At 35.6% G+C, this 57671-nt stretch carries 52 protein-coding genes; 24 read left to right on the top strand and 28 right to left on the bottom strand.

Going from position 1 to position 57671, the window contains the following annotated elements; translation table 11 throughout:
• The first annotated feature begins 6 nt into the window (after positions 1-6).
• From CQ046_RS19055 to CQ046_RS18995, 13 genes are all read left to right on the top strand, one after another.
• Positions 7-1497 (top strand): phytoene desaturase family protein, encoded by a 1491-nt coding sequence (locus tag CQ046_RS19055; protein WP_105703819.1) that lies wholly within the window; start codon positions 7-9, stop codon positions 1495-1497.
• 1 nt (position 1498) lies between these two features.
• Positions 1499-2335 carry a phytoene/squalene synthase family protein gene (locus tag CQ046_RS19050; protein ID WP_105703803.1) on the top strand — a complete coding sequence of 279 codons (837 nt, stop codon included), beginning with the start codon at positions 1499-1501 and terminating at the stop codon, positions 2333-2335.
• Positions 2336-2465: 130 nt separating this feature from the next.
• Positions 2466-2858, top strand: a complete 393-nt coding sequence (locus CQ046_RS19045; protein ID WP_317047030.1) for an SRPBCC family protein — start codon at positions 2466-2468, stop codon at positions 2856-2858.
• Positions 2855-3304, top strand: a complete 450-nt coding sequence (locus tag CQ046_RS19040; protein ID WP_105703802.1) for a sterol desaturase family protein — start codon at positions 2855-2857, stop codon at positions 3302-3304. The genes CQ046_RS19045 and CQ046_RS19040 overlap by 4 nt, the downstream gene beginning before the upstream one ends.
• Positions 3301-3990, top strand: a complete 690-nt coding sequence (locus CQ046_RS19035) for a lycopene cyclase domain-containing protein (protein WP_105703801.1) — start codon at positions 3301-3303, stop codon at positions 3988-3990. Before CQ046_RS19040 ends, CQ046_RS19035 begins: the two co-directional genes overlap by 4 nt.
• Entirely contained in the window at positions 3980-4528 is a 549-nt protein-coding gene (locus CQ046_RS19030) for a lipocalin family protein (protein WP_105703800.1), read from the top strand. The genes CQ046_RS19035 and CQ046_RS19030 overlap by 11 nt, the downstream gene beginning before the upstream one ends.
• 115 nt (positions 4529-4643) lie before the next feature.
• Entirely contained in the window at positions 4644-4943 is a 300-nt protein-coding gene (locus CQ046_RS19025) for a hypothetical protein (protein ID WP_105703799.1), read from the top strand.
• Between the two features lie 486 nt (positions 4944-5429).
• Positions 5430-6905, top strand: coding sequence for a response regulator (locus CQ046_RS19020; RefSeq protein WP_105703798.1), 1476 nt, complete (start codon positions 5430-5432; stop codon positions 6903-6905).
• A 5-nt stretch (positions 6906-6910) separates the two neighbouring features.
• Positions 6911-10519 carry a response regulator gene (locus CQ046_RS19015; RefSeq protein WP_105703797.1) on the top strand — a complete coding sequence of 1203 codons (3609 nt, stop codon included), beginning with the start codon at positions 6911-6913 and terminating at the stop codon, positions 10517-10519.
• Between the two features lie 15 nt (positions 10520-10534).
• Positions 10535-10900, top strand: a complete 366-nt coding sequence (locus CQ046_RS19010; RefSeq protein ID WP_185126207.1) for a response regulator — start codon at positions 10535-10537, stop codon at positions 10898-10900.
• On the top strand, positions 10901-11731 hold the full coding sequence (locus CQ046_RS19005) for a CheR family methyltransferase (protein WP_105703795.1): 831 nt from the start codon (positions 10901-10903) through the stop codon (positions 11729-11731).
• 11 nt (positions 11732-11742) lie between these two features.
• On the top strand, positions 11743-12312 hold the full coding sequence (locus CQ046_RS19000) for a chemotaxis protein CheB (RefSeq protein ID WP_105703794.1): 570 nt from the start codon (positions 11743-11745) through the stop codon (positions 12310-12312).
• Positions 12313-12331: 19 nt separating this feature from the next.
• On the top strand, positions 12332-12703 hold the full coding sequence (locus tag CQ046_RS18995; RefSeq protein ID WP_105703793.1) for a response regulator: 372 nt from the start codon (positions 12332-12334) through the stop codon (positions 12701-12703).
• A 52-nt stretch (positions 12704-12755) separates the two neighbouring features.
• Here CQ046_RS18995 and CQ046_RS18990 read toward each other — a convergent pair whose 3' ends face one another.
• Entirely contained in the window at positions 12756-13043 is a 288-nt protein-coding gene (locus CQ046_RS18990) for a hypothetical protein (protein WP_105703792.1), read from the bottom strand.
• Between the two features lie 105 nt (positions 13044-13148).
• Here CQ046_RS18990 and CQ046_RS18985 point away from each other — a divergent pair, with 105 nt between their 5' ends.
• A complete protein-coding gene (locus tag CQ046_RS18985; protein ID WP_105703791.1) occupies positions 13149-13823 on the top strand; it encodes a MarR family winged helix-turn-helix transcriptional regulator in 675 nt (224 codons plus the stop codon).
• A 324-nt stretch (positions 13824-14147) separates the two neighbouring features.
• Here CQ046_RS18985 and CQ046_RS18980 read toward each other — a convergent pair whose 3' ends face one another.
• Together CQ046_RS18980 and CQ046_RS18975 are read right to left on the bottom strand one after the other, a co-directional pair.
• Positions 14148-14918 (bottom strand): alpha/beta fold hydrolase, encoded by a 771-nt coding sequence (locus CQ046_RS18980; protein ID WP_105703790.1) that lies wholly within the window; start codon positions 14916-14918, stop codon positions 14148-14150.
• 8 nt (positions 14919-14926) lie between these two features.
• A complete protein-coding gene (locus tag CQ046_RS18975) occupies positions 14927-16036 on the bottom strand; it encodes an epoxide hydrolase family protein (protein WP_105703789.1) in 1110 nt (369 codons plus the stop codon).
• 345 nt (positions 16037-16381) lie between these two features.
• Between CQ046_RS18975 and CQ046_RS18970 the strand changes: the two genes are divergently transcribed.
• A complete protein-coding gene (locus tag CQ046_RS18970) occupies positions 16382-17023 on the top strand; it encodes an NAD(P)-dependent oxidoreductase (protein ID WP_105703788.1) in 642 nt (213 codons plus the stop codon).
• Positions 17024-17096: 73 nt separating this feature from the next.
• Here CQ046_RS18970 and CQ046_RS18965 read toward each other — a convergent pair whose 3' ends face one another.
• Positions 17097-17864, bottom strand: a complete 768-nt coding sequence (locus tag CQ046_RS18965) for a methyltransferase domain-containing protein (RefSeq protein ID WP_105703787.1) — start codon at positions 17862-17864, stop codon at positions 17097-17099.
• 80 nt (positions 17865-17944) lie between these two features.
• Positions 17945-20737: an excinuclease ABC subunit UvrA gene (gene uvrA, locus CQ046_RS18960; protein WP_105703818.1), complete on the bottom strand. Its 2793-nt coding sequence runs from the start codon at positions 20735-20737 to the stop codon at positions 17945-17947.
• A gap of 592 nt (positions 20738-21329) precedes the next feature.
• Here uvrA and CQ046_RS18955 point away from each other — a divergent pair.
• Together CQ046_RS18955 and CQ046_RS18950 are read left to right on the top strand one after the other, a co-directional pair.
• Positions 21330-23141 (top strand): TonB-dependent receptor plug domain-containing protein, encoded by a 1812-nt coding sequence (locus CQ046_RS18955; protein WP_105703817.1) that lies wholly within the window; start codon positions 21330-21332, stop codon positions 23139-23141.
• Positions 23142-23212: 71 nt separating this feature from the next.
• Complete coding sequence (locus tag CQ046_RS18950; RefSeq protein WP_105703786.1) at positions 23213-23929, top strand: DUF2490 domain-containing protein; 717 nt, start codon at positions 23213-23215, stop codon at positions 23927-23929.
• Here the strand turns inward: CQ046_RS18950 and CQ046_RS18945 are convergent.
• From CQ046_RS18945 to CQ046_RS18885, 12 genes are all read right to left on the bottom strand, one after another.
• Positions 23926-25857 carry a M48 family metallopeptidase gene (locus tag CQ046_RS18945; RefSeq protein ID WP_228406994.1) on the bottom strand — a complete coding sequence of 644 codons (1932 nt, stop codon included), beginning with the start codon at positions 25855-25857 and terminating at the stop codon, positions 23926-23928. The two genes, CQ046_RS18950 and CQ046_RS18945, sit on opposite strands and share 4 nt — an antisense overlap.
• A gap of 127 nt (positions 25858-25984) precedes the next feature.
• The gene (locus CQ046_RS18940) at positions 25985-26431 is read right to left on the bottom strand and encodes a phosphohydrolase (protein ID WP_105703785.1); all 447 of its coding nucleotides are present in this window, start codon (positions 26429-26431) and stop codon (positions 25985-25987) included.
• A gap of 79 nt (positions 26432-26510) precedes the next feature.
• Positions 26511-26846: a YegP family protein gene (locus CQ046_RS18935; protein WP_105703784.1), complete on the bottom strand. Its 336-nt coding sequence runs from the start codon at positions 26844-26846 to the stop codon at positions 26511-26513.
• 28 nt (positions 26847-26874) lie between these two features.
• On the bottom strand, positions 26875-27186 hold the full coding sequence (locus tag CQ046_RS18930; protein WP_123906650.1) for a hypothetical protein: 312 nt from the start codon (positions 27184-27186) through the stop codon (positions 26875-26877).
• A gap of 144 nt (positions 27187-27330) precedes the next feature.
• On the bottom strand, positions 27331-29106 hold the full coding sequence (locus CQ046_RS18925; RefSeq protein WP_105703782.1) for an acyl-CoA dehydrogenase family protein: 1776 nt from the start codon (positions 29104-29106) through the stop codon (positions 27331-27333).
• A 126-nt stretch (positions 29107-29232) separates the two neighbouring features.
• Positions 29233-30411 (bottom strand): acetyl-CoA C-acyltransferase, encoded by a 1179-nt coding sequence (locus CQ046_RS18920; protein ID WP_105703781.1) that lies wholly within the window; start codon positions 30409-30411, stop codon positions 29233-29235.
• A 104-nt stretch (positions 30412-30515) separates the two neighbouring features.
• Positions 30516-30980 (bottom strand): IS200/IS605 family transposase, encoded by a 465-nt coding sequence (gene tnpA, locus CQ046_RS18915; RefSeq protein WP_105703780.1) that lies wholly within the window; start codon positions 30978-30980, stop codon positions 30516-30518.
• A gap of 82 nt (positions 30981-31062) precedes the next feature.
• A complete protein-coding gene (locus tag CQ046_RS18910; protein ID WP_105703779.1) occupies positions 31063-33456 on the bottom strand; it encodes a 3-hydroxyacyl-CoA dehydrogenase/enoyl-CoA hydratase family protein in 2394 nt (797 codons plus the stop codon).
• 54 nt (positions 33457-33510) lie between these two features.
• Positions 33511-33963 carry a MarR family winged helix-turn-helix transcriptional regulator gene (locus tag CQ046_RS18905; protein WP_105703816.1) on the bottom strand — a complete coding sequence of 151 codons (453 nt, stop codon included), beginning with the start codon at positions 33961-33963 and terminating at the stop codon, positions 33511-33513.
• 165 nt (positions 33964-34128) lie between these two features.
• Entirely contained in the window at positions 34129-35052 is a 924-nt protein-coding gene (locus CQ046_RS18900; protein WP_105703778.1) for an ABC transporter ATP-binding protein, read from the bottom strand.
• A 501-nt stretch (positions 35053-35553) separates the two neighbouring features.
• On the bottom strand, positions 35554-36525 hold the full coding sequence (locus CQ046_RS18890; RefSeq protein WP_105703776.1) for an iron ABC transporter permease: 972 nt from the start codon (positions 36523-36525) through the stop codon (positions 35554-35556).
• A 25-nt stretch (positions 36526-36550) separates the two neighbouring features.
• Complete coding sequence (locus tag CQ046_RS18885; RefSeq protein ID WP_105703775.1) at positions 36551-37111, bottom strand: TlpA family protein disulfide reductase; 561 nt, start codon at positions 37109-37111, stop codon at positions 36551-36553.
• 33 nt (positions 37112-37144) lie between these two features.
• On the opposite strand from CQ046_RS18885, the gene CQ046_RS18880 reads away from it, so the two are divergent.
• Complete coding sequence (locus CQ046_RS18880; RefSeq protein WP_105703774.1) at positions 37145-38269, top strand: ferredoxin--NADP reductase; 1125 nt, start codon at positions 37145-37147, stop codon at positions 38267-38269.
• 56 nt (positions 38270-38325) lie between these two features.
• The gene (locus CQ046_RS18875) at positions 38326-38883 is read left to right on the top strand and encodes a vancomycin high temperature exclusion protein (protein ID WP_410493421.1); all 558 of its coding nucleotides are present in this window, start codon (positions 38326-38328) and stop codon (positions 38881-38883) included.
• Here CQ046_RS18875 and CQ046_RS18870 read toward each other — a convergent pair.
• On the bottom strand, positions 38880-41489 hold the full coding sequence (locus CQ046_RS18870) for a BamA/TamA family outer membrane protein (protein WP_105703772.1): 2610 nt from the start codon (positions 41487-41489) through the stop codon (positions 38880-38882). The two genes, CQ046_RS18875 and CQ046_RS18870, sit on opposite strands and share 4 nt — an antisense overlap.
• Here CQ046_RS18870 and CQ046_RS18865 point away from each other — a divergent pair.
• Entirely contained in the window at positions 41475-42200 is a 726-nt protein-coding gene (locus CQ046_RS18865) for a TrmH family RNA methyltransferase (protein ID WP_105703771.1), read from the top strand. The genes CQ046_RS18870 and CQ046_RS18865 overlap by 15 nt on opposite strands.
• Positions 42201-42278: 78 nt before the next feature.
• Here CQ046_RS18865 and CQ046_RS18860 read toward each other — a convergent pair whose 3' ends face one another.
• The 5 genes from CQ046_RS18860 to porQ all read right to left on the bottom strand — a co-directional run bounded on the left by CQ046_RS18860 (position 42279) and on the right by porQ (position 45369).
• Complete coding sequence (locus CQ046_RS18860) at positions 42279-42779, bottom strand: phosphoribosyl-ATP pyrophosphatase (RefSeq protein WP_105703770.1); 501 nt, start codon at positions 42777-42779, stop codon at positions 42279-42281.
• Positions 42780-42782: 3 nt separating this feature from the next.
• The gene (locus CQ046_RS18855; protein WP_047496002.1) at positions 42783-43091 is read right to left on the bottom strand and encodes a phage holin family protein; all 309 of its coding nucleotides are present in this window, start codon (positions 43089-43091) and stop codon (positions 42783-42785) included.
• An 80-nt stretch (positions 43092-43171) separates the two neighbouring features.
• Positions 43172-43522: a YtxH domain-containing protein gene (locus tag CQ046_RS18850; protein ID WP_034694334.1), complete on the bottom strand. Its 351-nt coding sequence runs from the start codon at positions 43520-43522 to the stop codon at positions 43172-43174.
• A 95-nt stretch (positions 43523-43617) separates the two neighbouring features.
• Positions 43618-44292, bottom strand: a complete 675-nt coding sequence (cmk, locus tag CQ046_RS18845; RefSeq protein WP_105703769.1) for a (d)CMP kinase — start codon at positions 44290-44292, stop codon at positions 43618-43620.
• Positions 44293-44376: 84 nt separating this feature from the next.
• A complete protein-coding gene (gene porQ / locus CQ046_RS18840; protein WP_105703768.1) occupies positions 44377-45369 on the bottom strand; it encodes a type IX secretion system protein PorQ in 993 nt (330 codons plus the stop codon).
• 167 nt (positions 45370-45536) lie between these two features.
• Here porQ and pyrH point away from each other — a divergent pair, with 167 nt between their 5' ends.
• The gene (gene pyrH / locus CQ046_RS18835; RefSeq protein WP_105703767.1) at positions 45537-46244 is read left to right on the top strand and encodes a UMP kinase; all 708 of its coding nucleotides are present in this window, start codon (positions 45537-45539) and stop codon (positions 46242-46244) included.
• 82 nt (positions 46245-46326) lie between these two features.
• Here the strand turns inward: pyrH and CQ046_RS18830 are convergent, their stop codons facing one another.
• On the bottom strand, positions 46327-47679 hold the full coding sequence (locus tag CQ046_RS18830) for a lipase family protein (protein WP_105703766.1): 1353 nt from the start codon (positions 47677-47679) through the stop codon (positions 46327-46329).
• 783 nt (positions 47680-48462) lie between these two features.
• Between CQ046_RS18830 and CQ046_RS18825 the strand changes: the two genes are divergently transcribed.
• From CQ046_RS18825 to CQ046_RS18815, 3 genes are all read left to right on the top strand, one after another.
• Complete coding sequence (locus CQ046_RS18825; RefSeq protein ID WP_105703765.1) at positions 48463-49011, top strand: hypothetical protein; 549 nt, start codon at positions 48463-48465, stop codon at positions 49009-49011.
• 374 nt (positions 49012-49385) lie between these two features.
• Complete coding sequence (gene frr, locus CQ046_RS18820) at positions 49386-49940, top strand: ribosome recycling factor (RefSeq protein WP_105703764.1); 555 nt, start codon at positions 49386-49388, stop codon at positions 49938-49940.
• Positions 49941-50505: 565 nt separating this feature from the next.
• Entirely contained in the window at positions 50506-51564 is a 1059-nt protein-coding gene (locus tag CQ046_RS18815; RefSeq protein ID WP_105703763.1) for a 3-oxoacyl-ACP synthase III family protein, read from the top strand.
• Positions 51565-51648: 84 nt separating this feature from the next.
• On the opposite strand, the gene CQ046_RS18810 is transcribed toward CQ046_RS18815, so the two are convergent.
• The 4 genes from CQ046_RS18810 to CQ046_RS18795 form a co-directional block, all read right to left on the bottom strand.
• On the bottom strand, positions 51649-52440 hold the full coding sequence (locus CQ046_RS18810; RefSeq protein WP_105703762.1) for a hypothetical protein: 792 nt from the start codon (positions 52438-52440) through the stop codon (positions 51649-51651).
• A 130-nt stretch (positions 52441-52570) separates the two neighbouring features.
• Complete coding sequence (locus CQ046_RS18805) at positions 52571-54028, bottom strand: LptF/LptG family permease (RefSeq protein ID WP_105703761.1); 1458 nt, start codon at positions 54026-54028, stop codon at positions 52571-52573.
• A gap of 110 nt (positions 54029-54138) precedes the next feature.
• Complete coding sequence (locus tag CQ046_RS18800) at positions 54139-54786, bottom strand: LolA family protein (RefSeq protein ID WP_105703760.1); 648 nt, start codon at positions 54784-54786, stop codon at positions 54139-54141.
• Between the two features lie 63 nt (positions 54787-54849).
• Positions 54850-57420: an FtsK/SpoIIIE family DNA translocase gene (locus CQ046_RS18795; protein WP_105703759.1), complete on the bottom strand. Its 2571-nt coding sequence runs from the start codon at positions 57418-57420 to the stop codon at positions 54850-54852.
• Between the last annotated feature and the right edge of the window lie 251 nt (positions 57421-57671).

Genomic DNA, 57671 nt, shown 5'->3' with positions numbered 1-57671 from the left:
ATAACAATGAATACTGGAAGCTCAAAAAAAAGAATAGCGGTTATAGGATCTGGATTTTCCGGTCTTTCAGCAGCAGCTTACGCTGCTAAAGCAGGTAATGAAGTACATGTATTTGAAAAACACAATCAACCCGGAGGCCGGGCAAGACAGTTTAAAACTAAAGAAGGGTATGTGTTTGACATGGGTCCCAGCTGGTATTGGATGCCAGATATCATCGAAGGGTTTTTTAATGATTTTGATTGTAAAGTATCTGACTTTTTTACCCTTGTTTCCTTAGACCCACAGTTTGAAATGGTTTTTTCAGGAGAAAAAGTTTCTGTTCCTGAGAAAAATGATGCAATAAGAGAACTTTTTGAAAAAATAGAAAATGGAGCGGGTAAGAATTATGACAAATTTATGGAATCTGCAAAATTTAAATATGAAGTAGGAATGAAGGAATTTGTTACCAAACCCTGTTACAGCTGGCTGGAGTTCGCTTCTTTAAAAATAGCAGGCAGTGCTCTCAGGCTTGATCTCCTAAGTAATTTCAGGAAATATGTATCAGGATATTTTTCTGATTCAAAATTAAAGTCTTTGATGGAGTTCCCTGTAATATTTCTGGGAGCTTCTCCACAGAATATTCCTGCTCTCTATAGTCTCATGAATTATGGAGGCTATGTTTTAGGAACCAAATACCCGATGGGAGGATTTTATCAGCTTGTTCTGGCTATGAAAGAAGTAGGGGAAAAACAGGGGGTAATTTTTCATTTTAATCATGAGGTCCAGAAAATCAATACTGATAATGGAGAAGTTTTTTCAATAACGGTAGATGGTAAAGAGTATGAGTTTGACGCAGTCATTGCTTCATCAGATTATCATCATGCCGAAACATTAATTCCTAAATCTCTCAGAAATTATAATAATACCTATTGGGAGTCGAAAACGTTTGCTCCTTCATGTCTGATTTATTATCTGGGAATTAAGGGGGAAATTTCTCATTTGAAACACCATACCCTTTTCTTTGAAAATGAACTGGATAATCATATAGATTGCATTTATAAAAATAAAAAATGGCCATCAAAACCACTTTTTTATGCGTGCTGTCCTTCAAAAACAGATCCGGATGTTGCCCCAGAAGATGGTGAAAATCTTTTTTTGCTGCTTCCTCTCGCACCGGGAATTAATGATGAAGAGCCTGTCCGCGAAAAATATCTGATGAAAATGCTTAAAAGAATTGAAAAGTATACAGGAGAAAACGACCTCTCTTCAAGAATCGAATATAAAAAAAGCTATTGTGTAAGTGATTTTATTTCAGATTATAATGCGTTTCAGGGAAATGCTTACGGTTTATCCAATACTTTGTCTCAAACAGCAGTATTAAAACCTAAAATCAAAAATAAAAAAATCAGAAACCTTTTTTATACAGGGCAATTAACTGTTCCAGGGCCAGGAGTACCGCCGTCAATTATTTCCGGAAAAATTGTAGCGTCTGAAGTCAATAAACTAAAACTAAATTAATATGAAAAAATTGTTTGATGAGTTGTCCTGTGAAGTAAGCAGGTATACTACACGGAAATACAGTACCAGTTTTTCATTAGGCATATTAGCATTGAAACCATCAATAAGATCAGCTATTTATGCCATTTATGGTTATGTACGGCTTGCAGATGAAATTGTAGACAGTTTTCATGGTTATGATAAAGAAAAACTCTTGAAAAGGTTAAAGACTGAAACCTATGATGCTCTGGAAGATGGTATTTCAATTAATCCCATTCTGAACTCATTTCAGCAGACAGTTCGTCAGTACAATATTGATGTTCAGCTTATCAGTCAGTTTTTACACAGTATGGAAATGGACCTTCAGAAAATAGATTACAATTCTGATTTGTACAATGAGTATATCTACGGTTCGGCAGAAGTTGTTGGTCTTATGTGCCTGCAGATATTTACAGGTGGAAATAAACAGCAGTTTGAAGAGCTTAAACCGTTTGCCATGAAACTTGGATCTGCTTTTCAAAAAGTAAATTTTTTGCGGGATCTGAAAGATGACTATCAGATTTTAGGTCGAACCTATTTTCCTTCTCTGAATATGTCGGTTTTTGATAATAGAGTAAAGGCCCAGATTGAAAAAGAAATTGAAAAAGAATTTAAAGAAGCATTACAGGGAATTAAAAAACTGCCGGGCTCTTCCATTTTTGGGGTATATCTGGCATACAGATATTATCTGTCTCTGTTTGAAAAAATAAAGAAAACAAGCTCACAGCATATTTTGCAGCAAAGAATCAGGATTGCAAATTCACAGAAACTTCTGGTTGCATTCAAAAGTTATATACGCTACAAATCTGCTTATTTCTAATAACATAATTTAATTTTTTTGAAAAGTTTAAGAATTAGTAAAAAAGAAAAGATGTACAGATTATACAGAGAACAACAGTTGAATTGCAATAGAGAAACGGCATGGAAGTTCTTTTCACCCCCCTCATAATTTGGCGAAAATTACGCCGAAAAGTATGAAGTTTGTGGTTCTTTCAGCTGGTAAGAGCGAGCCTGTTTTTGAAGGAATGGAAATAGATTACAAGGTTTCTCCCGTATTGGGAATTCCTATGGGCTGGAAAACAATTATCAGCCAGGTTGATGAGTATAAAAGTTTTACCGACTTTCAGAAAGAAGGCCCATATAAATACTGGAATCATTTTCATGAATTCATTCCTAATGAAAAGGGAATATTGATGAAAGATACAGTAGACTATGAGCTTCCGTTTGGTATTCTGGGAAGAGCTGTCCATCAGCTGTTTGTAAAAGAAAAACTCAAAAGTATTTTCGATTTCAGATACAATATTTTGGATGATCTTTTTAACAGCAAAACATCATTATTATGAATTTTCTGATTGTTTTGGGTGTTTTTATTGCTATGGAAGGTGCTACCTGGCTTATCCACAGATATATTATGCACGGTTTTCTATGGAGCCTGCATCGGGATCATCATGATCACAGCCATGATGGAAAACTTGAAAGAAATGATCTGTTCTTTTTCATTTTTGCAAGCCCCGCGATTGCCTTGCTATATCTGGGAGTAAAGCAGGAATTCAGTTATTGGTTTTTTATCGGTCTTGGAATAAGTCTCTACGGAATGGCCTATTTCTTTGTGCATGATATTTTTATTCATCAAAGAGCCAAAATTTTTACAAAAACGAAAAATCCCTACTTTCTTGCTATAAGACGTGCTCATAAGCAGCATCACAAACATTTGGGTAAAGAAAAAGGAGAATGTTTTGGATTTCTATGGGTTCCTGTTAAATATTTTAAAATGTACTTCAAAAGATGATGCCTTATACTTACATACTGATTAATTTTTTCACTGTCATTATTTGCTTTGTAGCTTCATTTGACAGAAGAATACAGTTTAATAAGCTTTTTGGAAAGTTTCTTCTGTCGTCTACCATTGTTGCAATTCCTTTCATTATTTGGGACATATGGTTTACTGCAAGAGGAGTATGGTGGTTTGATCTTAACTATACTTTGGGATTTAAAATAGCAGGACTTCCTGTTGAAGAATGGCTGTTTTTTTACTGTATTCCTTTTTCTTGTGTTTTTACCTATTACTGCCTGGAAAAATTTTTCAATATGAACGGGGCTAACGCTTTAAATAATCTTATCGTATTTACATCTGCTATTGTTCTCAGTGTAGTAGGACTTCTTTATTATGACAGAATATATACTTTGCTTACAGTCATTGTAACTTTATTTACACTCTGTTATCTCCATTTTATCGCTAAAAAAGAATGGATAGGAAAGGCCAGCTTTGTATACTTGGTTTTGATGCCCGGGTTTTTTGCAGTGAATGGAATTCTCACAGGATCTTTGATTCCATCTCCGGTTGTAAATTATAATCCTGAGGAATTTCTTGGTATAAGAATGACCACTATTCCTGTTGAAGATGCAGTATATGGGTACAGTCAGTTTCTGCTGAATATTTACTTCTTTAAAAAAATAACTAAAAATGAAAAATAAAACAATTTTTAAACGGATTGCTGCTTGTGTATTATTGTGTTTCCTGGCATCCTGTACCAGTATGCCTGAAAGAGCACAGCCTGTATCTCAGTTTGATGTGAATAGATATTTAGGTACCTGGTATGAGATTGCAAGATTCGATTATCGTTTTGAAAAGGATCTCGACAATGCAATGGCTGAATATAGCCTTAATAAAGATAGCAGTGTAAATGTTATCAATAGCGGATATAATATAAAAAAGAAGAAATGGGTCTCGGTAAATGGAACTGCAAAATTCAGAGGAGATAAGAGTGTTGCTGCTTTAAAAGTAAGTTTTTTCGGCCCTTTTTATGCAGGATATAATGTAATTGCCCTGGAAGATTATCAATATGCATTGGTAGCGGGAAAAAATTTAGATTATCTGTGGATCCTTTCCCGTGAAAAAAAGATCCCTGAAAATGTAAAACAGAATTTCATTTCTAAAGCCAGAGAAATAGGTTACGATACTTCTAAGCTGATCTGGGTGAAGCAGGATCGGAAAAACCCATTGAAAAAGTAAATTATTAAGCAAACTTAAATAACTATTGATTTATTTTAAGAATATTTTAACAAGTGAAATATTTTTAAGGCACGGATATTGTTTATTTATATACCAAATACTTAAATATTACATTATGAATAATTCAGATTACAACAAAGCGGAAAATGCAGTTAACGAAACAGAAAACACTCTAAAGAATGCTGCTAATGCTGCGAAATGGAAGATTAATGACTTAGCTGATAAAGCCAGAGATTATATCAATGAAAAAAGAAATAATGATGAAGAAGCAACTCAGGAAGACTGGTTGGAAAGGGTAAAATCTAATATTTCGGATGCGTGGGATGATATTAAAGATAAGGCTGATGAAGCATGGGAAAATACAAAAGATGCTGCAGAAGACGTAAAAGCGGAATGGAGAAAGAAGACAAATTAAAGTTAGTTTCATAAAAAAAGCCAGAACTGTTAAAGTTCTGGCTTTTTATTATTTACTATTTGTTATGGTTTATTTATGTTCTATATTTTAGGATGTTTGATTTTCCATTAAATCCCCCGCAAAGTTTTATAAACGTTTTCATAGCTCTGATAAAAGTCCCCATTTTTAAATTTTTTACCAAACGCACTCTTATTTCCAACATAGGTTCAGCTTGTTTCTAAAGCATTTTCATGAATTGTTTTAGTAATTCTTACAACTTCAGTCGTTTGTAAACTAAAACAATTTTTTCATAGGCTTTATTTCTCACAAGAATATAATTTTTTTTAAATATTATCAACCATTTCAGTCCTTATTCCATTAATATTTCAACAGTAAAATGTGGTATGAAATAGTTATTCATAACACTTTAAAAATTGCTATGTTTTGAAATATTGTGAGTATTTTTGAAGTTTAAATATCTGTAACTAATTATTGATTTTAACTTCTATGATTTTAATTGTTGATGACAATCAAAGTAATCTTTATTCACTGCAAAAATTACTCGAATCCAAGGATTTTCAGGTGGAAACAGCCAATTCTGGTGAAGAGGCTCTGGGTAAAGCCCTCAAAAACGACTATGCCCTCATTATTCTGGATGTTCAAATGCCTGATATGGACGGCTTTGAAGTGGCGGAAACACTGGCAGATTACAGTAAAACAAAAGAAGTTCCCATTATATTTTTATCGGCTGTCAACACAGACAAAAAATTTATAACACAAGGCTATGCCTCGGGTGCTAAAGATTATGTAACCAAACCTGTAGATCCAGAGATCCTTTTGCTTAAGGTGAAAACTTTTTATAACCTTCAAGAGCAGAATATAGCCATGAAAAAGACCCAGCAGAATCTTGAACTGGAGGTTAAGGGTAGACGTGAATCACAAGTGACGATGAAGTCTCAGATAGATCATTTTCACTTAATGCTGGAGTCACTTCCACAAATTGCATTCACACTGAATGAAGCAGGAACCGTTGATTTTGTGAATGGTAAATGGTATGAATATTCAGACTCCGAACAGAGTTTTCCTGAAATACATCCCGATGACCCAGATATCACGGAGGAGTTGGAGAGATGCAGAAAAAAAGGAAAAGCTCTTGAGCTGGAAATAAGAATAAAGAATGTTGTTTCGGGCAATTACCGCTATCATTTGCTTAGAGTAACTCCGGTATATGATGAAGATCACATTAAAAACTGGGTTGGAACTTTTACCGATATTGATGATCAGAAAAAAGTTGAAAAAGAAAAAGACGAATTTTTAAGCATCGCCAGCCATGAACTGAAAACTCCTTTAACAAGTATTAAAGCCTATGTTCAGTTATTAGAAAGAAAGTTGAAACTCGATAAAGAAAGCTCTGAAGCAGGATTTGTAATGAAAGTTCAGGGGCAGATTGAAAAGCTGAATACATTGATCACTGACCTGCTGGATGTTTCTAAAATAGAAAACGGCAAGTTGAAAATTAATAAAAAACCGGTTAATCTGGAAAATTTGATCAGTAATGCGATTGAAACAATATTACAAACTCATGATCAGCGTGAAGTGAAAATTGAGCGCCACGGAACAAAACCGGATATTTTAATTCCTTTAGACGAAATCCGCATAGAACAGGTACTCATCAATTTTCTGACAAATGCCATTAAATATTCACCCGATAATAATCAGGTTATTGTCACCACTTTTGTAGATAAGGAAGCAGAAGAAGTAAGAGTAAATGTAACCGACTTTGGAATTGGTATCCCGGATTTTAAACAGGATGCTGTATTTAAGAAATTTTATCGTGTAGAAGAATCTTCACTGCAGTTTCAGGGGATGGGAATCGGATTGTTTATCTGCTCTGAGATCATCAAACAGCACCATGGAAGCGTTGGGGTTTCCAGTATAGTAGATGAAGGCTCTACTTTTTATTTCACATTACCACTAAATTAATTTTAATGCCGAAAAAAATAATACGAAATCTTCAATTTGGAGTAGGTCTTTCACTTTTGATTTTAATAGCCAGTTCACTGGCTTCTTACTGGAGTATCCAAAATCAAATGAAACACCGTGAAAGCCTTTCCAAAAGCAGACGGTCTGTAACAGCTGTGAAAGATGTGCTGGTTGCTTTACTGGATGCAGAAACAGGAAACAGAGGTTATCAGCTTACTGGAAGAGAAGATTTTCTTGAACCTTATAAACGGGGATTAAGAGAATACCCTAAAGCTTTGATACGTGCTGAATCTTTGGGGCTAAATGATCAGAATCAATTACAAAGACTCGCAGGTTTAAAAGTAGCTGTTGATCAGGTAATGCAGAATCTGAAGCATTTGGTTGAGAACAGACGAAGAGGCATTATCATGACTCAGCAACAGATTACTGAAGGGAAAACCTATATGGATCAGTGCCGGAAAATTGTCAGTGACTTTGTACAATATGAAGAAAGTCAGGTTGAAGTTAAAAATAACGATCTCAATCGCTCATCCGGTACAACGGTTATTTTTATCCTTTTTTCCGCAATTGCTGCGATAGTGGTAACTACATTTTTCTATATAAAAATGCGTGCAGATCTTATCCGAAGAGATAAATTGGAAAGGATGCTTAAGCAGAAAGATGAAGAAATGACACGCCGTGTAAGTGCTATTCAAAAGATTGCCAACAGAGTCGCTAACGGTGATTACAGTGAAAAAGTAGTGGATAATGCTCAGGATGATCTTGGAGATCTTGTAGGATCTCTGAACAATATGACAGAATCTCTTAAAATCTCTTTTGAGAAAATTAATAAAAGTGACTGGCGTCAGAAAGGTCTTGCTTTGCTGAATGAATCCCTGGTAGGGAATAAGACTGTTCAGGAAGTTTCCCATAAAGCTTTAATACAATTGATTGAATATGGAAACTGCATTAATGGTTCACTGTATTTGTATGATGAAGGTATTTTAAAACTCAATAAAGCATTTGGATTAGAATCCAATATGAAAAAAGCTTTTGAGCCCGGAGAAGGAATGGTAGGTCAGGCTTTTGTTAACGCTAAAAGTCAGGTTTATAATAATCTTCATGAAGATGACTTTGTGGTAACTTTTGCCAGCAGTACCATAAAAATTTACGGAATTATTTTGCTTCCACTTTTTGCAGACGGCCACATTATTGGAGTATTGGAGCTTGGTGCAACTTCTAATTTTGAAGAAGACAGGATAAGTTATTTTGAAGAGTGCTGCGTCAATATAGGAATTGCCCTGAACGCTGCCAAAGGCAGAGAAAAAGAACAGCAATTACTGGAAGAAACCCAGGCACAGTCTGAAGAATTGCAGGTTCAGCACTCTGAACTTGAAAATCTGAATACAGAACTGGAAGCACAAACACAGAAGCTCCAGGCTTCGGAGGAAGAGCTCAAAGTACAGCAGGAAGAACTGATGCAGGCCAATGCAGAACTGGAAGAGCGTTCAAGGCTGCTGGAAGAGAAAAATCATTTGATTGCAGAACGTAATAATGAAATTCAGAAAAAAGTAGAGGAGCTGGCATTAAGCACCAAATACAAATCTGAGTTTTTAGCCAATATGTCTCATGAATTGCGAACTCCGCTGAATTCAATCCTTCTTTTATCTCGTTTGATGACGGAAAACCCGGATGAAAACCTCAATGAAGATCAAGTAGAATCTGCAAAAGTAATTCATAGTTCCGGTACAAGTTTATTAACCCTGATCGATGAAATTCTGGATCTTGCAAAAATAGAATCCGGTAAAATGACTCTTGAGTATCAGGAAGTAATGATCGAAGAAGTGGTAAAAGATCTAAAAAGTCTTTTCAATCCGGTATTTCAGGAGAAATCTCTTCCCTTTAATATCGAAATCGAAGCTAATGTACATAAAGTGATCGAAAGTGATCGTCTTAAAATTGATCAGGTATTGAGAAATCTGTTGTCTAATGCTTTAAAATTTACCACAAAAGGAAGCATCGGTTTACACATCAAAAAACATTCTGAAAAACCTGATTTCATTATATTCTCAGTTAAAGATACAGGTATTGGAATAGCAGAAGATAAGCAAAAGATCATCTTTGAAGCATTCCAGCAGGCAGACGGATCTACCAAACGAAAGTTTGGGGGAACAGGTTTAGGTCTGTCAATAAGCCGTGAAATCGCCAGACTTCTTGGAGGAGAGCTGGTTCTGAAAAGTGAGGTAGACAAAGGAAGTGAGTTCAGTTTTATCATTCCTGTACATGCTGTAACTGAAATTGCTCATTCTGAAACAGATCAGGATCTTGTAGAGGTGATCCGTGAAGATGTGGAGGAAATCCAAAATATTCTTGATGAAGGAGAAGCAAAAGTAATTCCTTTAAATACTCTTGAAATCCCGGAAGATGTACCGGACGACAGGGAAAATATTCAGGAAGGAGATAAAGTTATCCTGATCATTGAAGATGATATTAATTTTGCAAAAGCTTTATTGAAATATGCCCATTTACAGAGCTATAAAGGAGTGGTTGTAGTAAGAGGAGATCATGGTCTTTCAGCGGCTCAGAAGTATCATCCGCATGCCATTTTACTGGATGTTCAGCTTCCTGTAAAAGATGGCTGGGAAGTAATGGATGAACTGAAAGCTGATCCTTATATCAAACATATTCCGGTTCATATGATGTCTGTCCTTCATTTTAAAAAGGAAAGTCTTATGAAAGGTGCTGTAGATTTTATTAATAAGCCGGTAGCGCTGGATAAAATGACCGATGTGTTCAGAAAGATTGAAGAAGCTTTGAAAAAAGGATCTCAAAAAGTTCTGATTGTTGAAGAAAATGCCAAACATGCCAGTGCATTGTCTTATTTCCTGAGCAATTTTAATATCTCTTTATCTGTAGAACATACGGTGGAAGATAGTGTGAAAACCCTCACTTCTGATCTTGTAGACTGCGTTATTCTGGATATTGGAAGCTCAAAAGGAAATGATTATCATGTAATTGAGTCAATAAAAAGTCATGAAGGACTGGAAAATCTGCCCATTATCATTTTTACAGAACACCATTTATCTAAAGAAGAAGAGCTTAAAATAAAACAGTACGCAGATTCAATTGTAGTAAAAACAGCACATTCATACCAAAGAATTTTAGATGAAGTAGGACTGTTTCTGCATTTAGTGGAAGAAAAAAATAATTCTTCAGAAAATACAACAGGAAGAATGCTTGGATCTCTCACTGAAGTGCTGAGTGGCAAAAAAGTACTGATTACTGATGATGACGTCCGCAATATTTTTTCTTTAACCAAAGCACTGGAAAAATATAAAGTTGAAGTTATTGTAGCCATGGATGGAAAGCATGCCCTTGAGCAAATTCACCACAATCCTGATATAGATGTAATCTTAATGGATATGATGATGCCCGAAATGGACGGCTACGAAACCATCAAGCAGATCAGAAAAATGCCGGCATTTAAGAGACTGCCTATTATAGCGGTAACCGCAAAATCGATGATTGGAGAGCGCGAGAAATGTATTACAGCAGGAGCTTCAGATTATATCTCAAAACCTGTAGATATTGATCAGCTGTTGTCGCTGCTTCGCGTTTGGTTATATGAAAGTTAAACAGATAAAATTCTGATGAGTAAGAAAATTTTAATTGTGGATGATGATCCACGCAATATATTCGCATTGAAACTAACCCTTAAGGCTCGTGGATATGCAGTTGAAACCTGTACCATGGCTCAGGAAGCTTTAGATATGCTAAAGGCTGATCCTCAGTTTTCAGTGGTGCTTATGGATATGATGATGCCTGGAATAGATGGTTATGAGGCAATAAGGATTATAAGAGACACTCCTGAAATTAAAGATGTTCCAGTTGTTGCGGTTACTGCACAGGCAATGCCTGAAGACCGTCAGAAATGTATTGAGGTAGGAGCTAATGATTATGTTTCGAAACCAATTGACGTAGACCTTTTAATGATGGCAATAGAAAAACTTTCATAGATGCTGGAACCAAGTATCGTAAAAGATAAAGAAGTAGAACATCTGATTAATGATGTCTATGAAATGTATGGCTACGACTTTTCCGGTTATAGCAGGGCTTCGTTTAAAAGAAGGGTAAATCGTATATGCCTTTTAGACAGATTTACCAGTTTCGCGGAACTTAGGTATACCATTATGAATGATGCAGAATATTTAAAACGTTTTGTAGAAGAAGTTACGGTAAACGTTACAGAAATGTTTCGGGATCCTTCTTTTTTTAAAGCATTGAGAGAGAAAGTTCTGCCTCAATTGGGTACTTATCCGCTGATCAGAATCTGGATTGCAGGATGTTCCACAGGTGAAGAAGCATATTCCATTGCTATTTTACTGAAAGAGGCAGGTTTATATGATAAATCCCTGATTTATGGTACAGATTTGAATCCTGCTGTTCTTGAAACAGCCAGAGCCGGTGTTTTCCCGTTATACCAGATGAAATTGTATTCTGAAAACTATATGCTTTCAGGAGGGAAACGCGATTTTTCAGATTACTATACAGCCAATTATGACAGTGTAAAATTTGATAAAAGCTTACAGGAAAAACTTATTTTATCTACTCATAATCTGGTGTCAGACAGTTCTTTCAATAGCTTTCAGTTGATTATCTGCAGAAATGTTCTGATTTATTTTGATAGGGAGCTGCAGGAAAGGGTATTCAAGCTTTTTGACAACAGTCTGGAAAATTTAGGTTTTCTGGCTCTTGGAGCAAAAGAAACACTTCGGTTTTCTACCATTGAAAAGAATTATCATCAGGTGGAAGACCAGAAAATCTGGAAAAAGCTTGATCATCATTAATAAGTACTGCTATGAAATCACAGATGAACATTGAACTCATTGTTATAGGAGGATCGGCAGGAAGCCTGCAGGTCATTATTGAAATGATCAAAAATCTTGATGATACTCTGAAAATCCCAATAGTTGTTGTGCTTCACCGTAAAGCCCAATCCGGAGATATTTTGCGGACTTTATTGCAGCAGTTTACAAAAATACCGGTGATAGAAGTAGAAGATAAAACTGAAATAAATAACAATACCTTATATATTGTTCCTGCTGATTATCATCTGCTGTTTGAGAATAAGAAAAATATGTCATTAGACAGCTCAGAAAAAATGAATTATTCCCGTCCTTCAATAGATGTTACCTTCAGATCGGCAGCAGAGATTTATGGAGAGCATATGGTTGGAATTCTCTTATCCGGAGCTAATGCTGATGGAGTAGAAGGCTTGTGCTATATTAAAAAAAATAACGGACAAGTTTGGATTCAGGATCCTGACACGGCAGAAGTAGAATATATGCCCAAACATGCCGTAGAAGAAATTGATTATGATCTCATTATCACACCGGATAATTTAGCAGATTATATCAATCAATTGTAATAAGAATAACCTAAATAATATGAACAAAAAGAAAATTTTAATTTTTGATGATGATGCTGCCATTTTAGAAGTGATTACCATCATATTTGAAGAAAATGGCTACGATGTAAAAATTTCAGAAACTTCACATGATATTTTGGAAAAAGTAGCAGAATATCATCCTGATGTTATCCTGATGGACAACTGGATTCCTAAAATAGGAGGAGTGGAAGCTACAAAACTTCTTAAAAGCAGTGAAGAATTTAATCATATTCCTGTCATTTATGTTACGGCAAATAACGATATCGCTGCTTTAGCTTCCGAGGCGCAGGCAGATGATTATGTATCAAAACCTTTCAATCTGGATGACCTGGAAGAAATGGTGGCAAAACACATAAAAGAACAGGTATAAACCTCACCATTTTTTCAAAAACCAAAATCTCTCAAATGTTGAGAGATTTTTTTTATTTATTTTTCAGTGTAGAAATCATTTGATTTTTTGTCAGATGATAACTGTTGACATTATGAATTAAAGAACGTAATAAAAGATATAACTGTGGATTTCCAATAGTGGTATCAGAAAATGTCTGCACCAGAATTAATTTTTTTGAAACAATATTGTGTGCAGTAGTGTACTCGTTACTAAGATCAATGTCAATATTAAATTCAGTTTTTACTTTGAAATTAAAATATTCATCTATTAAATGCTTATCATTAATCAGGTCTAATGGTTCTGTTTTAGTTTCGTCCATAATGTTGATAATTACACTTTAAAATACAAAAGTTATACCGTATAAAGTAAAAATAAAGGAGATTATCATAAAATAAAGTATATTTGTATACTATTTTAACGGCAAATGAATTTTCCTCTTATTAAAGACTTTATGACGCTCCTTGAGCAATTTGAATCGAATGCCAATCCTGATTCTTATCCTAGTACCATTGAAGGTTTTAGGTCCTGGATTTCTGATGAAAAGAATATTCAACAGGTGATAAATGTTGAAGAGCCCTACTGGGAGGGTAAAGAAAATGGAAGAACACCGGAAAGTGCAATAAGTACATTATTGGTACATCTTAACCGATATGCAAAAACCTACTCGAAATCTGCCATATCAGATTCTGAATTTTCTACTCAGGAAGACTTTATCTATTTAATCAATTTAAAGGCTTTTGGTGAAATGACCAAAATGGCACTCATCAAAAAAAATATCCATGATAAGCCGGTTGGTATGCTTATCATTACAAGATTGCTGCGTCAGGGACTTATAGAACAGACAGATTCTGATTTAGATAAACGAAGCAAACTAATCCGAATTTCTGAAAGAGGATTAATGATTCTGGAAAAGCAAATGGAGAAGATTCGCCAGGCTACCAATATTGTAGCAGGAAATCTTAATCATAAGGAAAAGATGGATCTGATCCGTATTTTAAATAAACTTGACCGTTTTCATTACCCCATTTTCTCACGAAACATTAATGCTGATGAGCTCATCAATACCGTGTATGATGAATATGCGTTCATCAATTTATAGGAATTAAAAAAACAGTAACAATAATTGTTTTAAACGCAGTATACATAAAAGAATCTGCCCTTTAGGGGCAGATTCAGTAGATAAATACATCTCATTTTTTTAATTAGACAACAATAAAAAGCACAGCCGACAATGCTGTGCTTAAATTTTTATTTCAAATTTAATTGCAATTTCAATGGTAGTAAGAAAAGCAAATAAAGTTTCCACTTCGATGTTTATTACATAGTAAATGTAGTAATAAATTTAATACGAAATATGAATTTAATGTTAAAATTCACAAGTTATCCACAATTTATTGTGGATAACTTGAAGGCTTATCTGAGATTACTGTTCAGAAAGGTATTTTAAAACAAAATTAGTCAAGGTTTTTTTCTCTTCATCAGTTCCCTTATTGTCCATGTGTCCATGATTAATTAGAGTAGGCTGTACCGTCATCTGATACTTTCTCTGTTCTTCTTCATTGGGTAATACTCCTTCATCAGCCGGATAATCATTGGAGCGTAAAGTATACACTTTAGGAACGGATGTTCTCGGCAGAAACATTCTCCGGTTATCCATAGTGATCAGTTTATAGACGAGATTAGGATGCTGGTTGACGAATAATGCTGCCATATCACCTCCATTAGAGTGTCCTATAAGTGTCAGATGTTTGTAATCGAGTTCTGGTTTTGTCTTTTTAAGCTCATTCAATACAAACAGAATATGATCTGAACCATTTTGCCAGAAAGGTCTTCTTACGATCTGTAAATTTCCTTCTGTTGGTAAAGGACTGTCTGTTGTAAGCTCATGTTGAATGCTTACTGTAAAATAACCTTTTGAAGCCAGTTTTTCTGTCAAATAAGAATATACAAAATAATCTCCGCCTTTATTAAATCCATACCCATGATTAAAGATAATGACTTCCTGATTAGAAATCTTTTTATCTGTTTTAGGATAATAAAAAGCAACAGGAATCTTACGGTTTCTGCTTGAATCAAATAGGGTTAAAGTGTCCATTTTTACTTCATAATCATTACTTTCAGTATTTTTCTTTTGTATAGAACAGTTCATCATCAAAAGAGAAAATGGAATAAGAGCGGATAGATTGTACTTCATGAATTATTTTATTGTGCAGAATAAAAGAATGATCTTAGTTCATCTGCAAATATATGAGGTAATTCCAATGCGGCAAAGTGACCGCCCTCATTCATTTTTTTAAAACTCGTCACATTCACAAAACGTTCGGCCCATTCTTTTGGAAACTGAGCTTCACGGGGAAATACAAGTACTCCGGCAGGGACATTGCTTTTTTGATGAACCTGCGTGCCACTCCATAAAGCAGCTGCGTCTTCTTTGTACATTCTGGCTGAAGAACCTATGGTTTGAGTGACCCAGTAGATCATAATATTGGTAAGCATTTCATCTCTTCCGCCAAATGCAGTTTCAATCAGTTCCGGAGGAGCTCCTGCATTGGTAAAGCTTATGATCCAGCCTGCAAGTCCGATAGGAGAGTCGTTAAGACCATAAGCCAAGGATTGCGGTTTGGTAGACTGTACCATGGCGTAAGCTCCTTCACTGTACCACCATTGCTGAACAAATTGTGCGAAAGACTGTTCCTCTTCACTCATTGTTGTGAAATCTTCCTGACCGGTAGGATACCCTACATCGGTAAGGTGAACGGCTTCCAGTACTTCAGGATATTTTGAAGTCAGTGCTTTTACTACGCCCATGTCGATATCTCCGCCTGCAGCACAGAATTTTTCATAGCCAAGAACTTCAGTCATCAGTTTTTTCCAAATATCAGCGACTTTTTCGCTGCTGACTGCTGTTTTATCAGAAAAGCCAAATCCCGGAATGGAAGGAATAACCAGATCAAAACTCTGTTCACCTTCCGTAAGCAATGGAATAATTTTATGAAAGCGGTAATAGCTGTCCGGCCAGCCATGAGTAAGGATCAATGGTTTTGGATTGGAGCCTTTTCCCCTTATGTATTGAAAATGAATCAAAATTCCGTCTATCAGGGCGATATATTGAGGATGTTGATTCAATTGCTGTTCATGGATTCTCCAGTCATAATTGTTGATCCAGTAGTGGACAAGTTCTTTCAGATAAGCCTCGCTGGTACCGTAGTTCCAGCCAGAGCCGTCAGGTTCTCCCGGCCAGCGGGCATTTTGGAGGCGGTTTTTCAGATCAGTGATAACCGATTCGGGAATGTTTACTGTAAATGGTTCCATATTATTATATTTTATTGGTGTAAGTATTGTTTGTGGAAAATATTGATTGTAAGATGGTTATCAAAGTTAAAAACTTTCTCTTTTAATACATGTTGTCAAAATCATAAATTTTTTGATTTTTTAATGATGGAAAATTGGTAACTTTAATTCATTAAAATCTCGTAATACATATTACAATGAGTCAGGTGTTACTTTTAGCCCTGACATCTTAGGTTCATTTTTCTGAACCAGCAATTCTATTATATCATATTTAAAAGCAAAGACAATGTGTCATTTGCAGTATCAACGGTCATTAGCAGTCAATTTGCTGCTGATTATTGATATTTAATATTAAAAAAAATCATTATGAAAACTTATAAAATAGCTATCATAGGCGGAACCGGAAAATCCGGACAATATTTGGTGCAAAACCTTCTTGAAAAGGGATATCAACTTAAACTTTTGCTAAGACATCCTGAAAATTTTACCCTTCAACATCCATTAATTGAAGTGGTAAAAGGAGATGCAAGGGACGAAACAACGATTGATAAACTGATTGAAGGAACTAATCTTGTCATAAGTACTTTAGGACAACCCAAAGGAGAGAAGTCTATATTCAGCGATGCTGCAAAAAATATCATCTCTGCAATGAATCATCATGGGATCAGGCGTTATATTGTAACCACCGGCTTAAGTGTAAATACAGCATCCGATCATAAAAATGAAAGGGTGAAAATGGCTACAGACTGGATGTACCAGAATTATCCTGAGACAACAGCTGAAAAGCAAAAAGAGTATGGATTTCTTTTGGAAAGCAATCTCGACTGGACGTTGGTAAGATTACCACTGATTCATCTTACAGAAGAAAATTTTCCAATAGAAACCAATCTTCAAGACTGCAAAGGTGAAGGGATCAGTGCTGTAGATCTGGCGGAATTTTTAGCTTCTCAGATTGAGGATTCCGAGTATATCAGGAAAAGTCCGTTTTTGTATAATGTGAAAGAGTAAGGAATAAGCTGCCACAAAAGCCAAATTATTTGGCTTTTGTGGCAGCTCCTTTTAGCTTCAGTATAAACATCTTTTATTTTTTACGTCCATACATCAGAATACGCTTGAATGCATAGATGGCCGGATATTTTGTAAACCTTTTTGCAATACGTGATTTAAATTCAGAGATGAAATGTTCTTTCTGTTCTCCTTCCAGACGTTCCAGATAAGGCAATAATGCTGTTCCTGAAATAAAAGTATATAATGCTTCATGATCATCTGCAATGATAGGATAAACTTTTTGAAATATTTCAATATCCTGAATTCCATTATCAAATAATATCTGTGCATACTCATCCATAGAAAGTACTGGTGAATCACGGTTGAAGTGATTTAACTGTGATGCATAAGGCTCTTCATCTGCCATTTCCGATAGAATCTGGTTCAGGATATTTTCTTTCTGAACGGGCATCTGAATAGCTAACTGACCTCCGGAAGATAGCAATCCAATGATTTTAGGAAATAGTGTTTCGTGATCATCAGCCCACTGTAAAGCAGCATTGCTGAAGACAAGATCCCATTTCTGATCATACTGTGCTGTTTCTTCAATGGTCTGAAGCTTAAAATGAAGATTATCATTTTCAAACTTTTTAGATTTTTCAAGCATTTCCGCCGATGAATCTATTCCTAAGAATGTGGAACCTGTCAGTTTTTCTGTCAGAATGGAGGTTTGTTCTCCGGTTCCACAGCCTAAATCAATGGCTTTTATGTTGTTTTCAGGCTTGATTAATGCTGTTAAATCGTAAAAGGGTTTGTAACGTACATCTTTGTACTGATCGTATAATTCAGGATTCCAGGGCATAAAAATAATTTTTATAATGGGTTAATAAAGATAGAAAATCTCAATAAAAAATCGGCTGTTTTTATAACAGCCGATTGTATTTATTGTTCCAGTTTTTCTTTGATATATTTTGCGGTGTGAGACTTTTTATTTTTTGTCAGATCTTCAGGTGTTCCTGTAAATACGACTTCTCCACCGTGTTTTCCGGCTTCCGGACCTATATCAATAATATGATCAGCGCATTTGATGATATCAGGCTGATGCTCAATAACAATCACGGAATGTCCTAGTTCGATCAGCGCCTGTAATGATTTCAATAATTTTTGAATATCATGGAAGTGAAGTCCTGTGGAAGGTTCGTCAAAGATGAATAATGTTTTATCCGTTGTTACTCCTTTTACAAGGAATGAAGCCAGTTTCACACGCTGTGCCTCACCACCGGAAAGGGTAGAAGAGCTTTGTCCCAGCTGTAGATAACCTAAACCTACTTCCTGCAAAGGTCTCAGTTTCGTTACAATTTTGTCTTCATTATTATCTTTAAAGAACTCCAATGCTTCATCTACCGTCATATGAAGAATATCAGAGATGTTTTTCTCATCAAATCTTACTTCAAGGATTTCATTTTTGAATCGTGTTCCTTTGCACACTTCACATTCAAGTTCAATGTCTGCCATAAACTGCATGGACACATTGATCACTCCTTCTCCTTTACATTCATCACATCTTCCGCCATCTACGTTGAAAGAGAAATGTTTAGGCTTATAACCCATCATTTTGGCGACTTTCTGCTTGGCAAAAAGATCACGGATATCATCGTAAGCTTTTAAATACGTTACAGGGTTTGAACGAGATGATTTTCCAATTGGATTCTGATCAATCAATTCAATATTTTTGATCAGTTTTTTCGGGAATTCTACAGAATCATAGTCTCCTTTTTTACCGCCCATTCCAAGCTGAATCTGGATATCATTGGTAAGAATTTCTTTCATCAGAGTAGATTTTCCACTTCCTGAAACTCCTGAAATGACTACCAGACTTTCTAAAGGAACATCTACATCTATATTTTTAAGATTATTCTGACGTGCTCCTTTTATGTGAATCCATTCTTTTGCTTTTCTTCTTTTCTTCGGAACTTCTATCTGAAGTCTTCCGGTAAGATATTCTGAAGTAAGGGTGTTGGCTTTTTTCAAATCCTTATAATCTCCTGCAAATACAAGCTCGCCACCAAGATAACCTGCTTCCGGACCAATATCAATAATATAGTCAGCAGCTCTCATCACATCTTCATCATGTTCTACCACAATTACGGTATTTCCAAGGTCGCGAAGGTTTTTCAATACTTCGATCAGGTTTTCCGTGTCTTTGGAGTGCAACCCGATAGAAGGTTCATCTAATATATAAATGGAACCTACCAAAGAACTTCCCAGGCTGGTTGCCAGATTAATTCTCTGACTTTCTCCTCCTGAAAGGGTATTGGACGTTCTGTTTAATGTTAAATATCCTAATCCTACTTTTAATAAGAATTCCAGACGGGTTGTGATTTCGTAGGTCAGTCTTTTGGCTACTTCTTTGTCGTGATCTGAAAGCTTTAATCCACTGATTACCGGAGCCAGTTCATCCAAAGGAAGTTCAATCATAGACTGAATATTATGTCCGTCTACTTTTACCCAGCTCGTTTCTTCACGAAGTCTCAATCCTTCACACGTAGGGCAGAGGGTTTTTCCTCTGTAGCGCGAAAGCATTACTCTATATTGAATTTTATACAAGTTTTCTTCAAGCATTTTGAAGAAATTATTGATGCATGGGAAATTGCCTTTTCCGTCACCTTTCCAAAGGAAATTTTTCTGTTCTTTTGTTAATTGGTGATAAGGTTTGTGAATAGGGAAGTCACCTGCTTTTTTGATGAAGTCTTTTTTCCATTCGCTCATGGTTTCTCCTCTCCAGCAAACTATAGCATCTTCGTAGACAGATAGGGTTTTGTTAGGAACAACAAGATCTTCATCTATTCCGATTACTTTTCCATACCCTTCACATGCCGGGCATGCTCCGTATGGGTTATTAAAGCTGAAAAAATGAACGTTGGGTTCAAGGAACTCCATTCCGTCCAGTTCAAATTTATTGGAAAATTCTTTTACTTTTTCAGTATCTGTATTCTTTAATGAACAATATCCGCGTCCTTCATAGAAAGCCATTTGAATAGAATCCGCAAGTCTTTGTAAAAAGCTTTCGTCTTCTTCATACGAGAAACGGTCAATGACAAGATTAATTGCCATTCCTTTTTCAGGAGTGAAACCAAAGCTTTCCAGATCTTCAATTCCTGCCAGATTTCCATTAATTTCCAATCTTGTGAAACCTGCCAGTTTTAAAATATTTAAGGTTTCTTTAAAATTGTCCGCATCATATTCCAAAGGAGCTGTCAATAGAAAAGAAGTATCTTTTTTAGAAGCTTTGATAAAGTCAACCACATCAGAAACCGAATCTTTTTTCACTTCTTCTCCGGAAACCGGTGAAAAGGTTTTCCCGATCCTCGCAAATAAAAGTTTCATATAATCGTAGATCTCTGTAGAAGTTCCCACAGTAGAACGTGGATTGGAAGAGATTACTTTCTGCTGAATAGCAATAGAAGGCGCAAGTCCTTTGATGTCATCTACTTTTGGTTTTTCTAATTTTCCTAAGAATTGACGGGCATAAGAACTTAAGCTTTCAACATATCTTCTCTGTCCTTCTGCATAAATAGTATCAAAAGCCAAAGACGATTTACCACTTCCTGAAACTCCTGTAATAACAATCAGTTTGTTCTTTGGAATCAGGACGTCTATATGTTTCAGATTGTTAAGATGTGCATTCTTAACGAAAATCTGTTTTTTTATATCTATTTCTGTTGTGTTAGCCATATTTTGTTTATTCATAAAAAGACTGTACAGCATTCAGGCTGTCAGTAATGGTGTTTTGCCACAGAACATTCCGGGGCTGTCATCAATTGAACTTTTAAATATATTTCTCAAAAATTATCGTTGAAAAAGAATACTTTCATCGTAAAATTAAGACCCACAAAATTACGAATTTTTAGTGAAAATTTTATGTTTATCTTATTGTTAAAATTGATTATTGTAAACGTTAAATAAGACGGGGAAAGTGAAAATATTTCCATTGGAAAACGATAGGAATGAGTATGTTTTGTGGACTTATTGTAGTTTTATTGCTTGTTTTACAGTATTTTACATGAATTTACGAAATGCATTATGTTTTTTTATTTAAGTATTGTTTTATGTTTTAAAATTATTTAAAATTGTACTCGTAAATATGTAATATAGAAATGAGAAAATTATTCAGAGATCTAGTTACACATTTAATGAGAAAAAGATAGAATTACTCCCTCACACAGATGCAGCATTATGTTGCATCTTTTTTTATGACAACTATCATTTGTCTGTCTTGATGAACTCCCTTACTTTTGACCCTGTTAAAAAAACTACGGAAACGATTATGATCAAAAAGATAGGAAGTGCTTTTTTTCTGGGATCTTTACTTTGGGTAAACGCACAGGAAAAGACAACGGATATTGAAAGCGTTGAATTTCAGGGAAAATTTATTTCCACACCATATAAAAGCGCCAACCAGAACATCAGTGTCATTACCCGAGAAGATATTGTAAATTCTCCGGCTAAAAGTATTGATGAAATTCTTCAGCAGGTACCAGGAATGGATATCAGAAGGAGAGGAGCTAATGGGGTACAGAGTGATATCAGTTTCCGTGGAAGTTCTTTTGAGCAGGTTCTTCTGCTTTTGAACGGAATCAGAATGAATGACTCCCAGACCGGACATAATAATATGAATATTCCGGTAGATCTGGATGACGTAGAAAAAATAGAAATCATAAAAGGGCCGGCTGCCAGACGTTTCGGGCAGAATGCTTATGCCGGGGTTATCAATATCATTACCAAAGCTACACCTGGGAAAAGAGTAAAGATCAGTGCAGATGGAGGAGATTATAGTACTTATGGTCTTGGTTTCAATGCGCAGATTGGAAATGAGAATTTTACAAACTCTCTTCAGGCAAACTCTGCTTCTTCAGAAGGGTATATGTTCAATACGGATTATGAGATCAGAAACGTATTTTATCAGGGAAAGCTGAATATCAAAAATGGAGATGTGAGAGTACAGGCCGGTTTTTCTGAAAAGAAATTCGGAGCGAACGGCTTTTATGCTTCCAGTGCTGCCACAAAACAGTATGAGGAAACACAGGCTTCTATTGTAAGTGTGGCGCATCAGCAGACTTTTGGAAAACTGAAACTTAATTCTAATGTATACTGGAGAAGGGGACAGGATATGTACCTTTATGATCGATGGAATCCGGATTTTTACCGAAATATGCACATCGGGAATAATGTAGGGGGAGAAGTGAATTCCAGCTACCAATGGGGATTGGGAACCACCGGAATTGGTGTTGAATTGAGAAAAGAGTTTTTAGTAAGCAGTAATCTGGGGGATAGAAACCGTTTTGTATCACAGGTTTTCTTTGAACATCATTTTTCATTACTGGATAAAAAACTGAACATCAGCCCGGGAATTTCATGGGCAAACTATTCGAAAGAAGGAAACTTTTTCTATCCTGGGCTGGATGTGGGGTATAACTTCAATCCTAATCATAAAGTGTATGGAAATATTGCAAAAGTACACCGTATTCCAACCTTTACGGATCTGTATTATATAAGTAAAACAGAACAGGGAAATCCTGATTTACGACCTGAAAATGCTTTGTCATCAGAGATTGGCTACCAATATCAGGATAATAAGATTTTGGCTAAAGTTAGCGGGTTTGTAAGAAATTCAAGCAACTCTATTGACTGGGTTAAAAAAGACCTGAGTGATAAAGTCTGGTATGCTCAGAATGTAGGAGATATCAAAACCAAAGGAATCGAAGCAGAGTGGAGCCATAGACCGATGGATTGGTTGAAATATACGGTGGGATATACGTATATCAACAGCAAATATGAAGAAAAAAATGGGTTGGTTTCAAGATATATACTGGATAATCTGAAGCATCAGCTGGTTTCTAAATTAGAAGTAAAATTCCTGAAAAACTTCACGAATGAGTTGGTTTACAGGTATAATGAAAGAGTAAATTTAGGAAGCTATAATCTGCTTGACGAAAAGCTGAGTTTTGCTAAAAAAGACTACTCTGTGTATGTGCTGATTAACAATATTACCAATACGAAATATACGGAAGCATTTGGAGTAGGAATGCCGCAAAGGTGGTTCCATATTGGGTTTTCTTACACAATTAATATTAAGTAAATGTTAATTCGAAATGAATAAAAGTTAATATTAACAAATTGTTAAAAAATCTACATTTGCAAAAATTTTTTATGAAACGTCTTATAGGCTTAGGTTTACTACTTGGAATTTCTTTTTTTAAAGCACAGGAACATATTTCCAGCTTCAATGCAGTGACTCTGACCTATAAGTTTCATCCGAAATTTTTCTTTTATGCTGAAGGACAGATGCGTGGTAACGAAGATTATACCTACCCTGATTATTATGAGATAAAAGGGGGATTAGGGTATAATCTTACCAAAAACCATAAGCCTTTTGTGGGACTTGGAAGATATGTAAATTATAAAGATCACAGCTTAAGCAGAGAAGAGTTCAGGGTTTGGCTGCAGGATGTTATCGATATCAAGAAAGGCATTGTAAAGTTTGAGAACCGTTTCCGTGTTGAAAAGAGCTGGTTCTATGAGCCTAAAACAGACCTGACTTCCCAGAGAATGCGTTACAGATACCGTCTGAACGTAAGTGTTCCTTTAAATTCGAAAACCATCAAAAAAGGAACTGTTTTTGCGAATGCTTATGACGAAGTTTTCTTTGTCTCTCCGATGAAGCCTACTTTTGCCAGAAACAGAGTTTATGGCGGTTTCGGCTATCAGATCGATGATTATTTCGGAATTGTAAGCGGATATCTTTGGCAGCGCGAATTTGAAGCAAAAGGAAATAAAAATTTACATTTTATTTATCTAGCTTTAAACATCAACATTGACGGAACAGACCATCACACGAAGACTTACGATTTCCCGGGTGCGGATTAATTTTTGTTTAAATCTGCCTGAAAGTTTAGCAATTCAAGTTTAGAATTAAGATAATGATCATTCAGTAATGCCCGGTATTTTTCAATGACTAATGAGATGGAGTTTACTTCATGCTCAAGGTACTTGTCTTTATTGAAATAAATATACTCAGAGTTTACAAATTCTTGTAAGAGGATTTTGTCTTCAATCTTTAAAGCTTCTTTGTAGGCTGAGGTTTCGATCAGTTCTTTAGTCTTTAGCTTAAAAGGTTCTTCCGCTTTCAACAGTTTAGCTCTGTGTTGACGGATTTCCTCAAAGGGTAATGTAACAGCCATAAACTGCAGGTGTACTGTAAAATCATTAAGACTTTTCTGGAATACATCGAACTCTCTGTCTAATACTGCAAAATTCCGGTACTTGCTAAGAAGTTTTTTCTTAATATCTTCATTGGAAATATGGTAATAATGCTGAAAAATGGCTTTGTCATTTTCCAGAAGTTCTTCTTTTACCCTTCTGAGTTCACTTTCCAGTTTAGGAATAAGACTTGAAGCGTCTTTCGCTTTGTATAAAGTGCCATCAAATCTGAATGTTTTTATTTCTTTCGGGTAGGAAGCCAGATATTGCAGTGTTTGAATATCACCTTCTATTCCTGATTTTTCGTAAACTAAAGATACTTTTTTATCACTGAACAAATCTCCATTATGATGAGAGGAAGTATCAGAAATTAAAGATTCAATATTTTCTATGATAGGATTGTGTCTTTCGTAGTATCCGTTGAAATTTGCCGTGAAGGTCTTATAGATATTATTATCCAGATACAATTTGATGAAAGTTTCATCCTCAATCACTTCACCTACGTTTTTCACTGTGCGTAAAGTCAGATATTTTGAGGTCATGATTTCGCAGATCTTATCAAATCCACTGATGATCTCTTTAGCGTATCTGTGGTCTGTGGCTGCATTTCTGGTTGCGTTTGTTTTTATCCTTTCAATTCTTTTTAAAATGTCAGGATGTGAGGTCCACTGATCTTCAATTTCTATTCTGGATTTATTATAACGGGTAAGGTCTTCAGCATCTATTTTGGGAAGTCCGTTTACGTAGGGGTGATTATTCCTTTTGGATAAAATTTTCATTAAAGAAAACTGATTCTTGTATAGATCTTTTGGAAGGTATTTTTGATTGCTTTCAACGTAAAAATTAAAAGAATTATTAAAAGCTACATCACTTAATTCCAGCCTCAATAAAGATAAAGTCTGCTCCTCAGGATTGGTGATATAGGTTGAAATAGCATCTGCATGGTATTCCATCTCTCTTTGCAGAGAAGCATGATTTTTGAAAAGAAAATTAGACATACTTTTAAGAGCAGACTGAAATGCATTAATGAAACTGACCGAAATCAAACCAAAAACTTTAAAAATAGCATTTCCTCCTGAAAATTCCATGATGAAATTTTCGTAATCTTTATTGTTGTAAACGGTTTCGAAAATTATTTTTTCAGCCTGATTCACATAACCGCCCACTTTCATACTTCTTTGAGAGAAATGTCCAAATTCGTGAGCGAGAATTGTTCTTAATTCTCCTACACTTGTAGTGTTGATAAGCCCAAGACCAATTGTTAAATTTTTCTTTACTGGCAGAAACATGCTCCAGAAAATAGAATTATAGCTTACACTAGCATTCACATCCGGAGAAATAAAAACTTTTTGCGGAGCTTTTACCTTTGTTTCAGCTACAATTTCATCAATAATAGCAAACAGTTCGGGCTGGTGAGATCTGTTCACTTCCAGCAAATGACGTGTACTGTAATGGTTTTTTCTGAAAATAAATTTAACAAGAAATATAAACACAAAAACGCCTACACTCAAGAGCCCCGCTGCTCCTAAAACTGTAAAATAATTGATAGAAACACTTAGCATCTTTACAGCTCCGTATCCTAATAAAAATATCATCAGGAGGGAGGCGAGTATCAGTATCAGATAGATCAGGAAAAAACTGAAATGGATACAATAGCAGAAATCAGCTTAGATTGATAAGCCGATGAAATTTTGGGTAGGTTATTAGTCATTGTGTTTTTTATTAATATTTCTCTATCAGGTAACGATAGGCTTTCAGGTATTTATTGAATCTTTTGATGTCTTTAGGAGTAAGTTCTCTGTTTACTCTTCTAAGGTCCATATTGTCACGAAGGTCATTCAGCTTTACAGCAACGGAAAGGAGTGATCTTTCTGTTCTTTTAATAAATTCATCATAATCTTCTTCAGGATCAAATTTGGTAAGACAGCTGATGGCGAAAATAATATATTCAGGAAATCCTTCAGATCTTAAATAATCAAGGCTGAATTCCAATGGATGATCTTCTACAACATCGTGTAGAACCCCTACAATTTTTTCGTCCAGTGTTTTACCATAATTCATTACACGCATTACGTGGCCAATGTATGGAGCATGGTATTTATCAGTTTGTCCTTTATGAGCCTTATCGGCTATTTTGATTGCTTTGTTCAGTAATTCTTCTTTTGTCATTGCTAATGAAAAATAGAATACAAAAATAAAAAATGCCTTAAAAACTAAGGCATTTTTATTAAAATTATTTCAGATGATTTTATGAATTGCTTTCATCCTCTACAGGTGCGTGTGGAGCATTGTTTTTTACGGATTCTATGCCATTTTCCATACCGTTGTCAGATTCATACATCTGGCTGGTTCCTATGATTTGTCCGTTTCCTGCTTTAAGATTAAAATAAGATCTGCCGTCATTGGCGGTGTTTCTTTCAAATTTTGAATCTTCCTGTGAGTTGGTTTTCACAGATCCGATTCCGTTTTCGCAGGATGGCTTTGTACTGTATCCCTGACTGGTTAAAATAACCTGTCCGTTTCCTGCTTTAAGGTTAAACTGAAAGTCTCCGTTTGTCCTTTTAGAGATGATAAATTTTCCCATGGTAATAGTTTTGAGTTTGGTTTTGTGATTATTTGGATGGTATTAGTTTTTGAGGATTCACCTGGATTTTGTCCGGGGTGATGGCATTTAAAATTTTGTATTGTGAATAGTCCTTTGAAGGTTCTTTTAATGCAAGATATGTGATTGTATCACCAGGCTTTTTTACCAGCATTTTATACAGTCCTTTCTGCTGCTGAGTAGAAGTCAGTCCAAAATTTTTAAACAAATCTTTATTCTGAATTTTTGCGGTATCTGCTTTAGGAAGAGGTATTAGTTTATCCCGTTTTTGTGCTGTCAGAGCAGCCGATATAAGGAGTAGGGGAAATAATATAATTTTCATGTGTTTGATAATTTTAAATAAAAATAATAATTTTTTTTGAATAAAACCACTGGATGTCAGTAATTTCAATGGCTGTCATTATCGGCACATATAAAAAAGCGTCTCAATTTTTGAGACGCTGAATCAAATTTATGTTATTAAAGACTAATAAGCTCCTTTCTCGATATAGTGAGCGGCTACTTTTTCAGTAAGTGCTACTACATTCGGGTGGTTGGTATACTTTGTGAATCTTCTTAATCCAGAAAGCATCATTCTCTGCTCATCTCCTTCAGCAAAAGAAATGATTCCTTCTTTAGCGGCAGTGATGATTTTCTCAACAGCTTTGTAAAGGTTCAATTGAGCCATAGCTGCTTCGACAGACTCAGGAGAGAAGTGTTTCTCTGCTCTTAATACTGCAGATTCTGCCATATAAATCTGGTTAAGGATTTCAGATGCATTCAATAATAAATGCTGTTGTTTTTCAATATCCATCATGTATTTCTGAAGAGCAGCACCGGAAACCATTAAGAATACTTTCTTAAGATTAGCGATAATTGCTTTTTCTTCACTCATGAATTCTGAATAATCAGGAACTTCAAATGAAGGGATACCCATCAATTCTTTGCTGATTGCCATTGCAGGAGATAAAAGATCTAATTCGCCTTTCATTGCTCTTTTAATAAGCATTCCTACCGCTAATAATCTGTTGATTTCGTTGGTACCTTCATAGATTCTTGAAATTCTTGAATCTCTCCATGCAGCTTCCATCGGAGTATCTTCAGAGAATCCCATACCTCCATACACCTGGATTCCTTCGTCCGCAGTGTGCTGAGCAAGGTCAGAGACAAATACTTTTAGGATTGAACATTCTACTGCGAATTCTTCAACACCTTTCAATTCTGCTTCCTGGTGGCTTAATCCAGCTGCTACTAATTCATCTATTTTATCCTGAACGTCTTTAGCTGCTCTGTAAGAACCTGCTTCACTTACGAAAACTCCGGTTGCCATTTCTGCGATTTTCTTTCTGATCGCTCCGAAAGTTGCAATAGAAACACCAAACTGTTTTCTTTCGTTAGAATACTGAATAGAGTGGTTTAAGATTCTTCTCTGTGCATCAAGACAAGCGGCTGCCAATTTGATACGGCCAACGTTCAATGCATTTAAAGCGATCTTGAAACCATTGTTTCTTTCTCCTAAAAGATTTTCCACAGGAATCTTCATATCATTGAAGAAAACCTGACGGGTAGAAGAAGCACGGATACCTAATTTGTGCTCTTCTTCTCCAAAAGTTAAACTTTCAGGATTTTCAAGCTCAGATCTGTTGATCACAAAACCTGTAATATTTTTATCATCATCAATTTTGGCGAATAATGTAAATGTATCTGCAAATCCTGCATTAGAGATCCACATTTTCTGCCCGTTGATGATATAATGTTTTCCGTCTTCGGAAAGTTTTGCTTTTGTCTTTCCAGAATTGGCATCAGAACCAGCATCCGGTTCTGTTAAACAATAAGCTCCAAACTTTGTTCCCGCTGCTAAATCCGGAAGGTATTTTTTCTTTTGCTCCTCAGTTCCATAAAGAACGATAGGAAGAGTGCCGATGCCTGTGTGTGCTCCATAAGCCGTAGCCAATGAACCTGTAGTTCCGGAAATATAGTCACAAGCAAGCATTGTTGTTACAAAGCCCATTCCAAGACCTCCGTATTCTTCAGGAACAGCGATACCAAGCATTCCCATTTCACCCAATTTACGCATTGTCTCTTCAGTAAATGCATAATCTTTCTTCTCAAAACGTTCTTTTTGAGGAACTACTTCTCTGTCGATAAATTCTTTCGCAGAATCACGAAGCATTTTTTGTTCTTCGTTCAGTTCTTCAATACTGAAAATTTCGTTTGCAGGAATTTGTTTGATCAGGAATTCCCCGCCTTTTAATGTAGCCATATGTTATTTTGTTATTTAATTTTTTGAGATATTGAGATAATAGACGAATAAATGATAGATTGTTACTGTGGTCTATTTTCTATCTGTCTATTCTCTCTTTATCTTTTTTCTTATTATAGTCTCTGTTTAAAGTAGTTCAAAAATAGAAGCTGCTCCCTGACCTGTTCCCACGCACATAGAAACCATTCCGTACTTGTTGCCACGTCTTCTCATTTCGTCAAGAAGCTGAACGGTAAGTTTTGTTCCTGTACATCCAAGCGGGTGTCCAAGGGCGATTGCTCCTCCGTTTACATTTAAAATATCAGGATTTAATCCTAATTCTTTTTTGATAGCAACAGATTGAGAGGCGAAAGCTTCGTTAAGCTCGATCAAGTCAATATCCTTTAATTCTAAACCTGCCTGTTTCAAAGCTTTTGGAATAGCATAGATGGGACCCATTCCCATGATTCTTGGTTCTAATCCGGCAGCAGCATAAGCTACTAATCTTGCTTCAGGCTCCAGTCCTAATTCTTTCACCATTTCCTCACTCATTACCATTACGAAAGCTGCTCCATCACTCATTTGAGAAGAGTTTCCGGCAGTTACGCTTCCTCCGTTGGCAAATACAGGTCTTAATTTTGCTAAACCAGCTAAAGAAGTATCTGCTCTAGGCCCTTCATCTACTGAAAAATCAAACTTTTTAGTCTGCAGTTTCTGATTTTCGTCCAGGAAATTATATTCTACAGGAATCGAAACAATCTGGTTGGCAAATTTTCCTTCCTGATTAGCTTTTAAAGCCTTCATATGAGATTCAAAAGCAAACTGATCCTGTTCTTCTCTGTTAATATTATATTGTTTTGCAACTTCTTCCGCAGTATATCCCATTCCCCAATAATAATCAGGGTTTGTTTTTGCGATATCCGTTTCAGGAACTGGCTTATAACCTCCCATCGGAATGTATGACATAGATTCAGTACCACCCGCGATGATACAGTCTGCCATGCCAGCCTGAATTTTTGCAGAAGCAATAGCAATAGCTTCACTTCCTGAAGCACAGTATCTGTTTACAGTTACTCCCGGAACTTTATCAGTATTTAATCCCATCAAAGAGATCAGACGTGCAACGTTCAGCCCTTGTTCAGCTTCTGGCATTGCATTTCCTACGATAAGGTCGTCAATTCTGTTTTTATCTAATTGTGGTAGCTCAGCCATTAATTTTTCAATAACGGTAGCCGCCATTACATCAGGTCTTGTAAATCTTAAACTTCCTTTTGGAGCTTTTCCAACGGCAGTTCTGAAACCTTTTACTATGTATGCTGTTTTCATTTTTTTTGTTTAATTAAATTGTTTTAAGAATTTTTGCCTCGTAGAGGTAAACTGTTCATAGATCTTTGTTTTTGCTTTTTGTGGAGCTCCGTAGGAGCGATCTGTTAATCATTAATCCATTCAAATAAATATTTTGGATCATATTCTATCTCAAATTTTGACATAAAATCCAGATATTCTTCTCTAAAAGTTTTCTTTTTATGATGTTCTTCCTGATTTAAAATATATTTTACAACAGAATCAACACTGCTTTTAGAATAAGAAAAAGCTCCGTATCCTTCCTGCCAATTGAATTTTCCATTTACCCATCCTTTTTCATTGATGAATTTTGAAGAACCCGCTTTAATATCTCTTACTAAATCTGAAACCGCAAGTGTCGGATTCATACTTACAAGAATATGTACATGGTCAGGCATTGCAAAAACTGCGAATAATTTTTGATTTCTATTGGAAACAATACCTGTAATAAACTGATGTAATTCTTCTCTGTTTTCTTTTGAAATCAGATTTTGTCTTCCTTTTACAGCGAAAACAATTTGAATATAAATCTGAGTGTAGGTGTTTGCCATACATTAACAGGTCGCCTCTACGAGGCTCTCCAATTTTTAAATTATTCATGCTATTAACAGTTCGCTCCTACGGAGCTTCCCATTAGTTTCTCAAAGGTTTTCCATTTTGTAACATATACTGAATTCTCTCTAAAGTTTTTCTTTCTCCACAAAGCTGAAGGAAAGTTTCTCTTTCAAGGTTCAATAGATATTGTTCTGTTACAACTGTTGGTTCAGATAAGTTTCCACCTACCATTACGTTGGCCAGTTTGTCAGCAATTTTCTTATCGTGTGCAGAAATGAAGTTTCCGGTTAGCATCTGGTCCGTTCCTACGTAGAACATTCCTAATGCATCTTTACCAAGAACTTTTACTTTTTGCTCGATTGGCTGAGTATATCCTTGTTCTGCTAGTAGTTTTGCTACTTTTTTAGCTTCAGCAATCTGTCTGTTTTTGCTTACAGAAACAATGTCTTTCCCTTTTTCAAGGATTCCCATGTCATAAGCTTCATAAGCGGAAGTAGCTACTTTACCCATGGCGATGTTCATGAAAGCATCACGAAGTCTGTTATTTTTAACATCATCGCTGTGGAATTCTCTGGAAGTTCTTAAAGTCAATTCTTTAGTACCACCACCACCAGGGATTACACCCACTCCGGTTTCTACAAGTCCGATATATGTTTCTGCGGCTGCAACCACTCGGTCTGCATGCATGGTCATTTCGCATCCTCCACCTAAAGTCATACCGTGAGGAGCTACAACTACAGGAATTGAAGAGTAACGTACTCTCATCATTGATTTTTGGAAATAAGCGATTGCCATATTCAAGTCATCCCAATCCTGCTCAATAGCCATCATAAGGATCATAGCAAGGTTAGCTCCTACAGAGAAGTTAGCCCCTTGGTTTCCAATTACTAATCCGTCGTAGTCTTTTTCAGCTAAATCAATCGCTCTGTTTAATCCATCAAGAACTTCGCCTCCAAGAGAGTTCATTTTTGAACGGATTTCGAAGTTGATGATACCATCTCCTAAATCTTCAATAGCAGCACCGGAATTGCTCCAAAGCGTTTTATTTTTTCTGATATTATCTAAGATGATGAATGCATCCTGACCAGGAATTTTGTTGTATTCTCCTGAATTTTTGTCAACATAAATGCTTTGACCTTCGTCGTTAACTTTGTAGAAAGTTTCTACATTTTTTACCCAGTTTGAAACTTCATATCCTGCATCTTTTGCCAGTTCTATACCTTTCTGAACACCTACAGCATCCCAGATTTCAAATGGTCCGTTTTCCCATCCGAAACCGGCTCTCATGGCATCGTCAATTTTATAAACTTCATCAGAGATTTCAGGAACTTTGTGAGAAACATAAGCGAATAATGCGCCTAAAGATTTTCTGTATAATTCACCAGCTTTATCTTTACCACCAATTAATACTTTGAATCTGTCAATCGGTTTATCTATAGCTTTTGTTAATTCTAAAGTAGGGAATGATGATTTTCCTTGAAGTTCATACTCTAAAGTATCAAGGTTTAATCCGTGAATTTCAGATTTTCCTTCTGCGTTTTTCACTTTTTTATAAAAACCTTGTTCTGTTTTTGAACCTAGCCATTTATTATCCATCATTTTCTGGATATAAGCCGGAAGGGCAAATACATCATTGAAGTCGTTCGCTTCCGCACCGCTTTGACGAACTCCGTTGGCTACCATTACCAAAGTATCAAGACCTACAACGTCAGCTGTTCTGAACGTAGCAGATTTTGGACGACCGATTACAGGACCTGTTAATTTATCAACATCAGAAACGGTAAGTCCTAATTTTTGAACGTTGTGAAGAAGATCCATCATAGAGAATACACCGATTCTGTTCGCGATGAAAGCTGGAGTATCTTTAGCTAAAACAGTTGTTTTACCTAAGAATTTTGCTCCGTAATTCATATAGAAATCGATGATCTCAGGAGCTGTATCGTTAGTAGGGATAATCTCTAAAAGAGGAAGGTATCTTACCGGGTTGAAGAAGTGTGTTCCTGCAAAGTATTTTTTGAAATCCTCACTTCTACCTTCTGTAAGGAAATGGATAGGAATACCGGATGTATTAGAAGAAATTAAGGTACCCGGTTTTCTGAACTGTTCAATCTTTTCGTATACAGACTTCTTGATATCAAGTCTTTCTACTACTACTTCAATAATCCAGTCTGTATTTTTTATTTTCGGTAAATCATCATCGAAGTTTCCGATTTTGATTCTGTCTGCAAACTTTGGTGAATAAAGGAGTGCAGGACTTGCTTTTTTTAGTTTTTCAAAGTTTTCGGAAGCAATTCTATTTCTTACTACCTTGTCATCTTTGGTCAAACCTTTTTTCTGTTCAGCTTCAGTAAGTTCAAAAGGAACAATATCCAAGAGTGATACTTCCACGCCGATGTTGGCGAAGTGAGCAGCGATCCCGCTTCCCATAATTCCTGAACCAAGAACCGTTACATGTTTGATTCTTCTTTTCATATGTAAATTTTTATTTTTTATAAGATTATATGAACCCGAGGGTGTCATCATAATTTATTTTCTGTTATTCAATAATTCGTTTGCTATTTTCATGATTTCGGTCATCACATCTTTGAAAGCTTCCAGTTTTTCCGGAGCTATTTTCTCCATTACCTTCTTGTTGAAGTTCACAACGACTTCCTTAGACATGTTTCTGGAGTTTAATCCTTTATCAGTAAGCTTGATGATAACCTCTCTTTTATCAGTGGTTGTCTTTTCCTTATAGATATATCCGTTGTCTTCCAGAAGTTTGATGATTCTCGTTAATGAAGTGGGTTCAATAGCCATCTTCGGACCAAGATTGGTACTTCGGGTTCCTTCTTTGGGATCAATTTTAAGAAGAGTGAGTGCCTGTACCGCTGTGGAATCGTGTTCCTGGGCTAATTCTGTGTACATTTTAGAAACAGCCAACCAGGTCTGCTTTAAAATTAAATCTACGTTTTCTATTTTTTCCTTATTATTATCCATCATTTTTGCGCCAATGGTTTTACCCAAATTTAGTAAATATTATGCATGCATAGTATTTATTAACGTTAAATTTTGTTAATAGGCTGTAAATAAACGGATTAAATTATATGATTAGCATAATACTATGCATGCATAGTATATGAATTAATCAAATAAAACTGAGTATTAATGAATGTTTGGAACTAAATTGATGATTTCTTCAAAAGATTCACATTGATAAGTAGAGGAATCTTTAGTAATTACCCAAAAAGTGTTCTGAAACTCGAAATTAAGCTCAGATAGGTCTTTTTGAAAGTTTTTTTGAAGCAGAGAATACAGCATTTCCTTGTGAAATTGCGGTGCTGAGATAAAAGGCGGAATAAAGGTTTCGTTGATTTGAAATAACGAAGCGTTAGTAAGTTCATCATGCTGCAACAAAACGTCCTCTACAATCCCTGAATATAGGTGACTTTCCTTTACATACCATATTTTGTCTGCAAATTCTTTAGCCAATCGCCAGTCGTGGGAGGAAAACAGGATAAGTTTGTTCTCTTTCTTAGCTAACTTTCTTAAGGTTTTAAGGATGATGATTTTGTTTTTCTCATCCAGATGGGTAGTAGGTTCATCCAGAATGATGATAGGCGAATTTTGCGTAATAGCGCGCCCTATAAATGCTTTCTGAAGGTTTCCGTCTGACAGGTTTTTTAAAAGAGTATACCTGTATTGGGTTAGATCCAGCTCCTCAATAATATGGCCCACTTCTTCACGATCTTCTTTTTTTAACTCAAAATAAAAAGGGTAGTAGATGTATTTTCCCAGAGAAATAAGATCTTCAACGGTATAATGCTGCGGGATAACTGATTTTGAAAAGACAATAGCAATGTTCTCCGCGATTTCCTTTACGGAAAGACTTTTTACACTTTTACCATTAATTGTAATTTCTCCTTTCAATAAAGGAATCTGATGCAGAATAGATTTAATTAATGTTGTTTTTCCTACGCCATTATTACCAATCAGCAGGCATACATCTCCAAGCTTCAAATTTGCATTAGCATTGGAAATTAAAGTTGTTTTGTAGCCGATATCTGATTGTTTGATCTGTAGGTGCATAACTAAAATAAGAAAAGAATTATAAATAACAGAATAGGTAGAAAACTTAAAAATAAATATAAGAATTTATTTTTTTTGATTTTCCATAAAGTATAACTACCTAAGATAATAGAACCCCAAAAAGCAGAAGGTAGTGCAAAAAAAATCCACCAATTATGGCCCCAAGAATAACCCCAATGTAATTTCTGATTCATTCGAAACATTTTTGAATACTCCAGGATTGCAAAACTTACAACAAACAAAATGATGTGTGCAGTAATTAATTGTTTTTGTGTTATTCTAATGTTCATTACTTTATTTATAGTAAGATAAGTCGTGTTTAGTAAGTCATGCTGAAAGCATCTCTGCAAAGTTAGTATGGATTCCTTCGGAATGACATATTACGAATATTTTCTCTTTTATTTAATGAAGAAATTTAAGGATTTATTCTCAAAATCTGCTTGACCTATATAATCTGTTAGGAGCTTTATATTAACAATTCATTTTATTAATCATTGTATTTTAAACTTTATTCTGCTTCAAAAGCATCATCAGAATTACAGGAATTCCAAATACAGAGCTTATTACATTGAGAGGAATCTGTGTTTTTTCCGCAATCACCGAGAAGAATAGCATGATCAGCATTCCCAGAAACATATTAAGAATCCATTGCTGCCATAATTTTGAAGGGTTGTAGACCAGTCTGCAAAAGTGAGGAACAATAATTCCAATAAAAAGAATAGGCCCCAGAAATGCTGTCACAGATGCTGATAGGAGAGAAGACGCAACTATTATTAAAAGTTTCAGCTGTTTCAGGTTTACTCCTAAACTTTGTGCGTAGGAATTGCCAAGAGAGTTTCCAATGAGTGGCTTTATGGCTCTGAAACAGATTGTCATTCCAATTAAAACTAAAATAAACAATATATAAATCTGGTTTCTCGTTACCATATTATTTGCTCCGAAAGACCATAAAATATAATTTTTCAGACTTTGATTTTCCGCATAAAACTGAAGAAGAGATACAATTGCTCCTGCAAAAGCTGATACCAGAAATCCAAAAATAATAAGATACGATTTATCCTGAAATCTGTTAGACATTGAAAGGAGAATCAGCATTAACAGTAAGCTGCCCCCAATAGCAGATAAGCTAAGGAAGCTGTTTTGTAAAAACTCAGGGAGTAAAATATTATGAGAAAAGAAAATATAAAAGGCAACCGACAAACTGGCGACAGAAGTGATACCCAATATATCAGGCCCAGCCAGTGGGTTTTGGAAATATTCCTGCATCAGAAAACCTGAAGTGGGAATTGAAATTCCAGCCAGCATCATGACCAGAACCCTGTTAATACGGATTTCGGCAATCTGGCTATGAGCAGACTCCTGAAAGAAATCCTGGAAACTTAAACTTAAAAATCCTGTGTTCAGATTAATGACAGCGCTTACAATAATTGCAATCACGAATAAAAAACACAGGATTTTAAATCTTTTTGACATGATTCAGAAAGAGCTCAGTCTATTTTTATTGTAAGAAAGAATCGATTTTTGAATTCAAGACATCTTCCGTCATCATTCCCAGGTATTCATCGGTTTTATCTCCTTTTCTCATGAAAGTAAAAGGAATAGAACCACCGTCCCACTGTTTGAAGTTGTTATGGAAAAAGTTTTGATCTAATTTTTGTCCATCTAGTAAAATAATACTTCCTCCCAGTTTATTTTCTGTTGCAAAATTTTTCACTGCACCTGCCCATTCCGCTTTGTCATCAAGGTTTACGAAAGTGAATTTTACAGGTTTTCCCTTCAATTCCTCCATTTTACTTTTAAAGCTTGGAATCTCTCTCATACATGGACCACACCAGGTTGCAAAGAAATTGGTAACATATAAAGTATCATTATTTTTTGCTAAATGCTGGCTTACATTTTCAGGAGAAAGTTCTTTAGGAAGAACTGCAATTCCTTCAGGTTCTGTAGTTTGAGATACAGAAACAGAGTCCGCAGCTGCTGTGTTTTCAGTTTTCTGACCTTCTTTTTTACAGCTGTACAGTGCAGTAAGAAGTAACGTGGATAAAATTATCTTCTTCATAAATTATTTTTTATCTATTTTTGAATTGAAGTTATGGAACAACAAATCTATAAAGGGAAACTGATACAGTTTCATCCGTTAAAAATAGCGAAAAAGGAAGAGCTGACCAAAAATACTTTTTCTCTGGAGTTTGATATTCCTGAGAATTTAAAGGAAAATTTCAGGTTTGAAGCAGGGCAGTTCGTTAGTATACGATTTCAATCACATGGGAAAGAGGTTATTAATGATTATTCAATGACTTCAGCTCCTTATGAAGGTAAAATAAGTTTGGGAATAAAGGTCAATTCCCCTGATGGAGCAACTTCTCAGTTATTTCAAAACTATAATGAATGTGATGAGCTGTGGGTGAGCGAACCTGCAGGAAGATTTACCATTGTATCTAAACCCAGCGAATTCAGGACTATTGTTGCCTTTGCTGCTGGAATAGGGATTACACCTATTTTGAGCCATTTTAAAAATATTCTTCACAACGAACCTCGAACACGGTTGTTTTTATTCTTTGGAAATAAAAGCTCAGATGAGCTTGTTTATCGTGAGCTGCTGGATAATCTTGCCAGGACTTATGGTGACAGACTACAGATATTTTATTTTTTTTCACAGGAAAGAACAGCAGACCAGTTTTTTTATGGCAGACTGGATGAAAAGAAATTAGCCCTCATTATCAATCAGATCCTTCATTTGGATGATACAGACGAAGAGTCTACCATTTGGGATGCTGTAGACGAAGTGCTGATCTGTGGAAAAGGAGAGATGATTAAAACATTGGCGAATGCCTGTTATCACCATGGAATTCCGAAAAAGAATATTCATTTTGAACTTTTTGAAGAATTTAATGATGATATTTATCCTGTAGAAAAAGAATTTCCTCTGATTGAAAATATTGAAGTGGAATTTACTATGTTAGGAAAAAAATATACTACCCAGCTTGCGGATAATAAGGATAAATTGCTACAACAGCTTCTTATTCAGAAATTTCCGGTTCCTTATTCATGTAAGTCAGGGATTTGTGGAAGTTGTGAATGTTCTTTAGAGGAAGGTGAAATAGAACTGCTGGAGAATGAGTATCTTACAGAAAAAGAAGAATCGCAAGGACATATATTGGCTTGCATGTCTATTGTGAAAAGTAAAAAAATAAAGCTTAACTTTGATCTTAGTTGAGAATTATACGGAACATATTTAACCTGGGTTTTATATCATTGGAATTGGGAATTCTGATGATATGCTTCTGTAATGTGTGGGTTTTCGGGCTTACCAACGGGAGAACGTATACCAAAATCTCAAAAATTCCACCAAGAGAAATTGCATTGGTTCTGGGAACATCTCCGAAAATGAGATCCGGAAAATCTAACCCTTACTTCACCAAAAGAATGGATGCTGCTGCTCTTCTTTACCATCATGGAAAAATCAAGAAAATTATAGTAAGCGGGGAGAAGAGTAAGGGCTACAACGAACCTGCAGCAATGAAAAACTATCTGATTAATCAGGAAGGAGTTCCGGAAGATATTATTGTGGAAGATCCGAAAGGCTTCAATACCTATAAAAGCATTCTCCGCTGTAAAGATGTTTACAAAAAGAAAAATGTCATTATTGTATCTCAGGGATTTCATAATCTGAGAGCACTGTTTTTTGCAAGAAACAATGATATGAATGCATTAGGATTTGATGCACAGGATGTCTCAAAACCTGAAAGCTTCTACAGAAACCAGACGAGGGAAATCCTCGCCCGGGTAATTGCTGTAGTATATTTTATTTTAGGCGTTTCTCCGGATTAGAAAGGATATCCGAACGCGATATTAACCGTAGGTTTGAAAGGCTGAATATATTTGACTCTCCATCGGTCACCATCAGGTTTATTGGGGTCGTAGATCTTATAAGCAAGGTCAATTCTGGCCGTTATATAGGCAATATTTAATCTTAATCCGAATCCACTTCCGATACCAACCTGTTTCAGGAATTTATTGAATTTAAACTCATCTCCATATCCATCGTTGTAATTACGAAGGCTCCACGTATTTCCGATATCAGTAAATAAAGCTCCTTCATAGGTTTTATTGAATGGGATACGGTATTCAATATTCGTGGTAAGTTTTAAGTTGTCTGTCATATAAGTACGTACCCTTTCGTCTATCTGAGAATCTGCAGGACCTAATCCTCCAAATGCTACCCAGGCTCTGATATCATTGGAACCTCCATTGAAATAAGACTTGATAATAGGCATATCCTGAGAGTTTCCATACGGAATTCCAACCCCGATAAATTGACGAAGTACCAATGTCTGGTTTCCATTGAACCTGAAATATTTTCTGGCATCAATATCAAACTTAACAAACTGTGCATAAGGTAACCCGAAAATAGTTTTTTGAGGACTGGTAACAACCCCTCCGCCATTATCTTTCTTGTTGAATAAGCTTAAAATGTTACCAGCAAGCTCAACTTTTCCGTTAAAGTAAAATGCATTTGGATATTCTTTTTTTCCAATCTCGCTGTATACAAAGTTGTAAATCATGGAAGAAATAAGAACGTCCTGTGTCTGTCTGTCTTTATTAACCAAAGTTCCTGTGAAGGCTGTTAAAAGATCAGTTCCCTGTTGATCAAGGCTCCCACGATAAGCGTCGTTCTCGATAATCTTTTTGGAAACTTCGTCTACAGTGAGTTTTCCATCCCTATAATCTTTTCCGGTTTGTTGAGTTTCCGCATTAAACATAAAATAATTCCCGAAAACCTCATCTTTTACCTTTCCGTCATTCACAAAGTAATCATAGTAAGCATCTTTATTTTTTGTCAGACTGACCTGTGTGTTGAATAAAGTAAGTTTATGATATACCTGATCATTTACACTGGCCTGATAGTTCAATCCGGTGTTGAAAATAAGTCTTCCCAAACCAATATTGTTTTGTATAGATGCTCCCAACAGGATAGAAGATGTAGGGGTATATCGTTTTGGAATGAGTTTATAATAATTAAAAGGAAGTAAAAGTCTAGGGAAATTCAAAGATGCCTGAGCTGATATTTCGTAAGCGGCAACTCTTTTATCAATATCTTTTGTACTTCTGATAGATCCAAACGTTCCTGAAAGGCTTGTAGAAAGGTTTTCTGCCCCTCTGAAAACATTTCGGGTAGTAAGATCTACAGAAGGAGAGATTCCCAGATTGAGAAGCTGAGAATAATTAATATCTGTTCCCAGTTTAAACTCATATTTTGGAAGTGGCTTTAATACATACAAAACATCTACAATACTGTCATTAGGAGAAGTGATTCCGCCTTGTCTCAGAGAGTCTCTTGCTTTGACGATACTGAAATTGTTCATCGCCAAAATATTTCTCTTGGTTAAGTCCAGTTTGCTTTGGTCAAAAACCTTTTTACTATCAGGAATAATCGCTCGCCATATGGATGGAAGCTTATATTTATTATTCATAGTATGGAATCTGATTCTCCTTAGACTGTCTTTCTTTGTATTTTTAGGATAATCACCAGGTTCATCCACAATGGCAACATCTATATTTCCAAAGGTTGAAATTTTATAAGGCGTATCCAAAGAATCTTTATGAATCTCAAGAGTTAAAGGAACCTGTTTTCTGCTTTTAAGAGAATCTGCCACAAAATAAACCTCATCATTCAAAGCATTGAACCTGTAGAACCCAAATTCTCTCATTTGTTCCGTAATTCTGGTCACCTCCCTTTCAAGTACCGTTTGGTCAAGAATCTGCCCTGATCTCACCAGACTTTTATTCAGAAAAGAGCTGTAGTACCCCTTGATCCCCTGATCCGGAATATTGTAAAAATACCCTTTGATGCGGGTAGGATCATTATGTTTAATAGAATAGCTTACCGAAGCTTTTTTTGAAGCAGAATCCAAACTATGCTTGAAGGTTACATCAGCATCCCAGTATCCTCTATAAGTAAGCCTTTTTTTGATAGATTCAGCACTTTTTTCACTTCTTGTCTGATCAAGAATTACCGGAGCTGTTCCCCAATTGTGCAATAAACGGTCGAAAAGCAGACTTTTTCCCACACTGCTTTTCATATTATATTTAAGAAATAAAGAGTCTCTCAGTTTCTGATTTCTCATTTCACCCGGATAGGTCATATACTCGTTAAGTATCGTGTCATATTTCGTATCAGCCATATTGTACAGAAGTAAACTTAATGGCATGAAAAGAAATTGCTTTTTATTGGGCTTTTGCTGAATATAATCTTTCAGTTCTTCATCGAAAAATTCTCTCTTATCCTCGAACCCTAAAGTGTTCTTGGTAAGCAGGTATTCGCCTTCAGGAACTTTTTTTGTCGTACTACAAGCATAAAGGAGACCAACAAATGTTGCAAATGAGATAATTTTATAATATTTTTGAGGAGAATTCTTATAATGCTTACAGCTCATACAATAAAAGTTTTACAATCTTTAGATAAAAAGAAGTTCAGACAAAAATACAATTTGTTTTTGGTTGAAGGTAATAAAATCATTTGTGAACTTTCTAATTCTAACATTAAAGTTAAAGAAATATTCTCAACCGATCCACAAAAATTGGACCGTACTGACATTCCTGTTACGCATATCTCTGAAAATGAATTAAAAAAAATTAGTTTTCTTAAAACTCCAAAAGATTCTGTAGCGGTATGTTATCTTGCCGAAGAAGAAAAATGGGAAGATAAGAAGATACAGTTGGTTTTGGATGGAATACAGGATCCTGGAAATTTAGGAACGATTATCCGATTGGCAGACTGGTTCGGGATAGAACAGATTATTTGTAGTGAAGATACTGTAGATGTCTACAATCCGAAAGTGATTCAGGCAACAATGGGCTCTTTTACCAGAGTGAACGTGGTTTATACTGATCTTGTGGAATATCTTTCTTCCACCGAAAATATAAATATAGGAACGGATATGGAAGGGGAGAACATTTATACTTTTGAGAAGCCGGAAAAGATCAATCTTATTTTAGGAAACGAAGGAAACGGAATGAGACCGGAAACTGAAAAGCTTTTACAAAAAAGTATCAGCATCCCAAGGTTTGGAAAATCCCAGTCTACAGAAAGCCTGAATGTATCAATGGCTGCAGGAATTATTTTAGGACAGCTATTTTCAAAATAGAAAATTAGAAACTAGAGGTTAGAATTATTGTAAAATATTACTGAATATATCTAGCGTCTAGTTTCTAATATCTTATTTTTATATCAATTGTTCCAAACTTGAAACACTTTTGTTTTTCTGATATACTTCCATCTTTTTTCTGACATATTTCAGAGCTATAGGAGCAAGATAGATTAGTGCTGCACCAATCAGTTTTTTCTTCCAGTTGGAGCTTTTCATATTCTTTTTAGCGTAGTTTCCTACGATAGCCGTAACGCCCAGTTTAACGAGACTGTCTGTAATATTTCCTCCTTTAAAAGCAGAACTGGCAAGTCCTACAGCTGTATTTTTGTTGATCAGAAGGTCTTTTACTTCTGAAGTAAGCTGTTTGGCAATGACATCTTTTCTAAGGACTACTTTTTCATCGCCGTCTTCATCTATCTTTTCCTGAAGATACTGATCACTTAAACCATTGGTAAAGGCACTTAAGCTTTCTTTCGTATTTTTGAAGGTAAGAAGATTTTCAAGATCATTTATTTCACCCTGAAGCAGTTTTTTCTTTCTTCTTAATTCTTCTATGCTCTCGTATTTTCTACCCATAGTTTAATGATTTAAAAATTTAATAACCTGATCTGCAACAGTATTGACAATCTTATTTTTGAAGGCAATGACAAAGGCCATTACCAGCGCATAAAATGCAGCCACAATTAAGAATCCGTAAGAGTAGTTATCCAGTGCTTTACCAATAAGGAAAGCAATTCCAAAATTGAAAAGGATAATAAAAAAAGCAAAAGCAACAAGCAGTACTACAAAGTAAGTGATGAGCCCAGCGGAAAGTGACGACTTTTCTGTCGCTTCAATTTTCAGAAGATCTATTCTCTTGGAAGCATATTCTTTAATAGTTTCTATCATTGTTTTTTTTTAAAGTTACAAAAAAAGGAACTTTTGCACAAAAGTTCCTTTCTGTAATTTACTTAAAAAAGATAAATTACTTATTTTTTAAGATCGTTTAGTTCCGCTTCTACATCTTTTGCCAAATCTGCAGTTTTAGAAACAATCTGATCTTTGTATTTATCATATCCGTCTTTCACAGTATGTGCTACGCTGCTTGCCGTTTCTTTGAAAGTAGAAGAAATATTGCCATATTGGTCTTTTACTTTTTCAGAAACCTCTCCGTATTTATTTTTAGCCTGATCTTTAAGATCATTTGCTTTAGTTTTAATCTTTTTTCTGGTTTCTTTACCTTCTTCCGGTGCGTATAACATTCCTAAGATTACACCTGCCGCAGCACCTGCAAGAAGTCCTGCCAATATACCTGCTGTATTATTTCCTTTTCTAGACATTTTAAGTTTTTTAATAATTAATAATAAATTAGTTTTTACAGTAATAAAACTTACAATTTGTATACCAAAGGGGGCTTGAAGCCTATTAAAAATTGTTAAATCTTTTTGATGTGAGATAAAATAAGTTCTATGGTTTCTTCTTTGGTTAATTCAGAATTATCAATCACGATAGCATCGTCAGCCTGCTTTAATGGGGCTATTTCACGCTCACTGTCGATCTTGTCACGTTCTATAAGGTTTTGCTTTACCTGTTCTTTATCTGTTTCTATTCCCAGTCCTTTCAGTTCCAGAAATCTTCTGTTGGTTCTTTCGTCTATGCTGGCAGTAAGGAAGAATTTATAGTCCGCATTTGGCAGAACTACTGTCCCAATGTCACGTCCGTCCATAATTACACCTCCTTTTTCTGCCAAAGTGCGCTGTGACTGCAGTAGGAAATCTCTTACTTCTTTCTGTTTGGCAACAAGGCTTACGTTGTCAGAGACAATATTAGTACGGATTTCTTTAGAGATATCAGTGTCATTAAGGAAAAGAATTAGGGTTCCTTCATTGTTTTTGAACTCGAGTCTGATCTGGTCAAAAGAATTGAATAATGTAGTCAGATCAATCTCGCCATTTGTGTTAAGGCAGTGCTGCAACGCATACCAGGTAACTCCTCTGTAAAGAGCCCCTGTGTCCATATGAATAAGTCCCAATTGATCAGCAATGATTTTAGAGATAGAACTTTTTCCGGTAGACGAGTACCCATCAATAGCAATTACAGGTTTTTTCATACTGCAAATTTCAAGATTTTTTCTTAAAAATCAAGAGGAAGTATAAAATTTTCGGAATAATTAAGAAAAATTCAGCTGAAAAGATTACTCTCCTCTGTGGCTGGAAAGATCCATAGAAATTCCTATCTGATTGACATTCGAAGAGTTGTGGTATCTTACATGGGCGTAATCAATACGGAATCTGGATACTTTAACTCCAAATCCTGCAGAAAGTCCTGAGAAGTTTCTCTGATCTGCAACAGCCAGTTCATTTCCTCTTTTTACATTATAACCGAATCTGATATTGAAATTCTTTTCCGGAAACAGTTCTGCTCCTAATGAAAAGTGATCGGCAATTTTTCTGCCGGTTTTCACTTCCTGCCCATCCAGATTGTATTCTGAAGAAATATCAAACTTCTGAAGGTCGTGTGCCGTAATGGTGATCGCAAGAGGGAAGTTCTTGATTATTTTGGTATATCCAAGATCTATTCTGAAAGGAAGATTTTCTCTTGTTCCATTAAAGGATTTCAGCTGAAACCCAAAATTTCTCATCACAAGAGAAACTACTTCTTTGTTCTTTTTATTATGATAGGTAATCCCCGCCGTTCCTGAGATAGCGGAAGAAGTATAGTTGTCAATTTTTGAGGTAACGAAATTCAGTCCTCCACCAATCGTCCAGTCTTCTTCAAACTGGTAGGCATAGCCTGCGCCAATGGCCACATCCGAAGCTTTGAATTCTCCGTTTTCAAAACCACTTTCATCCGTTCTCGGAATACTTCCATAGCCCATATACCTTGCATTGATGGTAGCCATATGGCCATTTTCAAAGTCTTTGGCATAAGCAATAGTTCCGTATTTCGAGTCAGCAAGATAAGCTGTCGCGTTTACAGAAAGCTGTTTGTCAGAATCTTTATTTAAAAGGGCAGGGTTTGCAATAGCAAAGGAAACATCATAATCTCTTACCGAAATTGCATCTCCACCCAAAGCAGCCTGTCTTGCAGATACAGGTACATTTAAGAACGGATAAACATTTGTTCCTGTTTGCGCATAAGAAACAATTCCTGATAGAAATAATGAAAAAATGATAATTTTCTTCAACTCAATTTATAATTAATGCAAAAATAATCCTTTTTCGTACTTTTCAAAATATTTCTTACATTATTTCTATTTAAATATTTTTCTTTTATCAATATCATTAATGATTATATTTGCAAAATCAAATTCTGGGGAAACCCGTACTAATAAAAAGTTACTAAAAATAAAAGATGAAATATAAAAGAATCCTTCTGAAGCTAAGCGGTGAGGCCTTAATGGGAAACAGACAATACGGTATTGATACTGAAAGACTGCAGGAATATGCATCTGAGATCAAAAAAGTAGTTGAAAAAGGCTGTGAAGTAGCGATCGTGATTGGAGGAGGAAATATCTTCCGTGGTGTAGCAGGAGCTGCAAAAGGGATGGACAGAGTGCAGGGTGATTATATGGGGATGCTTGCTACTGTCATTAATGGTATGGCTTTACAGGGAGCATTGGAAGATGCAGGAATCAAAACAAGACTTCAGTCTGCTATCGAAATGGATAAAGTGGCTGAACCTTTCATCAAAAGAAGAGCGGTAAGACATCTTGAAAAAGGGAGAGTTGTAATCTTCGGAGCAGGTACAGGAAACCCTTATTTTACTACAGATACAGCAGCTACATTAAGAGCAATCGAAATCGGAGCTGATGTGATCCTAAAAGGAACAAGAGTAGACGGAATCTACGACAGTGATCCTGAAAAGAACGCTGATGCTGTGAAATATAATTCATTATCTTTCGATGAAGTATTCGAGAAAAACCTTAAAGTAATGGATATGACAGCATTTACTTTAAGCCACGAAAATAAATTGCCAATCATTGTATTCGATATGAATAAAGATGGGAATTTAGAGAAAATTATAGACGGAGAAAACGTAGGTACATTGGTTAATTTATAATCATTTTACGACTAAAAAATATACAAAACACCTGTTACAGTATTTGCTGTTACAGGTGTTTTTGTTTTAACATTAATCTTAATTATTTATCTGCACTAGCATTTTGTGTGACGTTTTCCTTTTCAACCAAAACATAATTGGAAGAAATCCACCCAATGATCTGATCTATTATTTTCAAAATCATCTCCAATTCGGTGACAGCAGTTACTCCCGGTACCAGTTTCACAGCTGGTTTTGGTAATGGCTGTGGCAAAATAAGACCGTTCACTTGTGGATTAGACCCTGCTGCAGGAATACCATTATACATTCCCACATGCTGTACTGATAACTGGAATATATAGTCCTGCAAAGTCTCAGGAGGTGTTTTGATGCTGATAGATCCACTAGAGTGTTGGAGCTGACCTGGAAGCGATTGGTTTTGTATTCGTGTATAGCTGGCTCCCGATTTTGAAGAATCATCGATTGCCATCTTTTGTAAAGCGTTTAATAAACCGGCTGTCATAAATGTAGGAGCCTGACCATATATAGTTGCAATTTTCCCCAGTTCCGAGATCGTCCATGCATGAGGAACAACGTCCAGATTATTCCAGTGCATGGTATTCCAGCTTTGGTAAGTACCTGTTTGTTGCTGCCATCCTGGAGGCAATGGAGGGAATTTACTATTGAACAAATTGGCAAATGCTGTCTCTCCCGGCGTTGGTCCGGCTGTAGGATATACAAGCGTTACCCCGAAAGCATTTAGATCTTTATTTTCTTTCAAGTAAAGAGCAAGAGTAGGAGATAATGCGCCTGCAAGACTGTGTCCGCAGAATACGATGGCTGTACCCGGGTCTGGATTTAAACCAGCAAGGAACTGCTGAAGTGTAGTATTGGGTGAAGCTGCAGAATTAGGGCTTTCAAGTCCGAGAAGTATACTTATCCCGGTAGCAGTACCTTTTGAAATATAAGGGTCAGTGCCATTATAAGGTGATGGAGAGAAATTGGAGGGATTGTATGTTGTCCAGTTGACTACCTCGGCTACAGAAAAATCTTCTGTTTCCCAATCGTAAAGTGACGAAGGATTAGTGGCAGCAATAGCTACAACATAAGTGGGTAATGTAGGACCTCCCGGAAATGCAACAGCATTAGACTTAACGACATATAATGCATTATCTGCAACACCAGTAGGAATACCCTTTTCATTTTTTTCTTCGATCAGGGCAGGTCCCCAGACCAGATCCCAGTTTCCTAATTCCGATACGGCTGAAGGATTAGCTGTGGAAGGTGTTTTTTGATCCATTATTTTAACTGGAGGAACATTGTTAAAATAATAGGATAAATCATACTGAAGCTGTTGCTGGAGTTGGATACCAAAACCGTTGTAACCTCCTGCACGGTTGGCAAGACCTGCCATACCAAATACTTGTTGATAGGCATCTAAAGATGGATTTGTCATGATGTGATGGGTTTAAATTAGTTTTCAATTTTCAATGAATAAGAAATGTCTTCTCTGAGACTTTCCGTTTATTATAGCAAACATTCTATTTATAAACATCTGCTAAAGTTTTGTTTAAAAGAATATAGTAAAGGACGTTATTAAAAATGATATCACACTAAGTAGAAATAACCAAAATATTCTATAAGTATTTGTACCCGAAGTTTTTTGCATTAAGATTTTTTAGTTAAAAACATGTTTCTTTTTCCAAAGAGGAGACAAGTGCACAAAATCCATGTTGGAAATAGCTATTATCCGAAAAGAATCATGATTCCGGGCAACAATGGAAAAAGAAGGATAGAAGAAGTGGATAAAATGAAAGAGGAATAAATTAAAGAAATGCCAGTTTCCGCAAAAGAAATTGTGAAAAATTATGCGTAACTATTTGTAGATCAAAAGTAAATCACTATATTAGAGATAAATGATGTTTTTATGATAGTGAAATATGTAGTAAGGAAACAACAGCATGATGATTGGATGGTAATGTGCGGATATGATTACAAAGAAATCTTATCTTCAGAATTAGAAGAAAGTAAAAAGCAAGGTTGGGAATTTGTTCGAAAAAGGATATTTCTGATCACTGACTTCTGCGATTTTTATAGTACCTCAAATAGATCTGATAGATTAGCAATAATTAGTATTTCCGTAGGCATATTAGCCTCTTTAATTTCTTTTATCGGGCTATTTATATAACAGTCTTCTCTTTGAGAGGGCTTTTTGTTATATTTGCTCAAAACGAAAACTATGGTATTATTGAGTTTGACAACCGAGGAAATGGCTTTTTTAACTGATGTAAGCAAAACAGTAATACCTTTATTTGCAGCATTAGGAGGTGCAATGACGGGATCTTACCTTACTTATAGATTTCAGAGGAAAGACAAAATTAGAGATCATTTATTTACACATAAAGTTAAATCATATTCCACCTTAGCAGAATGCATTGTGGGTGTGAAAAGAGACGTAGAGGATAAGAGAGGTAAAATAAGGGTTAAAAGAGAAGATGATGCTAAAACCATAACAGCTATTTGGGACGATTTTAGAAAAGTTTCTGATGAGCAAACGTTATTTTTAAGCGATCAAACGAAGCATGATTTATTAATTTTAGAAGGAGTCATTTTTGAAGCTTTCAATATGGAAATTGAGAGAATTATAGACATAGAGAATTTTTCAGATGCAGAAATGATTGATGTTTGCGAAAAGGTAGTCGTGGACTGTGAAGATTTTATCAAGAAATTGCAAAATGAATTAGGTGTCAATGTAGTTAATCCAAGACTTAACATCAGAAGAATTTAAAAATAGCTCCTTAATTGGGACTTTTGAATTCATCTTCTGTTAACAAATTGAACACAAGATGAATGTGTATTACATTTATGCCGTCTTTTCTTTTCCAATAGCTGCCATTGACAATTCCTAAGTTTAATTTGCCTAAAGATTCTAGATGACTTTCAATTTTGTTGCTTGTCATTTTTAAAAATATCAACGTTTTCATAAAATACAGAATGTAGTCTTACCAAAATATGGAAATAATCATTATTTTTGCAGCACTGAATAGTAAAAAATAATTTAAAACAATAAGAAAACACTGATGTTTACAGTGTTTTTAGATTTAATTCATTGATATTCAGTATGATTAATAGATGTGTAATTTATCAAACTTTAATATAATAATGGAAGAATTAGATCTTATATTAGAATCTGTAAAACAAGACATGGATGCAGCTGTAAAGCACCTGGATCACGCATTTCAAAGAATTAGAGCAGGACGTGCTTCTACATCAATGGTTCAGGATGTAATGGTAGAATATTACGGAGCAATGACTCCTATCAACCAGGTTGCCAATGTTTCTGTTCCGGATGCGATGACAATCTCTATTCAACCTTGGGACAGAACAGCAATCAACGCGATTGAAAAAGCGATCATCAACTCCAACTTAGGTTTTGCACCTTCTAATAACGGGGAAAACATCATTCTGAATGTTCCGCCTTTGACAGAGGAAAGAAGAAGAGAGCTTGCAAAGCAGGCTAAAGTAGAAGCTGAGAACACTAAAGTAACGGTAAGAAACGCCAGACAGGATGGTTTGAAAGAACTTAAAAAGCTGGAAGGAGTTTCTGAAGATGTTGTAAAAGGAGTGGAAGAAGAAATCCAGTCTTATACAGATAAATATGTGAAGCTTTGTGATGAGCATCTTAAGACAAAAGAGGCTGAAATTATGAAAGTATAATTTTCAGTTTTTGAAAATAGATAAGAGGTTTCCAATGGGAAGCCTCTTTTTTTGTGACTTAATCATGGAGTGATGAGGAGATATAGTTTATAGAAATTAAAAGAGAATGTTTTCTACGGAAGATTGTGTTTTTCAAACAAATATAATCTTTATCGTATTATCCATTTTTAATAGTGTACCTTTAAACGAAATTAGCAAGGAACACATTTTCAATATATTAAATTATTTTTTTAAATTTTTAGAACAATGAAGCCGGAAGCTTTACAGATTCTGTTGTCTTCATTGGACCTCTTGTTAGCCGCAGGAGGTTTTATTTAATTCAACTTTATATGGTAAAATATTCCTACAAAAACTGAGGGAAGAGTATGGATATTTTTTTTGAAATATATTTTTTGTTTTTTTATTGAAAATTAAAGTTGTTGAATGATAGATTGTTGTATTTTTATCAGTGATGATCTGTATTCTTTGCATAAAAAGAAATACTGATTATTAGCTTTTAATCGTTATATTTACAAAATTATTCCGATTTATTATATAATGATCTGGAAATCAAAATGCTAAAGCGATGACTAAAATTATTGGTGTAGGTAACTATATCCCGTCGGAAACAATAACCAATCTATTTTTTGATAAACATATTTTTCTTAATGAACAAGGTGTATTATTGAAGGACGATAATGCTTCCATTACAGATAAGTTAAAAAAAATTACAGGGATTGAAGAGAGGAGATATGCTCACAGTACAGAGGTTACTTCAGATCTTGGGCTTATTGCAGCCCGTGCAGCCATTGAAGATGCGGGAATAGATCCGGAAACATTAGACTATATTATATTTGCGCATAATTTCGGGGATGTCCGGTTTGGGACAGTTCAGTCTGATGCGGTACCCAGTCTTGCTGCCAGAGTAAAACATGTATTAGGAATCAAAAATAATTTCTGTGTTGCCTATGATGTTCTTTTCGGATGTCCTGGATGGATTGAAGGAGTGATACAGGCTAATGCATTTATTAAATCAGGTATTGCAAAGCGATGTTTGGTGATTGGTGGGGAAACGCTTTCCCGTGTAGTGGATATTCATGACAGGGACAGTATGATCTATGCCGATGGAGCAGGAGCAGCGGTTTTGGAGGTGAATAATGAGGATGATTCCGGAATTAAGTCTCATTTATCAGCTTCTTATACATTTGAGGAAAAAGATTATCTGTATTTTGGAAAGTCCTATAATAATGAAGGATGTCAGGATACAAGATACATCAAAATGGATGGCAGAAAAATATACGAATTTGCTCTGGTAAATGTTCCTGATGCCATGAAGAGATGTCTGGATAACAGCGGATATTCTATTAATCAATTGAATAAAATTATCATTCATCAGGCTAATGAAAAAATGGATGAAGCTATTGTTAACAGGTTTTATCAGCTGTATGATATGCCAACTCCGGAAAATATAATGCCTATGGTTATTCATAAACTAGGAAACAGCAGTGTAGCTACCATTCCAACTTTGTTGACAATGATTTTAAAGGATGAACTGGAACATCATAAGATTGAGAAAAATGATGTGGTTTTATTTGCTTCAGTAGGTGCAGGCATGAATATTAATGCTTTTGTATATAAGTTTTAAGCTTATAATAATAAATAAGAAATTGAAATTTTCAATACTAAAAATAAAAAAGAGGTTTCCGTTGGAAGCCTCTTTTTGTATATTTTATTTACAGTTCTCATTGTAATCATAGATCACTTCATTGATGATTGAAAGCTTATCTACTGTAGCATTGCTTATTTCATCGCGGATAAATTTCCCAAATCCGGATCTTTTCTTTTCTTCATTTTTTAGTGATCCGTATTCTCCTTTTGCAATTTTTGCTTTTACATAAGGACAGTCTGCAAGGATAATTTTCGCTTTTGCAGGAGTCAGTTCTTCTACTTTTCCACCTTTTTTAGAAAAAATATAATTCGGGTTTTCTCTTAATCGGTCTGTTTCTGCCTGAGAAATAGCCTGGGTACTATTAGCTGAAAGAGCAGTAGGATAGCCGTAAAGTTTATAAACAGTTATTTTACCTTCAACCACTACTTCTGCAAACTGTTCTGTTCTTGAAAGATTGTTGATTGCCTTAAAGCCTGCTGCTAATCCTGTAGAGCTTTCAGAACTGTTTAAAGCTTCTCTTATATTCGAATATTTTACAGACTTAAAGATCCTTGGAGTATCACCTTGATACAGCATATATTCTTTGATATCGTCCGAATCGTAGGTTTTGAATTTAATCCTGTTCTTTACTTTATCAATATCTGCGATAGCTGCAAATTTTACTTTTAACTGATTTTGCCATGGACTGGAATATCCTCCGTGCAATTGTACGACACCTTCAATTTTCTTTCCGGATTTTTCAATAATATAACCGTATTTTTCTCCATTGTAAATTCCGTTGTCATCCTGATCCTGAGCGTAGATATTCAGAGAAAGAAGACCAAACAGGCCAATAAGTAGTAATTTCTTCATGGTTTTGTTTTAAATTTTAGCAAATATAATTTTTTAAATTCAAAATAATATAAAACAAAATATTTTACTTTAATCCACAAAAAAGCTCCGAATTTTTCCGGAGCTTTTTGTTTTTATTTTAAGATCAGAATTATTGATACCTCTGATGTTCTTTACTTTTTGAAAACCTTTTGGTAATCGGTTTGAATAATGCTTTGTATTTTTCAGCATCAAATAATTGTGAATCCGTAAGCGCTTTATACGTCATCCATACTCCAAATGGAAGAAGGATCAGGTTAGGAAGCCAGGCTGCAAGATAAGGATTCATTTTTCCACTCCATGACAGGTTTTCCACCCCAACATTCATTACATAAAAGACAATGAAAATAACAATGGCGATGATTACCGGAAGTCCCATTCCTCCTTTTCTGATGATAGAACCTAAGCTTGCTCCAATCAGGAAAAAGATAATACAGGTCACTGAATAGGCTACAATTCTCTGCTGGTAGATCACTACTTTGCTGAAATATTTTACATTGGAGCTGTATTCATTCTTTTTAGAATCTAAAGTAGATTTCAGGTTGTCTAGCCTGTTGTAGGAATTGTAAATAATTTCCAATTTTTTGTCGCCTTTTACCGTATCCAGTTTTATCTGGGTTTTAGCAGCTACTTTATGTTTGTTGCCTTTATCCATATAACTGACAACGGAATTGGTCTGATTAAGAACTTCAGATCCGATATTATCAAAGAACTGCTTATTGTCTTTTTTACTTTTGCTGACCGTTTCGTTAAGCTGGTTGTATGTTTGGAAACGGTAGTCATCTGTAATCTGTTCTTTTTCGATGGCTTTATTAATGATTTCACTGATATCGAAGTGGGAAACCAGTGTATCAAATTTAATGGCCTGATCGGGCTGTTTCAGTCTTACATTGTCACCTTTTCCTGCGAAAGCATCTTCAAATACATATCCGTTATATAGTACAAGTTTTAGAAAATTCTTATTCACTGCTGGAACAAATTTTCCTTTTTCTGCTACTACAGATTGTTGGTTTTCATAAGCATTGGCTTTTTTGTGAACAAAAACCCCTTCAATATTTTCTCCGTTTTCACCGTATATTTTATCAAACTTCACCATATAACCCGGGATCTGGTCGATAAACTGACCTGGAGTAAAGTTGATTGCCGGTTTTGTCTGGGCAATATTAAAAAGCATGTTTTTGGCTTTCTTCTGAAAATCCGGGATAATATTATTGGAAAAGAAAAACAACATGATGGCAAGTGCCGTTGAAATTCCCAACAGGGGAGTCATGACTCTAGTCAAAGGAATCCCCGCTGCTTTCATTGCCGCAAGCTCGTAACGTTCTCCAAATTCCCCGAATGACATGATGCTCGCAAGGAGAATCGTAAGCGGAAGAACCATACTGATAACATTTACCCCAAGGTAAAAAAGAAGTTTGAGGATCTGCCAGTAGCTTAATCCTTTTCCCATAAACTGTCCTAACTGAACCCAGATAATGTTTACAATAAAAATGAAAAACAATACGCTGAATATAAAGAAAAACGGTCCAAAGAAGGTTTTTATGATATATCGGTCTAGTATTTTTAACATGTGCCAAAATTAATCAAAAAGCCACAAAGTTTACTTGTGGCTTTTTATATTTTGTTATTTTTTTAACTTAAAAAGCAAATTTGCCTAGTTGCGAATTCACTTTCAGCTTTTTAAAGTTCTGTAATGACGTAGTTTTTAAACTTATTTTTGTCAAAAACAAACATATTTGGATCCAGTTCTTGGTTTTCCTTATATTCTTTAATGGCAATTACTGCAACATCTTTGTTGTTTCCGTGCTGTTCCAGTTTTACCATCTGCTTTTTTGCAGAATCTACAAAAAGATACACGAACTGTATTCCGTTTGCTTTTACGGGAGTCAGCTTAATAAAGTCAGCATTCACACCATTGACCATTTTCTTACCGTTATACGTTACATTGTAATCGTTTCTGTAGGTGGTAAGGTAGTTGATAGGGGAGAACATAGTGCTGCTTCCGTTAGGTTTAGCAATGGTTACTTCCATATCATCAGCATTGATATTGTAAATTTTACTTCCGTCAAAGATCTGCTCTGTATCCATGATCTTTAGTTTGTACTTCTCTCCGGCAGCATAATAAATACCTGGTTCGGTTTTCGTCACCTGTCCGTTAAGGCCACTTCCAAAAGAAAATTTGAAGTAAGAATTCTTTTTAGAATTATAGTTGGCTGTAATATCATCCAATATCTTTTTAGCTTTAGCATCAATCTTCTGAGCATTGGCCATACCTACTGCACCTACAACAAAACTTCCTAATATAACTTTTGAAATAATATTTTTCATTTTTTAATTTAATAATCTTTAGACATTTTCAATTTTAAAAGGTTAAATCATTCAATTTTTCCTTTAGTTACGCAGATCTTCCAAAAACTGTTCCAAAGAATGAAGGTCGCTGATAATGACTTCTCTTGCTTTAGCTCCGTTGAAACCTCCTACAATACCGCTAGCTTCAAGCTGATCCATAATTCTTCCGGCTCTGTTATATCCCAGCTTCAATTGTCTCTGAAGCATTGATGTGGAACCCTGCTGAGTAGAAACGATGATTCTTGCAGCTTCTTCAAATAAAGCATCCTTTTCGTTCGGATCAAAAGCGCCTACTGTACTTGTAGAGTCTTCGGAAACATATTCAGGAAGTAAGAACGCTGATGCGTATCCTTTCTGTTCTCCGATGAACTCTGCCAATCTTTCTACTTCCGGAGTATCTACGAAAGCACATTGAAGTCTTAAGATCTCATTTCCGTTGAAATAAAGCATATCTCCTTTACCGATCAGCTGATCTGCTCCCGGAGAATCAAGGATGGTTCTGGAGTCTACACTGGAGATTACTCTGAAGGCCGCTCTTGCAGGGAAGTTAGCTTTAATCATCCCTGTAATTACATTTACAGATGGTCTTTGTGTTGCTACAATTAAGTGGATTCCTACGGCTCTTGCAAGCTGTGCAAGTCTGGCGATTGGTAATTCAACCTCTTTTCCTGCGGTCATGATCAAATCCGCAAACTCATCTACCACTAATACGATATAAGGTAAGTAACGGTGTCCGTTTTCAGGATTTAATTTTCTTTCAGCAAATTTCTTATTGTATTCCTTTAAGTTTTTACAGAAAGCATTTTTAAGAAGATCATATCGGGTATCCATTTCAACACAAAGAGAGTTCAGAGTATTGATTACTTTATTGGTATCTGTAATGATTGCTTCTTCTGCATCCGGTAGTTTTGCCAGATAATGTCTTTCGATTTTTGAATATAATGAAAGTTCCACTTTTTTAGGGTCTACCATTACAAATTTCAGTTCGCTTGGGTGCTTCTTGTAGAGTAGGGAAGTAAGGATAGCGTTAATCCCTACAGATTTACCCTGACCTGTTGCTCCAGCCATCAGCAAGTGTGGCATTTTTGAAAGGTCAGCCATGAAGACTTCGTTAGAAATGGTCTTTCCGAAAACTACCGGAAGATCCATATCTGTATTCTGGAATTTCTGAGAAGCAATCACAGAACGCATAGAAACCATAGTAGGATTTTTTCTTGGTACCTCAATACCAATTGTCCCTTTCCCCGGCATTGGAGCAATAATTCTGATTCCTAATGCAGAAAGGTTTAGTGCAATGTCATCCTGCAGTTTCTTAATCGCTGCTACTCTAATCCCTGCTTCCGGAACAATCTCGTATAGGGTCACTGTAGGACCAATGGTTGCTTTGATCTCTGCGATTCCTACGTTGAAATTTTTCAGAAGTCCAACAATCTTATTTTTATTTTCTTCTAATTCTTCTTTGTTGATGGAGATTTCTTCACTTCCATAGTCTTTCAATAATTCTACAGGCGGCATTTGAAATTTAGCCAGATCAAGTTTGTGGTCATACAAACCATGTTTTTCTACCAATTCCTGTGATTGTTTCTCAGAATCATCCAAAACATCAATCATCGGAGCTACCTCTACATTGAATTTAATGTTATCTTGTGCAGGTGTATTGGTAACAGCTGGAGAAGGTGCGGATGGTCTGATATCAAAAGCTTCTTCAGGACTGGAAACCGGAACAATTGGTTTTGAAGAAATATTTAAACTTACTGGTTGAGAAACCTCTCGTGGCTCTGCTTCAAAAGAAGTGTGATTGGGAGTGGTAATCGTTTCTATATCGGTAGAAACCGGAACTTCAGGGAATCCTTTCGGAACACTTACCGGTTCTGGTTCCCTTACTGTATTGATTGGAGTATTTGGAGAATGATTGCTAACATCACTTACCGTAACTCTGGATACAGTATCTTCTTCTGCTTCTTCCTTCAATTCTTCATCTGCCTCGAAATCATCATTAGAATCAGGCATCATAGATTTTACTTTTCCAATCGTATTTTCATTGATCTTGTCAAGTTTTGATTTGATAGAACTTGGACGAAGATTAAATTCAAGAATAAAATATAAAAGAATACTCGCTGCTAAAACAGTCCATAAACCTACTGCTCCAATAATAGAATTAAGGTAATCCATAATCTGATATCCATAAACTCCTCCTAAAACACCTTGTCCTTTAGTAAGCGCTCCCATAAAAATAGGAAGCCAGCAAATGAAAAATAATGAGTGTCCAATGGTTTTCCACGGTTTGAAGATTTTCTTCTTAAGAATCAGGGTACCCACTACCAGAAATAAGAAGGCTATAATAAATGAGGCAATACCAATACTTTCGAATATGAAAATATTGCCCAGCCAATCGCCTATCTTACCAAAGATATTTGAAGATTTTATAGTCTTGTCCAGCATAGTTCCTGCCTGGCTTTGATCTGCTTTCCAGTTCATTAAATAGGAAATGAATGAAAGTGCCATGACAGCTGAGAAAAGGATAAGAGTAAGCCCGAAAAAAATACGTGGCTTAGATAAAATTCTGCCTTTTTCAGGCATTTCAGTCGGTTTTTTTTGTGTCTTTTTGTCCATAATATCAATGTCACAAATTTAATGTTTTTTCAACACTAAAAGAATCTTTTTTCTCCAAAAAATATTTTGGAAATCCCGCTTTTTACAACGATTATTTAAAATTTAATTAAAAAATATTTTCAGCAATTATGAAATAAAATTATGCGTTCATTTTGTTTATCCAAATCTGATACCGAACCTGTTTAAACTTTTTAGAGAAAGAGTTTCCAGAAAATTAGCAATTTAGAGTTGCAAAAAAAAGAACTAAAATC

The organism is Chryseobacterium sp. MYb7 (assembly GCF_002979455.1).
In the GTDB taxonomy this organism is placed as follows: Bacteria; Bacteroidota; Bacteroidia; order Flavobacteriales; family Weeksellaceae; genus Chryseobacterium.
This window is presented reverse-complemented; position numbering and strand designations above follow the sequence as displayed.

Coding starts and splice junctions, on each gene's coding strand:
- CQ046_RS19055 (WP_105703819.1), top strand. CDS start 7: ATGAATACTGGAAGCTCAAAAAAAAGAATAGCGGTTATAGGATCTGGA.
- CQ046_RS19050 (WP_105703803.1), top strand. CDS start 1,499: ATGAAAAAATTGTTTGATGAGTTGTCCTGTGAAGTAAGCAGGTATACT.
- CQ046_RS19040 (WP_105703802.1), top strand. CDS start 2,855: ATGAATTTTCTGATTGTTTTGGGTGTTTTTATTGCTATGGAAGGTGCT.
- CQ046_RS19035 (WP_105703801.1), top strand. CDS start 3,301: ATGATGCCTTATACTTACATACTGATTAATTTTTTCACTGTCATTATT.
- CQ046_RS19030 (WP_105703800.1), top strand. CDS start 3,980: ATGAAAAATAAAACAATTTTTAAACGGATTGCTGCTTGTGTATTATTG.
- CQ046_RS19025 (WP_105703799.1), top strand. CDS start 4,644: ATGAATAATTCAGATTACAACAAAGCGGAAAATGCAGTTAACGAAACA.
- CQ046_RS19020 (WP_105703798.1), top strand. CDS start 5,430: ATGATTTTAATTGTTGATGACAATCAAAGTAATCTTTATTCACTGCAA.
- CQ046_RS19015 (WP_105703797.1), top strand. CDS start 6,911: ATGCCGAAAAAAATAATACGAAATCTTCAATTTGGAGTAGGTCTTTCA.
- CQ046_RS19010 (WP_185126207.1), top strand. CDS start 10,535: ATGAGTAAGAAAATTTTAATTGTGGATGATGATCCACGCAATATATTC.
- CQ046_RS19005 (WP_105703795.1), top strand. CDS start 10,901: ATGCTGGAACCAAGTATCGTAAAAGATAAAGAAGTAGAACATCTGATT.
- CQ046_RS19000 (WP_105703794.1), top strand. CDS start 11,743: ATGAAATCACAGATGAACATTGAACTCATTGTTATAGGAGGATCGGCA.
- CQ046_RS18995 (WP_105703793.1), top strand. CDS start 12,332: ATGAACAAAAAGAAAATTTTAATTTTTGATGATGATGCTGCCATTTTA.
- CQ046_RS18990 (WP_105703792.1), bottom strand. CDS start 13,043: ATGGACGAAACTAAAACAGAACCATTAGACCTGATTAATGATAAGCAT.
- CQ046_RS18985 (WP_105703791.1), top strand. CDS start 13,149: ATGAATTTTCCTCTTATTAAAGACTTTATGACGCTCCTTGAGCAATTT.
- CQ046_RS18980 (WP_105703790.1), bottom strand. CDS start 14,918: ATGAAGTACAATCTATCCGCTCTTATTCCATTTTCTCTTTTGATGATG.
- CQ046_RS18975 (WP_105703789.1), bottom strand. CDS start 16,036: ATGGAACCATTTACAGTAAACATTCCCGAATCGGTTATCACTGATCTG.
- CQ046_RS18970 (WP_105703788.1), top strand. CDS start 16,382: ATGAAAACTTATAAAATAGCTATCATAGGCGGAACCGGAAAATCCGGA.
- CQ046_RS18965 (WP_105703787.1), bottom strand. CDS start 17,864: ATGCCCTGGAATCCTGAATTATACGATCAGTACAAAGATGTACGTTAC.
- uvrA (WP_105703818.1), bottom strand. CDS start 20,737: ATGGCTAACACAACAGAAATAGATATAAAAAAACAGATTTTCGTTAAG.
- CQ046_RS18955 (WP_105703817.1), top strand. CDS start 21,330: ATGATCAAAAAGATAGGAAGTGCTTTTTTTCTGGGATCTTTACTTTGG.
- CQ046_RS18950 (WP_105703786.1), top strand. CDS start 23,213: ATGAAACGTCTTATAGGCTTAGGTTTACTACTTGGAATTTCTTTTTTT.
- CQ046_RS18945 (WP_228406994.1), bottom strand. CDS start 25,857: ATGATATTTTTATTAGGATACGGAGCTGTAAAGATGCTAAGTGTTTCT.
- CQ046_RS18940 (WP_105703785.1), bottom strand. CDS start 26,431: ATGACAAAAGAAGAATTACTGAACAAAGCAATCAAAATAGCCGATAAG.
- CQ046_RS18935 (WP_105703784.1), bottom strand. CDS start 26,846: ATGGGAAAATTTATCATCTCTAAAAGGACAAACGGAGACTTTCAGTTT.
- CQ046_RS18930 (WP_123906650.1), bottom strand. CDS start 27,186: ATGAAAATTATATTATTTCCCCTACTCCTTATATCGGCTGCTCTGACA.
- CQ046_RS18925 (WP_105703782.1), bottom strand. CDS start 29,106: ATGGCTACATTAAAAGGCGGGGAATTCCTGATCAAACAAATTCCTGCA.
- CQ046_RS18920 (WP_105703781.1), bottom strand. CDS start 30,411: ATGAAAACAGCATACATAGTAAAAGGTTTCAGAACTGCCGTTGGAAAA.
- tnpA (WP_105703780.1), bottom strand. CDS start 30,980: ATGGCAAACACCTACACTCAGATTTATATTCAAATTGTTTTCGCTGTA.
- CQ046_RS18910 (WP_105703779.1), bottom strand. CDS start 33,456: ATGAAAAGAAGAATCAAACATGTAACGGTTCTTGGTTCAGGAATTATG.
- CQ046_RS18905 (WP_105703816.1), bottom strand. CDS start 33,963: ATGGATAATAATAAGGAAAAAATAGAAAACGTAGATTTAATTTTAAAG.
- CQ046_RS18900 (WP_105703778.1), bottom strand. CDS start 35,052: ATGCACCTACAGATCAAACAATCAGATATCGGCTACAAAACAACTTTA.
- CQ046_RS18890 (WP_105703776.1), bottom strand. CDS start 36,525: ATGTCAAAAAGATTTAAAATCCTGTGTTTTTTATTCGTGATTGCAATT.
- CQ046_RS18885 (WP_105703775.1), bottom strand. CDS start 37,111: ATGAAGAAGATAATTTTATCCACGTTACTTCTTACTGCACTGTACAGC.
- CQ046_RS18880 (WP_105703774.1), top strand. CDS start 37,145: ATGGAACAACAAATCTATAAAGGGAAACTGATACAGTTTCATCCGTTA.
- CQ046_RS18875 (WP_410493421.1), top strand. CDS start 38,326: ATGATATGCTTCTGTAATGTGTGGGTTTTCGGGCTTACCAACGGGAGA.
- CQ046_RS18865 (WP_105703771.1), top strand. CDS start 41,475: ATGCTTACAGCTCATACAATAAAAGTTTTACAATCTTTAGATAAAAAG.
- CQ046_RS18870 (WP_105703772.1), bottom strand. CDS start 41,489: ATGAGCTGTAAGCATTATAAGAATTCTCCTCAAAAATATTATAAAATT.
- CQ046_RS18860 (WP_105703770.1), bottom strand. CDS start 42,779: ATGGGTAGAAAATACGAGAGCATAGAAGAATTAAGAAGAAAGAAAAAA.
- CQ046_RS18855 (WP_047496002.1), bottom strand. CDS start 43,091: ATGATAGAAACTATTAAAGAATATGCTTCCAAGAGAATAGATCTTCTG.
- CQ046_RS18850 (WP_034694334.1), bottom strand. CDS start 43,522: ATGTCTAGAAAAGGAAATAATACAGCAGGTATATTGGCAGGACTTCTT.
- cmk (WP_105703769.1), bottom strand. CDS start 44,292: ATGAAAAAACCTGTAATTGCTATTGATGGGTACTCGTCTACCGGAAAA.
- pyrH (WP_105703767.1), top strand. CDS start 45,537: ATGAAATATAAAAGAATCCTTCTGAAGCTAAGCGGTGAGGCCTTAATG.
- CQ046_RS18830 (WP_105703766.1), bottom strand. CDS start 47,679: ATGACAAATCCATCTTTAGATGCCTATCAACAAGTATTTGGTATGGCA.
- CQ046_RS18825 (WP_105703765.1), top strand. CDS start 48,463: ATGGTATTATTGAGTTTGACAACCGAGGAAATGGCTTTTTTAACTGAT.
- frr (WP_105703764.1), top strand. CDS start 49,386: ATGGAAGAATTAGATCTTATATTAGAATCTGTAAAACAAGACATGGAT.
- CQ046_RS18815 (WP_105703763.1), top strand. CDS start 50,506: ATGACTAAAATTATTGGTGTAGGTAACTATATCCCGTCGGAAACAATA.
- CQ046_RS18810 (WP_105703762.1), bottom strand. CDS start 52,440: ATGAAGAAATTACTACTTATTGGCCTGTTTGGTCTTCTTTCTCTGAAT.
- CQ046_RS18805 (WP_105703761.1), bottom strand. CDS start 54,028: ATGTTAAAAATACTAGACCGATATATCATAAAAACCTTCTTTGGACCG.
- CQ046_RS18800 (WP_105703760.1), bottom strand. CDS start 54,786: ATGAAAAATATTATTTCAAAAGTTATATTAGGAAGTTTTGTTGTAGGT.
- CQ046_RS18795 (WP_105703759.1), bottom strand. CDS start 57,420: ATGGACAAAAAGACACAAAAAAAACCGACTGAAATGCCTGAAAAAGGC.